The sequence below is a fragment of the Hydrogenobaculum acidophilum genome, from assembly GCF_054656715.1.
In genome coordinates, this window is sequence record NZ_BAAHXP010000013.1 from 1 (window position 1) to 47470 (window position 47470).

A 47470-nucleotide genomic window follows, 5' to 3' on the forward strand; every position below is an offset into this window, starting at 1 on the left:
TACATTCTTAACAAAGATGCTAAGGCAAAACAAATACTATATACCAGAGCTTGAAAATTTAGAAGTAGGAGATGAAATACTATCAAATCTTGATGTAGATAATATTATGGTTGAAAATCTTTTGTTTCAATCTGGATATCTTACTATAAAAGATTACAAAGTAATAGGCAACAAAAATGTGTTTACACTGTCTTATCCTAACCTTGAAGTTAGAATTAGCTTCAACGATATATTTCTAATCTATCTTTTCAAAGATGATGTAAGGCTAAACACGTTAAAATTTGAAACAAGCATAATAACCATTTTAGAGAAAAAAGAAATAGACAAACTAAAAGATATACTGTATAGCTTTTTTGCAAGTATACCTCATGATTGGTACAGGAAAAACGATATAGACTCATACGAGGGGTTTTATGCATCTGTTGTATGCGCTCTTTTAAACGGTGCTGGTCTTAATATAATAGCCGAAGACAATACAAACAAAGGAAAGATTGATTTAAGTATTATCTTAAAGGATACAGTATATATAATAGAGTTTAAGGTAGTAGAAAATGAAGCGCAAAATAAAGCTCTAACACAGTTAAAAGAAAAAAGATACTATGAAAAGTATATGGATAAATATAAAGATATATATCTTATAGGAATAGAGTTTAGCAAGAGTGAAAGGAATGTGGTGGGGTTTGGTTGGGAAAACATATCAAGTTAAAGAGGATAATGAAAAATGGCTTATTTCATAAAGAATGAGCTTGGTAAGGCTTAAAATCCTAATCATTGATATATTTATTCAATTTTATTAAATAAATTGGGCTATTTATGATATAATATTATTATGTTACATAGGTTAGGATATTTAATATCTAAACAAAGGCATTTTTTAAAGTGGTTTATACTTGGTATTATAAATGGTGTGGTCTCTGGATTTGGGGCTCTTTTCTTTTACTATAGTTTAAAGCTATGCGAGTTTATATTTACTGTAAAGATTCTTGGCTATCATTTTCCTTCTCCTGTAGGTGAAAAACCAGATGAGGTATTTTTTAAGCAGGGGTTTGTATACTTACTTCCTTTTGTAATGGCTTTTGGTGGCTTGATAGCTGGATTCATAGTGTTTAAGTGGGCCCCAGAAGCTGAAGGGCACGGTACTGATGCAGCCATAGATGCTTATCATAATAAAAGAGGTATAATAAGAGATAGGGTAATTTTTATAAAGACTATAGCTTCTGCTATTACTATAGGCTCTGGGGGTTCTGCTGGGAGAGAAGGACCAACAGCCTTAATCTCAGCTGGAATAAGCTCTTGGCTTGCTAGATTGCTGGGGCTTTCAGAGAAAGATAGAGAAAAAATCTTAGCTGTAGGTATAGGTGCGGGTATAGGAACCATATTCAAAGCGCCTATAGGCGGTGCTATTTTAGCAGCAGAGATTCTTTATAAAGCTGATTTACAAGCCGATATCATATTTCCCGGTCTGGTAGCTTCGGCTATAGGATATTCCATATTTGGAAGTATCGTTGGTTTTACACCGGTTTTTGGCTTTTACCAACAACAGTTTGACCCCTTTAGACTGCCGCTTTACATAGCATTGGGCGTTGTTTGCGGTATCGTTGGAGTTGTTTATGCAAAAACTTTTTATTACTTCAAAGACCATTTTTTTAAAAACCTAAGACTAAACATATACCTAAAACCTGTACTTGGTATGTTTATCACAGGCGTTGTTGGTATTGCTTTCCCTGAGATTTTAGGTACAGGATATGGATGGCTTCAAGCTGTCATAGATGGAAAGTTCCAAATTTTTAATACATATGGTATACCTTTTGTATTATTTTTCATATTTTTAGCTTTTATAAAGATAATAGCTACATCTTTTACGGTAGGTTCTGGAGCTTCTGGGGGCGTATTTGCACCGGGTCTTTTTATAGGTGGATTTTTAGGCGCTGGAATGGGTGTTATATTTCATGATTTATTTCCATCTTTAGTGCATAGCCAAAATATAGGTGCTTTTTCTATAGTTGGTATGCTATCTCTTTTTGGCGCCACCGGGAAAGTACCAATAGCCGTTACTCTCATGGTAGTAGAAATGACCGGAAGCTACCAGCTACTACCAGCTTGTATGTTAGCAGTGGCCACATCTTACCTGATATCTGGCGATGTTTCTATATACAAGTCTCAGGTAAAAACTAGAGAAGACTCACCTTTATACAAAAAAGTATCTTAATGCTATAATAATAGAAATGAAAGTAAACATAGAAAAAGACGTTTTTGCTAGACTTAGTGAAGATTATGATGTAATTCCTATTTATACAGAAATACTGGCTGATTCTGAAACACCTTTTTCCGTTTTTTACAAGCTAAAAGACGATAGTTTAAATATTCTTTTAGAAAGTGCTGAAACCAAAGAAAACTGGGGAAGATATTCTTTTGTGTGTAAGGGTGGTAGCCTAAGATTTCAGTACAAAAACGATAAATGTTTGATAAAAAAAGACGATATTGTTGAAGAAGAAGTTATAAAGCCTTTAGAAGGCCTGGAAAAGCTATACAACAGTTTAAGATTTTACGATGATAAAACGCTGGGTAAATTTTGTGGTGGGTTTGTAGGATACATAAGCTATGATATTGTAAAATACTATCATCCTATAGAAAAATATGCTAAAAGCCCCAAAACAGGTATAGATATTCCTGATATAGATATGGTTTTTACTGATTTTCTAATAATTTTTGATAATCTAAAAGCCACTATAAAAATAGTAAAACTTGTAAGGATAAGAGATGTTAGAAGAGATTATGACAGCGCTTTAAAGGATTTGCAGGACATAATTTATAAACTCAAAAACACTCAAAATCCATCTTTTCTTGATATAAACTTAAAAGAACCCAAGCTAGAAGAATGGATTCCAAACATGACGCGAGAAGAATTTATAAACATGGTAAACATATGCAAAAACTATATAGAAAATGGCGATGTTATACAAGTGGTACCATCTCAAAGATTTCATAAAAAAATAAGCATAAACCCTTTAAATATATATAGAGTACTTAGATTTTTAAACCATTCTCCTTACATGTATTTTTTAGATTTTGATAAGTTAAAAATAATTGGCTCTTCACCAGAAACGTTGGTGAAAGTACAGGACGATGTAATTGAAATAAGACCTATAGCTGGCACTATAAAAAGAGGAAATACGCCAGAAGAAGATGAAGAACTTGCAAAAAAACTTTTAAGCGACGAAAAAGAGATAGCCGAGCATGTTATGTTGGTGGATTTGGCTAGAAACGATATAGGAGCAATAGCAGAGCCAGGAAGCGTTTATGTAGATAACATGATGCATATAGAGAAGTTTTCCCATGTTATACATATAGTATCAAACGTATATGGTAAAAAAACAAAAAAGCATACTTTGTTTGAAGTAATAAAACATGCGTTACCTGCCGGAACTTTATCCGGGGCTCCAAAAGTAAGAGCTATGCAAATAATAGAAGAGTTGGAACCTACAAAAAGAAATGTATACGGCGGAGCTATAGGATACATCAGCTTAAATCAAAATATGGATTTTGCTATAGGCATAAGGACAGCAACTATATTAGAAGATACAATCTATACTCAAGCCGGGGCTGGCATAGTGGCTGATTCTATACCTGAAAAAGAATATCTTGAATCTATCTCAAAAGCTTCAAGCATTATGAAAGCTGTGGCTACTGCAGAAGCTTCTTGTGAACTTTGAAGAGTTTGTTAAAGATAAAGATATTTGTTTTCTGGCAAAAGGTTGGAGAGGAGAAGTTTATACATTCAAAGAAGGAAATGAACAATTTTGTATAAAAAAAGCCATACACCAAGAGGCTTTTTACGCTATTCAAAAAGAGGCAAATATATTATCTTGCTTATATAAAGATATCAGGTTTCCTCAAATAGTTTGTCAAGGAGAAGATTTTTTTGTTTATAAATATATAGATGCTAAACCCTTTGAAAAAGTTTTTTGGCTTTTAGAAAAAGAAAATCAATTAAAAGTTTTAAAATCTATACTTGAAGCAGCTTACTATCTTGATAGTGTAGGGATAAATAGAGGTGAATTTGATAAAGAATATAAGAATATTCTCATAGACGATGCGCTGAAGATTTATATCCTTGACTTTGACAGAGGAAATTTTTCTAAAAATCCAAAAAATATTACTCAGTTTATACAATCAATTAGAGTTAAAGGACTCCTTACAAAAGAAGAAGCCATAAGCCTAGGTAAGATTTACAAATCAAACAGAGATGATGTTTATAACTATCTTAACAACCTCCTCTCCCAACCCCCATCCACTGTTTAAAAGTCTAAGGACACACGTTTGTTTGGGCCGGTATTCTTCCTATAAGCCTCAAAAACTTAGAAAAGGGACCCATGTTTGCCATCGCTACAAATTTTGGTCCTGAGAAAGAAAGCTCGCCAAACATCATAGCGTGCATAGGACCATACTCACCTCTACCCATTTCTATCCAATGTTTTGTAGTAGCGTACATAAGAAAGTCGTTTCCAGTGCGTCTATCTTTAGCCCAACCTCCGTATATGCACTCTGCTTTACCGTTCATGTTCTGGATGTAAAGCTCTATCTGCCTATTTGGAGAGCAGTCTTTTCTGTATAAGAAAAGCTTTCTCACTGGAGCTCCTCTCCATTCGCTACTTGACGAAGCCATGTTAACAAGAGCTGGGGTCTGGTCCCAAAGGCTACATAGTTCTCTAGCATAGTTAGCATCCATCATAACGGTAGCATTTGCCAAACCAACAGAAAGTCCAAGCATTAAAATAGCTTTTCTCATAACAACCTCCTCAATATTCTTTATAAAGTTTATATTGTTTATTAAAAAGTTTCTTTAATTGTTTCTTATATTTAAAGAAGAGATATAAATATAAAGATATTCTAATTTATATATCAAATTCGTTTTTGTTGCTTTTAATATAAAAAAACTTTATAATATTATCGTGGATAGAAAAAGGGAAATCTTAAAGCTTATCAAAGAAGGAGAGCAAAATACGAAAAAATTGGCAGAAAAGTTTGGTGTATCCTTAATGAGCATATATAGAGATTTAAAAGAGCTGGAAAAAGAAGGGCTTATAATAAGAAAATATGGGAAACTAGAGGTAGCAAATAGAAGTATCAAAGAAACTAAAGACAAAGAAAAGGATAAGTGTGCCTTTTGCCAAAAAGAAAACGACGATAGGTTGAGATTTACTTTTCACTTAGAAAATGGAAAACAAGTGCATACGTGTTGCCCCCATTGTGGATTACTTTTATATAAAAGCATAATAGACCCTATAGAAGCTATCACTACAAAAGATTTCATTACTTGTAATCTTTTAAGCGGAACATCGGCATACTATGTGCTTGGCTCTGCTGCTACGCCTTGCTGTTCACCGTCAGCATTAGCTTTTTCAAGGAAAGAAGATGCTTATATGTTTAAAAATGGTTTTGGTGGTGAGGTCTTTGAGTTTGACGAAGCCACAAAAGTTATATGGGAACTTATGAAATATGGAAGCATACTTAAAATTGGAAAATTTAATAAGTAGGAGTTTAGAATATGGCAGGACATAGTCATTGGGCACAGATTAAACATAAAAAAGCAAAGGTTGATGCGCAAAAGGGTAAGCTTTTTGGAAAACTAATAAGAGAAATAACTGTAGCTACAAAGCTAGGTGGACCAGACCCAAACGCGAATCCAAGACTAAGGATGGCTATAGATGCCGCTAGAAAAGTAAGCATGCCTATGGATACCATAGAAAAAGCTATAAAAAGAGGGTCTGGTGGTGATAAAGAGGGAAATTTAGAGGAAATAGTATACGAAGGATATGGACCAGGCGGCACCGCTATAATGGTGATAGTAGCAACAGACAATAGAAATAAAGCAACATCTGAAGTAAGACATGCATTTTCAAAACACGGTGGTAATTTAGGGTCTTCTGGATGTGTATCTTACTTGTTTGAGCAAAAAGGAGTAATAGAGATACCAAGAGAGTCTACAGAAGAAGAAAAGCTTATAGAAGCTGCTTTAGAAGCTGGTGCTGACGATGTTGAAACTGGTGAAGAAATGTTTTCAGTCTATACAAACCCAAAAGACGTATACACTGTAAAAGATTCTTTAGTAAGCAAAGGGTTTACCATAGAAAGCGCCAAGACTACTCTCATACCAACTACCACTGTTGAGATAAAAGATGTTGATACTGCAAAAAAGCTTCTAAATTTATTAGAACATCTTGATGAGTTAGACGATGTACAGGAGGTCATATCAAACTTTGAGATAGACAAAGATGTCATGGCTTCTTTAAGTTAATGTTATAATAAAATCATGAAACTATCAATTGTTGGTACTGGATACGTAGGACTTGTAACCGGCACTTGTTTTGCCGAAATGGGTAACGAAGTTTATTGCGTTGATATAGATAAAGAAAAGATTGAAAAGTTAAAACAAGGCATAATACCCATATACGAACCTGGCTTAGAAGAACTTGTAAGAAGAAACACTTCTCAAGGAAGGTTGTTTTTTACTACCGACATAAAAGATGTCGTAGAAAACACTGATATTATCTTTATAGCAGTTGGTACACCAATGGGAGAGGATGGAAGTGCTGATTTAAAACATGTTTTAAACGTAGCAAGAGATATAGGTAAATATATGAATAGACACAAGTATGTTATAAACAAATCCACAGTTCCTGTAGGCACAGCCATAAAAGTACAAGAAGCAATACAAGAAGAATTAGATAAAAGGGGATTAAACTTTACTTTTGATGTAATATCAAACCCAGAGTTTTTAAAAGAAGGGGCCGCTATAGAAGATTTCATGAAACCAGATAGAGTAATAGTAGGCGCAGATTCTGAAGAAGCTATAGAGCTAATGAAAGAGCTTTACGCTCCTTTCACGAGAAACCATGAAAGGTTTATAGCTATGGACGTAAAATCTGCCGAGATGACAAAGTATGCAGCAAACGCTATGCTTGCTACAAAAATAAGTTTTATGAACGAGATAGCAAATATATGCGAAAGAGTTGGAGCAGATGTGAACAAAGTGAGAATAGGCATAGGCTCTGACCCAAGAATAGGGTATCACTTTATATATCCTGGATGCGGATACGGCGGCAGTTGTTTTCCAAAGGATGTAAACGCCCTTATCAAAATAGCTGAGAACGTAGGGTATGAGCCAAAAATATTAAAAGCAGTGGAAGATGTAAACGTAAGACAGAAAAAGGTCCTAGTAGAAAAAGCTATAAAGCGTTTCGGTGAAAATTTAAAAGATAGGGTGTTTGCCGTATGGGGACTTAGTTTTAAGCCAGAGACCGATGATATGAGAGAAGCAAGCTCTATAGTTATTATCAACGAACTTACAAAAAGAGGAGCGAAGATACAAGCCTACGACCCAGTAGCCATGGAACAAGCTAAGAATTTTTATTTAAAAGATAATCCAAACGTATCTTACTTCAATAGCAAATACGATGCTTTAAACAATGCAGATGCCATGTTTCTTATAACAGAGTGGAAGGAGTTTAGAAGCCCGGATTTTGAAGAAATGAAAAAAAGACTCAAAAATCCCATTATCTTCGATGGTAGAAACCAGTACAACAAAGATAAAATGAAAAATTTAGGTTTTGAGTACTATCAAATAGGTGCTTAAAGGAGGTTTTTATGTTTTTAAAAGCCAAAGACAAAGAGATTTATGATGCCATAGTAGCTGAGCTAAACAGGCAAAACTCTTACCTTGAGATGATAGCATCAGAAAACTTCACATCTCTTGAGATAATGGAAGCTCAAGGCTCTGTGCTTACAAACAAATATGCAGAAGGTTTACCACATAAAAGATATTACGGTGGATGTGAATATGTGGATGTAGTAGAAGACTTAGCTATTCAAAGGGCGAAAGAGCTTTTCGGTGCAGAGCATGCAAACGTCCAGCCTCATTCAGGCTCGCAAGCCAACATGGCTGTTTATATGGCAGTGTTAAAGCCTGGTGATACAATACTAGGTATGAGTTTAGCTCATGGTGGACATTTAACGCATGGGGCTACAGTAAATTTCTCAGGTAAAATATACAACGCTGTTTACTACGGGGTTAGAGAAAGCGATTATCTTATAGATTACGATCAGATGTACAAATTAGCTAAAGAGTACAAACCTAAGATGATAATAGGTGGGGCTTCTGCTTATCCTCGTGTTATAGATTGGGCTAAGATGAGAGAGATAGCAGATTCAGTGGGCGCTTATCTTATGGTGGACATGGCTCACTATTCTGGTCTTGTGGCAGGCGGTGTGTATCCGAGTCCTGTGGAAGTATCTCATTTTGTTACATCTACCACTCATAAGACTTTAAGGGGTCCAAGAAGTGGTTTTATATTGTCAAAACAAGAGTTTGCCAAAGATATAGACAAAAGCGTATTTCCAGGAATACAAGGCGGACCTTTAATGCATGTAATAGCTGCCAAAGCTGTATGTTTCAAGGAAGCTATGAGCGATGAGTTTAAAGAGTACGCATCTCAAGTGGTCAAAAATGCTAAAGTGTTGGCTGAAGAGCTTTTAAAAGAAGGTATAAACGTATTAACTGGCGGCACAGACTCTCATATGGTGTTGGTAGACTTAAGAAATCTAAACCTTACTGGAAAAGAGGCTGAAAATAGGCTAGGAGAAGCTGGTATTACGGTAAACAAAAACGCTGTACCCTTTGACCCGTTACCACCCACAAAAACAAGCGGCATAAGGATAGGAACACCGGCTCTTACCACAAGAGGTATGAAAGAAGATCAAATGAGAGTTATAGCAAAAATAATATCAAAAGTGTTAAAAGATTATTCAGAAGATACTATCAACAAAGCAAGAGAAGAAGTTAAGAATCTTTGCGAAGCTTTTCCGCTTTACAAAGAGTTAAAAGATGAAATTTGTGTTTGATGGGCATGAATATGATTTATCTGAGTTAGAGCTAAAAATTTTGAAATACCACAAGATAATGGGCCCAGACTATTCTAAGCTTATATCTTATAGGTTTCACATAAGCTTACAAGAGGCTTTTGATATACATAAAAAACTTTTAGACATGGGGCTACTTGAAAAAGTGACAGCCCCTATTGTCAACTATCATTCAAAGGATAAGAGGTTAAAATCCGTAAAGCATAGAAACCATACATACTATGACCTTTCTAGAACTGGAAAGCTTTTGTTGAGGGAATTTGAAAGACAAGTAAAAGAAATAGAGCTAGATTTAGAATTCCCATATAAAAGATAGTTTTTGGCTTTTAATAGAATCTTACGCTTTAATATTTTTAGGCAAGTCTATAAAAGCTTTTAAAATAAAAATATAAGAGATATATACCAACACTATCCCTATTCCTACTATTGCCAGCAATGAGCCCAAAAACATAATTTCGCCTGCTTTTTTGAAATAAATATCTTTTGTGGCGTCATATATTTTATTAAACGCTAATTTGTAATGGTAAGCTACTATGATACCTAGGATATACCCTAGCAAAAATACCATAATTGATATAAGTAAAAAAAACACAGTAGGACTTCCTTGAGCCTTCAGGTTTTTGGCTATCAGATATCCAACACCAAAAAATATCTCGAATATAAGAAGTCCAATAGCAAGAATGATATTTGGCATAAAACCTGCCATAAACTTTTTATAAATTAGTCGATCTTTGATAGCATTGCTAAGTTCAACAACGGCTTTTGCTATAAATAGGAGTCCTGAAAAAAATCCAATTATACCTATAAATGGTATGATAGAAGTTGTTAGAAGTATTCCACCTATGGTTCCATTTTTTTTAACATGAGATAAATCAATGGTATTCATTTTCTAGATTATCTATGATTTTAACTAAGTTTTCTGGCACTTCCATAACAGACAATCTTGGCATTCTTACTAAGTAAAAATCTTTAAAAGCTTCGTTAGATTTAATTTCAGATAAGGTTATATTTCTTTTTAACCTCCTTACAGGCACTACATCAAATACAAACAAGCCAGAAGCATCTTGATAAGGTGCTGATGCTATTTTGGCAAGACCTACTATAGCCTTTTCGTCTCCAGTGTGATATATATATGCCATATCGCCTGATTTAGCGCTTTTAATAAACTTCTGAGCCAATGGATTTTTAACACCATCCCAAACGTTTTTACCCTCTTTTTCCAGCATATCGTATGAATAAGCGCTTGGTTCTGTCTTTAACAAAAAATACTTCATAAATCCTCCGTTATAGCTTTAATACTTTCATATAAAGCGTCTAAAACCTTGTCCATTTCCTCAAATTTTATAGACAATGGCATTACAAGGGTCATATTGTTACCAAGAGGTCTTAAGAAAACACCTTTTGATTTGGCATGTTTAGCTACTTTAAAGCCTATTCTTTCTTTTACGTTGTAAGGCTCTTTTTTATCTTTGGCAAGTTCAATAGCAGCCATAAATCCAAGCTGTCTTACTTCTTTTACATGTTTTAAATGTTCAAACTCTTTTAAACGCTCTTCAAGATGTTTTATCTTATCTTGTAAAAGCTCCAAAACGTTTTCTTCTTCAAAGATTTCTATGTTTTTAAGAGCAACGGCACAAGCAAGGTTGTTGCCAGTGTAGGTGTGACCGTGGAAAAAGTGTTTTAGTTCTTCGTATTCACCTAAAAAAGCATCGTATATGGCTTTTGTGGTAAGAGTAGCCGCCAAAGGCATATATCCACCTGTTATACCTTTTCCGAGTGCCATAAAATCAGGGCATATACCCTCTTGTTCTACATAAAACATGCTACCAGTCCTACCAAAACCAGTGGCTACTTCGTCAGCTATAAAAAGCACTCCATAGTGCTTAGCCATCTCATAAACGCTTTTCATAAATCCTTTTGGATATACCAAAAATCCCGAGGCCGCCTGCATGCCAGATTCCATAACTACGGCGGAAGTTTTATCTTTTATCTCAGATAAAAGCTTTTCTAGCATATCCAAAAGTTCTTGAACATTATGGCTTTTAGTAAAATGGTAAGGAGATGGCAGTTTATAGGTTTTAAAAAGAAGAGGTTTGTAAGTATCGTGAAATATTGAGACGCTGCCAACACTTACACTTCCTATAGTATCACCATGATAAGCTCCTTCAAAGCTTATAAAATAAGGTCTATCCTCTCCTAAGTTTTTAAAATAATGATAGCTTAATTTTATAGCTATCTCCATTGCTTCAGCCCCATCTTCTGAATAAAAAACCCTTTGAAGACAAGATGGGGTTATGTCTACAAGCTTTTTAGAAAGCAATATAGCAGGAACGTTTGAATTGCCAAGAGTGGTAGTATGGGCTACTTTGTTTAGTTGTTTTATCAAAGCATCGTTTAGCTTTGGGTGATTATGTCCATGAATATTGCACCACAAAGAAGATATAGCATCTATGTATTTATTTCCATATATATCGTACAAATATACCCCTTCTCCTTTCTCAAATATTATGCCCCCTTCTTCTTCGTATACTTTCATCTGAGTAAAAGGATGCCAAAAGTAGGTTCTATCCGCTGATTCTAAAAACATTAAAGGTTCAATCTTCATGGGGCTTTGCCATCTTCTCCGGCTTTACATACTTATCAAATTCTTCATCTGTCAATATGCCAAGCTCCACTGCGGCTTGTTTTAAAGATATATCTTTCTCGTAGGCAGTTTTTGCTATTTTAGCAGCGTTATCATATCCTATATAAGGATTAAGAGCTGTAACAAGCATTAAAGACTCTTGAACGTAGGAGTTTATCTTTTTAAGGTTTGGTTTGATACCCTTTATCATATGGTCTGCAAAGGATCTCATGGCATCTGACAAGAGTTTTGCGGAATTTAAAAAGTTAAATATGATAACTGGGTTAAATACGTTTAATTCAAAATTACCTTGAGAATCAGCAAATCCTATAGCGGCATCGTTACCCATCACTTGTACACAAACCATAGTCATAGCCTCTGATTGAGTGGGGTTTACTTTACCTGGCATTATAGAAGAGCCTGGTTCGTTGGCAGGAAGTATGAGCTCTCCTATACCAGCCCTAGGACCAGAGCCAAGCCATCTTATATCGTTTGCTATTTTCATAAGAGCAGCTGCCAAAGATTTCATAGCACCGCTAGCCATCACAAAGGGATCGTGGGAGCTAAGAAAAGCAAATTTGTTTCTTGAAGGTTTGAAATCTATGCCAGTAAGCTCGGACAAAACTTCCACCATTCTTTTGTCAAATCCCTTTGGAGCATTTAAACCAGTACCTACTGCCGTGGCACCTATTCCTATTTCTTTTAGCTCCGGCAACACCAACTTTATGCGCTCAAGAGCAGTATCAAGCTGATGCACATAGCCACCAAACTCCTGTCCTAATGTCATAGGTACAGCGTCTTGAAGATGTGTCCTGCCTATCTTCACTATGTCTTTAAACTCTTCTGCTTTTTCTTTTAAAGCATCTCTTAAATATTCTATAGCCGGTATTAGTCTGTCTTGAAGTATTTGGACAGCAGATATATGCATAGCTGTAGGGAATGTATCGTTGGAAGATTGAGACATATTAACATGGTCATTGGGATGTATTGGGTCTTTTGAACCAAGAGGCTTTCCAGCTATTTCTGAAGCTCTATTGGCTATTACTTCGTTTACGTTCATGTTGCTCTGAGTGCCAGACCCAGTTTGCCAAACTTTCAAAGGAAAATGCTCGTCCAACTTACCTTCTAAAATTTCATCCGCTACTTTTACTATCAAATCTTTTCTATAATCGTCCAATTTTCCTAGTTCATTGTTTACAATAGCTGCCGCTTTTTTGATGAGGGCTAAAGCTCTTATAACTTCCATTGGCATTACATCGTTTGAAATATTAAAATACATCAACGACCTTTGGGTTTGGGCACCCCAATACTTATCGGAAGGTACTTTTATTTCGCCCATCGTATCCTTTTCAATCCTATACTCCATGTTGCACTCCTAACAAGTTTTTATATATTATATATCAAAAGCTTAATATGTAAGAGAATATAAAATATAATATATATCATATTGCATACAGTAAGTAAACATGCTATAATATGTAAGCTAAGCGAGTGTAGCTCAATGGTAGAGCACCACGTTGCCAACGTGGTTGTTGCGGGTTCGAGTCCCGTCACTCGCTCCATTAAAATTTTATGAAAAAATATATACTGACAGCTTTTGGAAAGGATAAACCGGGTATAGTAGCTTCTATTACGGAGATACTGTATAAAAAAGGTGCCAATATAGAAGATTCTTCTATGAGTAGGTTATCAAACCAATTTGTTATAATGCTTCTTTTCACTTCAGAAAACCTGATTTCTAAAGAAGATTTCAAGCTTGAGAACATAGAAGTTTATATAAACCAAGTAGAAGAGGAAGAAGTGTCAAAGCCATCAGTTTGCAACGTTATAATATCTATATACGGCGCAGATAAAGCTGGCATAGTCTACAAAGTTTCAAAGCTTTTAGCATCAAAAAATATAAACATAACAGATTTAAGAACCCATAAACTAAAAGATATTTACATAATGCTAATGGAAGCAGAATTAAAAGATATAAGCTTATCTTCTTTGGAAAAATCTCTGAAAGAACTATCAAGAGAACTAAACGTAGATATATCTTTGCAGGAGGTTTGCAAAGAAGTCCTTTGATATACGATATCCTAATCTATCCAAACCCTATTTTAAAAGAAAAGTCTAAAGATGTAGGACAAATTGATGACGGTATTATAACACATATAGAGAATCTAAAAGAAACAATGTACTCCAAGGATTTTTGTACAGGTATAGCTTCTTCTCAGGTAGGCATTCTAAAAAATATAATAGTAATGGATGCCTCTAGATTTAGAAAACCACCAAAAACTCATCATGGACTTTTAACTCTTATAAATCCAACTATAATAAAAGCCGAAGACAGCATAATCTTTAGAGAAGGTTGTCTTAGCATACCAGAATATACGGCAAATATACAAAGATATAAATATATTACGATAAAAGCTCTAGACGAAAAAGAAAATGAGATAATACTAGATTTAGAGGGTCCTGAAGCGGTACTCTTTCAGCATGAGTTAGACCATTTGAACGGTGTTTTGTTTCTTGATAGGCTCACTTCCCTTGACAATCTTTTTAAAAGGAAAACCTAAGTAGTATATTCAGCGTTAATCTTTACGTATTCATAACCAAGATCAGAAAATCTATAACTAAAACTTTCTTTACCTTCTCTCAAATCGAGCACTATATCTATTTCTTGAGCTTCTCTCATCTTTTCACTTAAGTGTTTTTTATTAAAATGAAGAGGTCCTTTATCGTACACTTTTACGCCCATTATAGTAAGGCTAATTTTCAATGGATCTATGGGGAAAGCGGTAGAACCAGCCGCTGCCAATATGCGACCCCAATTTGGGTCTGATCCAAACATAGCAGTTTTTACAAGGTTTGAGATAGCTACGGCGTTTGCTATAACTCTAGCTTTAGTTTTTATGCTGGCGTGTTTTACCTCTATGCTTATAAGTTTTGTAGCTCCTTCGCCATCTTTTACTATCATATCAGACACTTCTTTACAAACTTTATATACACAGTTGTAAACATCCTCAGAATATTCAAAATCCCCGTAAGATACAACACCAAAAGAATCGTTGGTACTTTGACATCCATCTACATCTATAGAGTTAAAGGTATTTTCTAAAATCTTATCAAAGTCTTTTCTTGGCATAAGTTTTGAGTTTGTAAAACAAAAAGAAAGCATCGTAGCCATATCAGGGTGTATCATACCAGCCCCTTTACCAAAACAAAAAGCTTCGTATTCATCCTTTTTGCAGAAAGCGTACTTTGGAAATCTATCTGTAGTAGATATGGTTTTTGCTGCCATTTCAAGGTCTAAAACCTCAAGATGATTGATAGCATACTCAATACCCTCTAAGATGTTTATGATAGGAAGAGGCTTACCTATTAGTCCCGTTGAAAATACAAGGACCTCTTCCTTTGGGACGTCAAAAAGGCTTGCTACCTTTTCTCCCATCATCTTGGCATGCTCATAGCCTTCTATACCGGTACCACAGTTGGCGTTTCCGCTGTTTATCACCAAAGCGCTTACTTTACCACCTGATATTTCAAGCATATTTTTAGAATACATCACTGGAGCAGCGACAAAATGATTGGTAGTAAAAACAAAGTGAGCTTCACAAGAAAATGGAAGCTTTATAACAAGCAAATCCTCTTTACCAGATTCTTTTATACCCGCTTTTGCAACACCCATCAAAACATTATTCATAGCATTACACCTCTTTTTTCTGATGCTCTTTTAATATTATATTCAAAGGAGCATAGTTTATGTTTAGCTTTTCTCTTAACTTTTTCTCAAAAAATCTAAGATAGTCTTCTCGCCAAAAATCTTTGTTGTTGGTGTGAAGTACAATGGTAGGTGGTCTTGATGAAAATACAACATAATAAACTTTTACAGGCTTTGTAGAGTTTTGAGGGTACTCTTCTAAAATCTTTTCAACGACCCTATTCACAAAAGATGTTTTTATAGTCCTTGTGTATTCGCTGTATATGTCTACGGCTTTTTGTAGTATGCTAAATACGTTTGTACCATCCTTGGCCGACACATAAACCTTTGGGGCAAAATATACAAACTCCAACTTTTTGTCTACGTGTTTTTTTAAACCTTCTAAATCTTTTATCAAATCTATTTTGTTTAATACTACTATCAAGCCTTTTCCTTTCCTATTTACAAGGCTTGCAAGCCTCATATCTTGTCTTGATACTCCTTCTGTAGCATCTATCACAAGAGCACATACATCGGATTTTTCTATGGCTTCTAAGCTTCTATTTACAGCAAAAAATTCCACTCCATACTCTATGTTTGGGGCTCTTCTTATACCTGCTGTGTCAACCAATATAAAATCTTTGCCCTCGAAGCTAAACTCTACATCTACCGCATCCCTTGTAGTTCCAGCTATGTTTGAAACAATAACCCTGTCTTGCTTTAGTATAGAGTTTAATAAAGATGATTTGCCACTGTTTGGTTTTCCTATGAGGCTAAGCCTTATAAAACCAGCTTTTTCTTCTATTTCTTCAGAAGGCATCAGATATTTTGTTATTTCTTCTAAAAGCTCAAAAACCCCGGTCCCATGTGCGGCTGATATCTCAAAAATATTCTCAAATCCAAGCTCATAAAACTCAGCTGCACTTGCTTTTTTGCTGTCTGTTTTGTTTACTGCCACATATACTTTATCTTTGTATGGATAAAGAAGCTTTGCTATATCTTTATCCTCTGGCATAAGTCCAGCCTTGCCATCTACTACAAAAACAATTTTATAAGCCTCTTCGTATAGTCTTAGCACCTTCTCTTTTATAGCTCTTGATATTTCTTCTTTAGAATCGGTGAGACCACCAGTGTCTACTATTTTAAATACCTTGTCTTGAAAACTTGCCTTAGATTCTATAACATCTCTTGTAATACCAGGTATATTTTCTACTATGGATACCCTTCTTTTTAAAATCTTATTAAACAAAGTGGATTTACCCACGTTTGCTCTTCCGGTAATTACTATTTTCTCCATATATTGATTATCTCATAAAAAGCCTTTCAAACATCAAAGACTTTAAAATATTATTTTCATCGTATTTGGCTTTTAAAGACATCAAAGCTTTTATTTGGTCTTTGTATATGTATTGAAAAACTTCTTTAGGAAGCCTAGAGTCTTTAGCCATATATATGAGCCCGTTATGACGCATCACCACCTCATCAAACTTGTTAAGCATCTTCAGCACATCGCCTTTTACAGGAAAATCAAGAGCCAGTGTAAAACCTTCTTTTACAAAAGAAAATACTCTATTTGGAGCGTTTTTTAACCTTTTTAACACCACCAGATATGGATAAATTTGATGAGATTTTATAACGTTAAAAACTTCTAAAATAGCTTCTTTTGGTCCTACAAACTGATACTGCAAAAAGCCTCTTTTTCCGTATAGCCTATTCCAGTTTTTTATATTATCAAGAGGAAAGAAAAAATCAAAATAATGCACCAAAGATTCACCCTTTGGCATCTTATTAAGATAGTACATATTGTAAGCTCTTATATCTAAATCGTTTATCACAAAACTTGGCATAATAAACGGAATATCTATAGTCTTTTTCTCTTTAAAAGCCTTAAAACGAAGTTTTAAATCAAGGGGAAGCTTTTCATAATAAGCGTAATCTCCAAACATCACTAAAGCATTCTCTGTAAAAGCATCTATCCAGCATACAGAAAACTCATAATCTTTATCAAACTTCTCTAATATCTCCATAGCATTTTCTATACCCTTTGTAGGTATTATGTTTTGTTTTATGTAAGGGCTTCCTTTTGTTATTTTCAGCCGTGCTTTTATTATCACTCCTAAAAGCCCCATAGACCCAATGGTCCCAAAAAATAAATCACTATGTTCATCTTTAGAACATTTGTATAAGCCTTTTGGTGTTAATATCTCAAAGCTTTCTATAAAATCTCCAAAAGCGCCTCTTGAGCTTTTACCATGTATATCGTTTGCAATAGCTCCTCCCACACTTACAAAAGATGTGCCTGGGACTACCGGCAATGTATAGCCTTTTGGTATTAAGAGTTTTAATATATGTTTAAGCTGAACACCGCCTTGAACTTCTATATATTCTCTTTCTAAATCTATATCTACGAATAAATTTAAATTGGTAGAGTCATAAACGTTTTTGTAAAGGGATTCATCACCATAGCTTCTGCCGTAAGCCCTTGGTATAAAGCTTTTAGAAAAATCTATCTTATTTAAGATACTTGCTTCTATACAAGGGAACCTACCCCATCCACAAATAAGATTAGGATTTTTTGATGTATTCATCAAGAGGTTTGGCTTGTTCTATGAGCATGATGGGAATATCGTCTTCTATTGTATAAACAAGCTTACAAGCCCCACATATTAAAATATTTTTATCTTTGTTGTAGATAAGCTCGCCCTTACATTTAGGGCAAGCCAAGATGTCTAAAAGCTCTTTATCTATCATAAGCTTAGGCTTTTTATTCTTTCAGCGGCCTCTTTTAATCTGTTTGTGTCCACCGTAAGAGATATTCTAAAGTACCCTTCACCAGTTTCACCAAAACCACTACCTGGTGTTACCACTATTGCTAATTTATCTAACAAAAGCTCAGCAAAACTAGCTGAGGTGTAACCTTTAGGTACTTTTATCCAAAGGTAGAATGTGGCATCTGATTCAAACACATCGAGGTTTATAGATTTTAGTGCTTGGGTCATGACCGTTCTTCTTTCTTTGTATATATCTCTTAAATTTTGCACTATGCTATCGTCCAAACTAAGAGCTTTTATACCTGCTTCTTGTATAGCTTGGAATTGTCCAGAGTCAACGTTTGTTTTAACTTTACCAAGACCAGCTATAAGCTTTTCGTTGCCCACCGCCATCCCAATACGCCAACCTGTCATGTTGTAGGTCTTTGATAAAGAATGAAATTCAATAGCCACATCTTTGGCACCCTCAAATTCCATAATAGAGCGAGGTGGTTCTGATATATATATTTCAGAGTAAGCCAGGTCAGAAGCTATTATAATACCGTACTTATGGGCAAAGTCTATGAGCTTTTTGTAAAAATAATCTGGGGCTTTTGCTGAGGTTGGATTGTTTGGATAGTTTACCCATATAATCTTTGCTTTTTGCAAAACGTTTTGAGGTATCGAATCAATATCTGGTAAAAATCCATTTTCTTCTTTCAAAGGAAGCATGTATGGAGTGCCGCCTGCAAATATGGTAGAAATTTTGTAGACTGGATAGCCTGGATCTGGACAAAGCACATAATCCCCAGGGTTTACAAAAGCAAGTGGAAAATGAGCTATTCCTTCTTTAGAACCTATGAGAGTTACCACTTCTTTATCAGGATCAAGCGTTACGCCAAAACGTCTTTTATACCAATCTGCTACAGCCTTTCTAAAGGAGTACATACCCTCATAAGAAGGGTATCTGTGATGCTCTGGCTTTTCTAAAGCAACCTTACCAGCTTCCACTATAGGGCTAGGAGTAGGAAGATCTGGGTCACCTATACCCAAGTCTATTATATCTGCCCCTTGGGCAGCCTTTTCTCTTTTCTTCTTGTCAATCGCCGCAAACAAATAAGGTGGCAAAACCTTAAGTCTTTCCGAAAACTCGAATTCCATATCAATATTATAAAATATTTTTGAAAATTTTGATTAGGAACAAGCTAGCTGAAAAATTCATCTATCTTCTTATCCACAAATTCTTTAAACTCCTTTTTAAATCTATCTTTGCTAAACCTTTCAGCATTTTTTCTTATTTTAAAAGCATAAAAACTATCTTCTATTTTTTCAAAACGTTTTATGGCTTCTATTATATCCTCAGTACTCTGGTTTTTGAAAAATATGCCTGTTTCACCATCAATTACCGTTTCACTAGCCCCGCCTTTTCCATAAGCTACAACGGGCGTGCCACAGGCTTGAGCTTCCACTGGTGCTATACCAAAATCTTCTTCGGCTGCAAAAACAAAGGCCTTTGCTCTTTTCATATAGTCTTTCAACACCTCAAAAGGCTGATACCCTAAAAGCTCTACGTTTTTAGAAGTTTTTTCTTTTACTTTTTCAAAATCTGGTCCATCTCCAATCACTACAAGCCTTTTTTCTGGCATCTTTGAAAAAGCCTCTACTATCAAATCTATTTTTTTATAAGGCACAAACCTTGAAGCTGTGATATAAAAATTTTCTTTTTTCGTATAAACGTCAAATTTATCTACGTCTACTGGTGGATATATGACAGTTGCATTTTTGCCATAAACCTTCTTTATCCTTTTAGCTATATAATTTGATATGGCCACAAAATGGTCCACTCTATTTGAGCTTACAATATCCCACAATCTTATCTTGTGTAAAATATATCTTGCTATCAAGCTTTTTAAACCTTTATCAAGCCCACTTTCTTTTAAATAATCGTAATATAAATCCCATGCATACCTAATTGGCGTGTAGCAATAACATATATGAAGCTGACTTGAACTTGTTAAAACACCTTTTGCCACTGCATGAGAGGAGGATATTACAACATCATACCCTGATAAATCAAATTGCTCTATAGCAAATGGAAACAAAGGAAGATAATTTCTATACAGTTTTTTTGCTTTTGGTAGCTTTTGTATGAAAGAAGTTTCTATAATAGCATTTTCAAAAACTGACTTCTTTAAGTTATCATCATCCTTAACAAGTGTATATATATTAGATGGATAAAGCTCATATATAGCCTCAAGAGCTTTTTCAGCTCCTCCCAGCGTTATAAGCCAGTCATGTATAAGGGCTATTTTCATTTAAAGTATAGTATAGCATAAAGGATATTCTATAAAGCTTGTAAAGACAGGGAAACTTTAATTTTTGAAGTATAATAATAGAATGGCAAAAAGAGTGATACTTGCATACTCTGGTGGTTTGGATACGTCAATTATAGTAAGATGGCTTACTGAAAGAGGCTTTGAGGTAATAACCTATACTGCGGATGTAGGGCAAAAAGAAGAGCTTTCTGAAATACCAGAAAAAGCTAGAAAAGCTGGAGCGATAGAGGCGATAGTAGAGGACATAAGAGAAGAGTTTGCCAAAGATTTTTGTCTTCCTACCCTTAGGGCTTTAGCTTTGTATGAGGGCAAATATCCGCTAACGGCTTCTTTATCAAGACCCCTTATATCTAAAAAGCTTATAGAATACGCAAAAAAAAGAAACGCCGATTACATAGCCCACGGGTCCACTGGAAAGGGCAACGACCAAGTTAGATTTGAGGTATCTGCATGGGCTTTGAATCCAGATATAGAAGTGCTTGCCCCCGTAAGAGAATGGGAGTTTAAATCAAGAGAGCAAGAAATAGAATATGCGTTAAAATATCAAATACCTGTAAAAGCCACCAAAGAAAATCCTTATTCTATAGATAGAAACCTATGGGGTGTTTCTATAGAGTGCGGTATACTAGAAGACCCTTACCAAGAACCTCCAAAAGATGCTTATCAAATCACGAAAAATCCAGAAGAAGCTCCAAATACCCCAGAATATGTAGAGATAACATTTGAAGAAGGAACACCAGTGGCTATAAATGATAAAAAGTTTGACACTCTTTACAGGCTTATAGAACACTTAAACGATATAGCTTCAGTTCACGGAGTAGGACGTATAGATATGATAGAAAATAGGCTTGTAGGTATAAAAAGTAGAGAGATTTACGAAGCACCGGGTGCTATGTGCCTCTATAAAGCCTACAACGATCTTGCCTCTTTGACACTTGACAAATATACATATCAATATCTTATAGGACATATATCAAACACATATGCAAACTTAGTATACGAAGGACTCTGGTTTTCTCCATTAAGGGAAGCTTTGGATGCTTTTAACAACAATATAGCAAAGTATATAAATGGCACGGTAATACTAAAACTTTACAAAGGAAACATAGATACAGTAGGAAGAAAGTCTCCAAATGCTCTTTACATAGAGGAACTTTCTACATACACCGAGAAAGACGCTTTTGACCATAAAGCAGGGGCTATGTTTACAAAGGTTTACGGATTACCTTTAAAGGTTTTGGGCCGTATAAAAGCCAAAAATCAAAAATAAGATGGAAAATGCCTATATCGAGAAAATTGTAGTTACAAATTTTAAGTCTTATGGTACAGAAAGATTAGAGATACCCTTAGGAGAGGGTTTTATAGGGATAGTAGGACCAAACGGTGCTGGTAAATCAAATATTGGAGATGCCATTTCCTTTGGTCTTGGGCTTTCTACATCAAAAACAATGAGAGCTAAAAATCTAACACATCTTATATACTCAAAACAAGGTCATAGAGAAGATTTTGCACAAGTAGATATTTATTTTGCAAAGCCCCAAATTTTTGGATACGATGAATTTGTAATAACAAGGATTATTTACAAAGACGGTAAAAGCCTATATAAACTAAACGGCAAAACTATAAGGGAAAAAGATTTACACCTAATACTTGCAAAAGGTGGTATATATAAAGAGGGATACAACATAGTACTTCAGGGAGATATCGTTAAGTTTGTGAAGATTACGCCTATAGAAAGAAGGAAAATAATAGAAGATGTAGCAGGCATTAGCGAATACGAACACAAAAGACAATTTGCCCTGGAAGAGCTAGGAGAAGCTGATATAAAAATAAGAGAACTAAAACCCCTAGTAGAAGAACTAGAGCTAAACTTAGAGAAGTTTGAACAAGAGAAAGAAAGGCTCAACAAGTATAAGAATCTATTGGCAAAAAAACACAGACTAGAATGTGTTTTACTTTTAAAAGAAAGACAAAACTTAAAAAAAGAGTTGGAAAACGCATTAGAAGAAAAGTACAGCTTAGAGCAAAAAAGCAAAGAATATTTAGAACAGATAGAAGAAAACTCTATTATCCTAAAAGAAAAAGAGAAAAACATAGCGCATCTAAACGAAACGCTTCTTCCTTTTAAAGAGGTCTCTGGTAAGCTATCAGCAAAGATTCAATATATAAAAGAGCAAAAGGAACAAAAAGAAAAAGAGTTGGAAAAAGAGCTATCTCATAAAGAAGATTTAAATAAGAAGATTGAGTTTTTAGAAAAAGATTTGATGGACCTAGAAAAAGAGCTTCTAGAAATAGAACAAACAAAACTATCGAAAGAACAAGAGCTTTTTGAGGTGGAAAAGTATATAAAGGAAAAAGAAGAAGAGCTAAAAGCTACAGAAAAAAAATTAAATCTATCCCCAGAAGAGATAGAGCAAATAGAGAAAAAAGAAAGTGAGTTAAAATCAACGATAGAACAAAAAAAGAAGGAATTGGAAAAATACATAAACCAAATCCAAGACATATCTCATAAACAAAATAAATACAACGATGAAATCGAAAGGCTTCAAAATGAACTTGATAATTTAAAGCAAAGTGAGTCTTTTGAAGAAAAGCTAAAAAATTATCGCAAAATCATAGAACAAGAAAGACTTTCTATAGAAGCCGTAAAACAAGCCATATCAAAGTATTCAAACTCTTTGTCTTTGCTAAAAAAAGACATAGAAAATATATTGGTAGAAAAAGCCACAATAGAATCGCAACTTAGATTTAGCGATGAAGATAACTTCATATTTGAAAATATAAGGGGAGTTTACGGTAAGGTAGAAGACCTCATAAGCTTAAAAGACGAGAATTACAAAGACGCTATAGAAGCGGCAGCCGGCGGAAGACTTTCTTATATAGTAGTAGAATCAGAAGATGTAGCAAGAGAGTGTATTGAGCTTTTGAAAAAACGTTCAAATCAAAGACTTAGCTTTATACCTTTAAACCGCATAAAAACCCAAAATTTGCCACCTTATCCAAGGCAAAAAGGCTATATAGATTTTGCTATAAAACTGGTAGACTACGATAAAGCGATAGAGCCTGCTATTAGTTTCGTATTTAGTGATACGTTGGTGGTGGAAAACTTTGATATTGCTAAAAGCCTGCAAAACTATAGATGCGTAACGCTTGAGGGAGAGGTTTTTGAAAAAACTGGTGTGATAACCGGCGGCAAATCAAAATCCCGTTCTCATTTGGGTAAAAAGCTTCTTTTGGAGAAACTAGAATCTATAAACGAAAAGTACAAGACCCTAAAAGAACAAGAACAAAAATTAGAACAGCAAATCAATGTTGCAAAGTCAAGCCTTATAGAAAAAGAAGGCATAATAGCCATAAATACAAAGTATATAAAAGATTTGGAGGCTCAGAAAGAAAAAAGCGCTTTAGAGTACAAAAACATATTAGAGCGTATAAAATCCGGTAAAGAATACATAGAACATCTTGAAAACAAGAAAAAAGAACTTTTAGAGCTTTTAGAACCATTGAAAGAGGAGATAAAATATTTAGAACAAAAGCTTACAAACCTTGAACTTAGAAAAAAAGACATTCTGTCTTATTACACAAGCCCAGAGATTAAAAAATTAAGAGATAGTTTAGAAGCGTATCAAAAGCTTTATTTAGAAAAAACAAAAGAAATAAACGCTATAGAACTTAAGAAAAATACCTTATCTCAAAACATAGAACAAGCAAAATCTTTTATAAATCAAAAGCATCAAGAACTAACTTTAACAAATTACAATATAGAAGCTTTAAAAAAAGATATAGAAAATTTAGAAACTGAGCAAAAGCAAACAGAAAATGAGCTAAAAGAATCAAATGCCAAATTTTACGAGCTTTATGAAGAAAAAGAGCGCTTAGAGAAAGAACAAAAAGAGCTGCAAGCTCTTTTAGGAGGTCTTAAAATAGAGCATGAGAGGATTTTAGAAGAATTAGGAGTTTTGTCCAACAACATAGCAAAGCTTCAAACAAAAATAGATACCATAAACGAGGCTCTAAAAGAGAAAAATTACACTGGGGAAGATTACGAAGAACAAAACCAAAGCATGTCAAGGTTAAAAGAGGAACTAGAAACTGTAAAAAAAACACTTGATACTATGACAGATATAAACTTTAGGGCAGAAGAGGAATATGAAGAGACGCTTCAAAGATTACAAGATTACAAGGAAAAATTAGAACAGCTTGTAAAAGATAAACAAGCCATAAAATCTATGATAGAAGAAATAGATAGGAAAAAATACAGCGCTTTTATGGAGGCTTTTAACAACATAAGAAAAAACTTTAAACAAATATACTCAAAAGTATCTTATCAAGGAAAAGCCGATTTGTTGTTGGAGAACGAAGAAGACCCATTTTCTGGTGGTGTTTCAATATTTGTAAAGCCAAGAGGCAAAGATGTACAATATGTAGAGGCTATGTCTGGCGGCGAACAAACATTGGCTGCTATGTCTCTTATTTTTGCCATCCAAGAGTACAAGCCTTCCGTGTTTTATTATTTTGACGAGATAGACGCTCACTTAGATGAGGCAAACGCATATCTTCTTGGTCAGATGATAAAAGAAAAATCAGACAAAGTCCAGTTTATAGTAGTGACTTTAAGGGAAAATTTGGCAAACTTTGCTGACAAATTGATAGGTGTCACCAGCAAAGACGGTATATCAAAAATTCTCACATTCAAATCTTTAAAAGAAGTGTCCTAAAAGCTGTATGCTATAATGTAGCTTATGTATAAACTTCAAAGAAAAAACGGTGGTATTTGGCTTTTAAGAGAAAACGAAGAGATAGAGTTTAAACCGACAAAGATAGTATGCGTAGGATTAAATTACAAGGCCCATGCAAAAGAACTAAATATGGATATACCAAGAGAACCTCTCTTATTTTTAAAACCCAAAAGCAGCATCGCATTGGACAAAGAGTTTATAGTATACCCAAAATCTTCCACAAGGGTTGATTACGAAGGAGAGCTCGCTATAGTAATATCAAAAGCATCAAAAAAATTATCCTACAAAGACTCAAAAAACGCAATTCTTGGTTTTAGCATAGCAAACGACGTTACTGCAAGGGATTTACAAAAAAAAGATATACAGTTTACAAGATCAAAGTCTTTTGATACCTTCTGCCCCATTGGACCCGTAATTACAAAAGACGTAGACCCTTTTGATTTACATATAAAAACCTACTTAAACAACCAATTAAAGCAATCTGGACATACCTCTGATATGATATTTGATGTTTATGAGATTGTAAGCTTTATATCTCATATAATGACTCTTTACCCTCACGATATCATTATAACTGGTACACCACCAGGCGTTGGACCAATGAATATAAACGATACGGTAAGGATAGAAATAGAAGGTATAGGAAGCCTCACAAATACCGTAAAAGAAGATGTGGAAAACTAAATTTGCAATTAGTATAATTGTATTTTTTATAATGCTTGCCTTGTTTGCGCCGTTTGTAGCGCCTTATTCTTATAAAGAACAGTTTAGAGAATACGTATTTGCCCCACCTACTCATATACACATATCTTTGAAAGGTTTGTATGTTTATAGGCTAAAGCCAGTGAAATCTATTGCTAGAAGCTACACAGAAGATAAAAGTAAAATTTGTTATATAAATTTTTTTGTAAAAACCAAAAACAGTTTTAAGCTTTTTGAACCAAGCTGTGGTTATATATTCTTGCTTGGTACAGATGCTCTTGGAAGAGACATTTTTTCTAGGCTTTTATACGCTCTTAGAGTATCTCTTAGTATATCTATAATAGGAGCAGTAAGCACAATTGTGATAGGAACGATGATAGGTAGTTTAGCTGGTTATGTGGGAGGAATATTGGATAACGTTGTAATGAGGATGGTAGAAATTTTAATGGCAATGCCAACTTTTTATCTCATGCTTTCTATAAGAGCACTTTTCCCTCTTGATATATCGGGAATTTATGTATTTGGAATGATTGTATTCATACTTTCATTTTTTGGTTTTGCTCCTTTTTCAAGGGTTATAAGAGGTATGGTGTTGTCCATAAGAGAATATGAATATGTAAACGTTGCTAAGTTTTATGGAGCAAATCCTTTTTACATAATCCTAAAACACATACTACCAAACATAAGAAGATACCTTATTATGAGTACGGTGCTCTCTATACCAGCTTACATAGTGGCAGAAGGAGCTCTTAGCTTTTTAGGCTTAGGCATACAAGAACCTTACCCATCTTTGGGAAACATGTTGCCAAAAAGCATATACACAATAATTCTTTATCCTTGGACATTTTCTTCAGCTGTTGTTATATTTTTAATTATAGTGGTACTAAACTTGTTGGGGGATAGCTTATCAGAAAAAGAGTAAACGTTAGGATAACGCCTCTTGGAATATTTTATATTATCATAATGCTTCTTTTTGGCTTTGCCGCTATCAATACCGCTAACAATCTTTTATACCTTATCACCTCTTTTATGATGGCTTTCATGATAATAAGTGGTATTATATCTTACTACAATATAAAATTTTTAGATTTAACTTTTGTAAAAGCCCAAGACTTTTTTGCCAACGAACCTGGTAAAGTTATTTTCTCTATAAAAAATAATAAAAAATGGCCTTCCTTCCTAATAAACGTGTTTATAGCAAAAGATTTAAACCAAGATATAAAAAAATTTTTTTTCAGAAGGTATAAAGCTTTAGAGATAGTTGATGAAAAATCTATTTTTATAATAAAATCCAGCGAAGAAAAACAAATAGAATTAACATTGCTTTTTGAAAAAAGAGGCCACTATAAAGAGTTAGAGATGTATGTATTTTCGGATTTTCCTTTTGGGTTTGCCTATAGAGAAGTAAAATACGCTGTTCCAATAGACATATATGTGTATCCATCACCAAAACCCTGTGACAAAGACATAAGATATTACAAATCAGATAAGGGTTATGTGAAAACCTTTGAAAAAGATGAGCTATATCAGATAAAACAATATCAAAACGAAAATCCAAAGTATATAAACTGGAAAGCCTCTGCTAAAATGCAAAAGCTTATGGTAAACGATTTTACAGATTTTATAAACAAAGAAATAATACTAAGACCAGAGGATTTTAACATGGAATATAAAGATTTAGAGCAAAAACTCTCTTGCATGACATACATAGTTTTAGAGGCTTCAAAGCAAAATGCAAAAGTTGGCCTTGATTGGGATGGATATGTTATACCACCTTCTGATTCTTCTTTTAATTATATAAAAATATTGAGATTCTTCGCCGCGCTATAACATGGTATAATCAATGGGATGAATTACCTAAAGCATATTTTTGCGAGCGATTTTGTTTTAGTAGCTGGTGTATTTGGTATTTTGTTTTATTTTTTGTATGACGCTATCAAAAGAAAAAAATGGGGATGGGCAATTTTTTTAGCGATTTTACCCCTTGGCTTTATAAGCGTTCCGTTATATATTTTATTTGGATTTAACGATGGAGCAAAAAGTGAAGATAGAAAGGATACAGACCAAGCCGATTGATGAAAACTGCACTCTTATTAAAAACGAAGAGACAAAAGAAACCATCGTAATAGACCCAGGCTCTGATATAGAAAACATCTTAAAAAGATTAGAAGATTATAAAGCAGTGGCGATACTAGCTACACATGGACACTATGACCATGTAGGACAAGTGGCAACCATAAAAGAGCTATACAACGCTCCTTTTTATATTCATAAAAGTGATGAGTTTTTGTTAAAAGATGAGCTTTTTCCAGGATTTTCAATGTATTTAGGTGCCAAAGCTCCGCCAAACCCAGATTATTACATAAACGACAAGAATGTATTAAATATAGCAGGAGTTGATATAGAGGTTATACACACGCCAGGTCATACACCGGGTGGATGTTGCTTTTATATAAGTTCTCAAAACACCCTAATAGCAGGAGACACCCTTTTTAAAGGCGGCGTAGGAAGAACAGACTTACCCGGAGGCTCATCCCAAGAGCTATCAAGATCTTTAAAAAAACTTTTTTCTATCTTACCAAAAGAAACAAGGGTAATATGTGGACATTACGATGACACTACGCTAGAATATGAGATTAAATTCAATCCATTTTTAAGGAGCTTATGAGTAAGCTAATAGCAGGAATATACGCTGGCGAGATATTTAGCATAGTTTTTATAGTATCTTATGTACTTTTTAAAAAAATAGATACCAAGAATTTGGCTGGTAGAATATACGGTCAAATACTTTGGAGATTCTACAAAATAGCCTTTTTAGAGCTCTTATTACTTTTTATCTTAAATATAAGTTTTTATACTGCTATCCTTATCTTAGGGCTTTTAGGAAATATATATCTATCTTATTATATGAAAAGCTTAAAACAAAGCATAGGGGACATAGACAAAGTGGATTTCAACGCACCCATAAGGGTTAAGTTTAGGACTATATCAAAATTATCTTCTTTGCTTTTAGTATCTAATATGATACTTGCTATAATATATGTTTTAAGATGATTGGTGAGTTTGAACTTATAAAAAAGCTCACTGCTATTTTAAAAGAAGATGCTATAGGAGACGATACTGCTTATATAAAAATAGGTGATAATGGTCTAAATATCACCTGCGATGCTTTTTTAGAAGATGTTCATTTTCTAATACATTATCCTCCAGAAAGCCTCGGCTTTAAGGCTATCTCTATAAATGTATCCGATATTGTGGCAAACGGCGGCAAACCTCTTTATGGGCTTATATCCTTGATGGTACCGGAATATGTAGAAGAACGATTCCTAGAAAGGATATACGAAGGGGTGAAAGCGGCATGTGAGTTTTATAACTTAAAAATAGTAGGTGGTAATATATCAAAAGCTTCAAAGCTTGGTATAGATGTATTTTTAATAGGAGAAGTAGAGAGGTTTGTATCAAGAGCTGGAGCTTTGGTAGGGGATGATGTTTTAGTAACTGGAACCCTTGGGGATTCTTACGCTGGTTTCAAGCTTTTAACATCAAAAAAAACCTACGAAGAACATGAACTAAGACTTATAGAAAGACATTTAAGGCCAACGGCTAGGATAGACTATATAAACCACATAAGAAAATATGCTAACGCCTCCATGGATATATCAGATGGGCTCTCATCGGACTTGTGGCATATAGCAGAACGTTCAAACGTGGTGATAGAGATAAGCAAAGATAAAATACCCATTTCAAATGAGCTAAAAATCTTTGCTTCAAAAAACCATGTAGACCCACATGAGATAGCTTTATCTGGCGGTGAAGATTATCAGCTTTTGTTTTCTCAAAAGAAAGAACACTTTAACCCATTTTTAGATAATACCGTGATAGGTAAAGTGATAGATAAGGGTAAACCTTTGGTGCTAATAGATGGAAAAGAGCTTGAAAGAAAAGGTTTTGACCACTTTAAAAAACGATAGAAGATTTAAACGTTTGCCAGACAAGTTTCAAGATATTCTTATTAAAGAAGTATCAAATATTTACAAACCTGTAAAGGTTGATAATATAGATTATCCAAACATATACGATGATTACTATCAAGAGTTTTATCATAGCATTACCACTGGTCCCTTAGAAGAGGCTTACAATAAGTTTGTAAATCCAAGTTTGGAGCTTCTAAAGGAAAAATCCGTTGTAAATGTGCTTGATATTGGTGCTGGAATGTTTGTAAATTCTTCGGTATTGACTGAAGAGCTTCTAAAAGAAAACAAAAGAGTAAATATAGTTAGTGTAGACAAAAAGATACCACCTTTTATAGAGCTAAACCACCCATCAGACGAGATAAGATATAGCTTTTACAAAAGTAATTTTTCCCTTGAAGATAAACAAATAAATTGGAAGCTTTTTATCATGGATGCAAGAAAAATAAGATTTGAAAACTATTTTGATGTAATACTACACGACGGGTTTTCTCCTTATAAAAATCCTTCTTTATGGAGTCTTGATTTTTTAAATAATCTTTTTAAAAGCCTAAAACGAGGAGGAATTTGGATAAGCTATACATCCAACAAAAGCGTAGAGTGTTCTCTGAGGTTCTTAGGTTTTAAGATAGACTTTATAAAAGGGGTTGGTAGAAAAAGACCATCCATAAGAGCTGTAAAAGGTACTGAGTTTTTTAATATGTTTGCCACAAAAGACCCTTATTTTATTCCGATTAGAGATAAAGGCTTAAATCATAGTGAAGAGGCTATAATATCAGATTACTTTTTAAGGGTTTATTTTTTAAAAACAAAATATCACTCTCCTTCAAAGGATTGAAGCTCTTCCATCAAAGATTTTACTTGATGCATAATGGCCCCAAGCAAAGAGTCTATAGAAGAATTCCAGTAAGATTCATTAAATACTACCTTTTTTGAAGGTCCTTCACCATCGTCTCCTAAATAAGAAATGACAACACAAGGATATTCTTCTTTTTCTTCGCATTCAGTTTCATCTATCCCAGGAAAACAAATAGCTATATCTATCTCTGGACTTATAGCCATGCTTTTTATTCTTTTTGCCAACTCTTCAAATTTAGCCTTCGGATATTCCATGCTTTAAGAATATAAAATTTGTATAAAAGCTTTCCATAATAAAATGCATAAAATATATGCTAAAATAAAATTTATGGAATGTATTTTTTGTAAAATAGCAAGCAAAGAAATTAAGTCGGATATAGTTTATGAAGATGAAGAGCTTATGGCTTTTAAAGATATAAAGCCAGTAGCCCCTACGCATGTGCTTTTGATACCAAAAAAACATATAGATGGCGTGCAGGCGTTAAAAGATGAAGATCAAATGCTTGTAGGTAAAATGATTGTAAAAGCAAAAGAGATAGCCGATAAGTTAGAATTAAAAGAGGGCTACAGGCTTGTTTTCAACATAGGAGAATATGGAGGGCAGACTATAAACCACATACACCTACACATTATAGGTGGGCGTCCTATGATGTGGCCACCAGGCTAATGCCAGAGTATTTTATAGGCGAAGGCACTCTTATAAACGCTCTTTTAGTGTTTATAGGAGGTTATTTAGGGGATTATCTAAAAGCTCACATAAAAGACGGTATAAAAGAGAGCGTATTAAAAGCTTTTGGTTTGTTCTCTCTTGGTATGGCTTACCATCTTTTTCAAGAGGGAGAAAGAGCTAACCTCGTAAAGGTTTTATTTTGTCTAATAATAGGTGGTGTTGTTGGATATTATTTAGATTTTGAAAACAATTTAGACAAATTTTTTTTAAAAGCTTTTAAAAACATAGGTTCCCCAGAAGGATTCAATACGGCTACCATCATGTTTTGCGTAGGTCCTATTACAATACTAGGATGTGTTATGGAAGGGGCCAAAGGTCAAAACACCATCATTTTGTCAAAAGCTATTATGGATGGTATTAGCGCTGTTATCCTCTCATCCTCTCTCGGAAGGTCTGTGGCGTTTTCCGCTTTTTCAATCTTAATTTATCAAGGGACCATAACCTATTTGTCTTTCTTTTTCAAAGGCTTGGTAAATCAAAATTCTTTAGAATTGGTTTCTTTTGTGGGTGCTACTCTTATAGCAGCCCTTGGTTTAAAACTTTTAGGGTTAAAAAACGATTTAAAGCTTCTAAATTTTATACTGGCTCCTATTGTTGCCATCTTTTTATAAAAACTTAATACAAACTTCATAAAGATATCTTATAATAAAAGTATGAGTACAAAGATAGCCATAAATGGATTTGGACGTATTGGTAGGGCATTTTTCAAAATTGCCTTTGAAAGAGGCTTAGACATAGTAGCTATAAACGATTTAACAGATACAAAGACGCTAGCTCATCTTTTAAAATACGATTCTGTTCACAAAATATGGAAAAAAGATATATCTTATACTGAAGACTCAATAATAGTAAACGGCAAAAGCGTAAAAGTGTTTGCCAAGAAAGATCCAGCAGAACTTCCCTGGAAGGACTTGGGCGTTGATATAGTGATAGAATCTACTGGGCTTTTCAGAGATAGAGAAAACGCTTCAAAACATATAACTGCTGGAGCTAAAAAAGTCCTCATATCAGCTCCAGGCAAAAACCCAGATATAACAATAGTCCTTGGTGTAAACCAAGATAGTTACAACCCAAAAGAACATCACATTGTATCAAACGCATCCTGCACCACAAACTGTATGGCGCCCGTATGCCATGTGTTAGATAAGGAATTTGGCGTAAAAAACGGTTATATGGTAACAGTACACTCTTACACAAACGATCAAAGAATATTGGACTTACCTCATAAAGATTTAAGAAGAGCCAGAGCTGCAGCCGTCAATATAATACCTACTACAACAGGGGCTGCTAAGGCTGTCACAGAAGTTTTACCCCATCTAAAAGGAAAGCTTGGAAGTACGTCAAGAAGGGTACCAGTATCAGACGGCTCTATCATAGAACTAACCGCCGTATTAGAAAATCCACCACAAGATGTTAAAAGCCTAAACGAAACTTTTAAAAAAGCCAGCGAGACATATTTAAAGGGCATATTAGAATACAGCGAAGAGCCTTTGGTATCATCTGATATAGTAGGAAATCCCCATTCGGCTATATTTGATGCAGAGCTATCCTTTGTAAACGGGGATTTGGTACATGTTGTGGCCTGGTATGACAACGAATGGGGATATTCTACTCGTCTTGTAGATTTAGCAGAATTTGTCATAGAAAAAGGCCTATAACAAAAGTTGAACTTTATAGATACTGCTGAGATAAAAGTAAAAGCAGGCGATGGTGGTAACGGTGGAGTATACTTCTTAAGAGAAAAATATAGACCATATGGTGGTCCTGCCGGAGGAGATGGGGGTAAAGGCGGGTCTATAATAATTCAAGCGGACTCTTCAAAAACAACATTCTTAGATTTTAAGTATAAAAGGTATTTTGTAGCTCAAAACGGAGAACACGGCAAACCTAAAAATCAGCACGGGAAAAATGGCAAAGATATCACAATAAAAGTACCAGTAGGAACCATCGTCATAGACAAAAATACAAACGACATACTTTGCGATTTAACAAAACATGGTCAAAGTTGCATAGTGGCAAAAGGTGGAGAAGGTGGGCTTGGCAACGCTCACTTTGCTACATCAGTCAATCAGACTCCAAGAAAATTTACTTTCGGCAAAAAAGGTGAAGAGAGAGAGCTCGTGCTTGTACTAAAAACCATAGCAGATATAGGTATAGTAGGGCTTCCCAACGTTGGCAAATCAACGCTTTTATCAGTTCTCACAAACGCAAATCCAAAAATAGGAGACTATCCTTTTACTACGTTATATCCAGAGCTTGGTGTTTTAAAAGTAGACGATAAGTCTTTTACAATAGCAGACATACCAGGTATTATAGAAAACGCTCACAAAGGGGCTGGTCTTGGGCTTGATTTCTTAAAACACATAGAACGCTCTAAATACTTGATTTTAGCTATAGACCTATCTACTGAAGACCCCGCTAGAGACTTTGAGATTTTAACAAATGAACTTTCTCTTTACGATAAAAGCCTAATACAAAAACTAAAAGCGATAGTAGGTACAAAGCTTGATGTAGCAAAAAAAGAAAACCTAGAACTCTTAGAAAGAATAAGCAAAGAAAAATCTTTAGATTTTATACCGGTATCTTCTATAACAAATGAAAATACAAAATATCTCAAAGATTACATAGCAAACCTTTTGAACTCATAAATATAAAAAATTATTAAATATCAAATATTTATAATATTAAACAACATTTATCATAGCTTTTATTTTGCTTATTTTTTATTCTTATAAAAAACCCCCTCTAGAAGAGGGGTAAAAGAAGGATAGGAATGGTTGCATCAAAACGCGAATAATAACATCAATAATAGCTTTTTTCTCCGCTCACTTTACCGCTAAATACTTTATAAGCGTACCTTGTATAGAATAGTACTATAGGCATAAGTATTATAGTTACTATAAGCATAACGGTTAACGTAAGGGTTGAAGAGGAAGCGTTGAATACAGTTAAGCTATACTCTGGATTTATACTTGAGCGCATTAATATCGGAAAAGAGGCACAGGCTACATTTAAAACAGTAAAAGCATTTACCAACCCAGAAGCATATACCATTTTATCGTATTTGCCAGACTTTAGTAAGTATATGTATAATACAACTCCAACAAACATTACCAGAGGTATTGCAAACAATATTGGGTAAGTAAAGTAATTTTCATAAAGATAAGGAGCTTCTGCTATGGCTAATAAGTTAGTTAAAACAACAGATGCTACATACCCTATTACACTCAAACCAGCATACTTTTTAGCCATTTCAAAAACAGAGCCTTCGGTTTTGAGTAGAAGATAGGCGGCTCCATGCATGGCAAACATGAAAAAGCTTACCAACCCCATTGCAAGAGGTACAGGTCTCAACAGGGTAAAAAACGTACCATGATAAACAGCGTCTTTATCTATAGGGACTCCAACCACAGCGTTACCCACAGCAACTCCAAAAAGGATAGCAGGCAACACATTGCCAAGCCAATATATAAAATCAAAGGTATGTCTCCATGTCATAGACTCTCTTTTATTGCGATATTCAAAAGCTATAGCTCTTCCTATCAAAGCCCATAACACAAGAAGTATAGCTATATAAAAGCCAGAAAAAGAAGCTGCATATACTGTAGGAAAAGCAGCAAAGAGCATACCGCCCCCAGCTATAAGCCATACTTCATTGCCATCCCACACAGGAGCTACAGAATTATAAAGAGCTATCCTATCATGCTCTTTTTTCATAAATATCATGGGGAAGGCACTCCCCAAATCAAAACCATCGGTTATAGAATAACCAATGAGAAATACCCCTGCTAAAAGGAACCAAAGGCCTTGTAAAGTAAAAAGTCCATCAGGTAATATACCCATACCTAATCCTCCTTAAAAAGTCCTATTGTTGTTGTCTAGGTCTGTCTTGTTGGCCGTAAACCCAACACCAACACCAGAAGAAGGAGCTGTAGAAGTACTAGGCTCTACGTCTTCGTATTCTCTCACCTTCTTTATCATGGTAGTTACATATACATAGAATAGCAACATGTATATCGTGACAAACGTAACAACAGAGAACATCACATTGGAAGTAGTATTAAAAGACACTGCATCTGCAGTTTTAAGAACACCAGTTACTATCCAAGGTTGACGACCTATTTCGGCAGTCATCCAGCCCAACTCAGAAGCTATAAATGGTAGAGGTATTGACCAAAGAACTGTTTTTAGGAAAGCCTTGTTGCTGTATATGGTACCTTTTTTGTAAAGGTAAAGTCCCCACAAAGTTACAAAGGCAAAGAAAAATCCTAGCCCTACCATAATATGGAATGGCATAAATACAAGGTTTATAGGTGGCAAATCTTTTAGAGATATATTGTATGCTTTCGCATAAGCCTCATCGGCAACTATCTTATCTTTCAGAGCTGGATTTGGATTTGATGCATATTGAACCTTTAAAGTGTTAGCTTCCATCTCATAGTTTTGGGCTTTTTGATCGTACATTGTTATTAAATCTTTAATACCATAAACTTTTGCATCAAAATTATGATAAGCCAGGAAAGACAATAAACCGGGAATTTTTATAAACGGGTAAGTTTTTTGAGCGCTTTGATCAACGTAGCCAAACACATCTAAAGAAGCTGGTTGCTCGGTTTTCCATTTTCCCTCCATCATCGCAAGTTTAAGAGGTTGGTATTCTGCTACAAGATGACCAGCCGTATCACCTATTATGATCTCTGCTACAGATACTATAACGGTAAATATAAGGGCTACCTTCAATCCAGCCTTAGCCATGTCTATGTTTCTATTTCTCAGTAGGAAATAAGCCATTACACCCATGACAAAGAAGCCTGCGGTAATCTGACCAGCGGTCACCGTATGCAAAAATCTTATTGCTGTAGTATGATTTATAACAGCTTCCCAAAAGTTTGTGAGTTCAGCCCTTATACCTTGAGGAGTTTGAACTATCTTATATCCATCTGGCGTTTGCATCCAAGAATTTGCTATTAAAATCCAAAGGGCAGACAAGTTGCTACCAAGAGCTACCATCCAAGCTGAGAAAGTGTGCATGCCATCTGATATCCTATCTTTACCAAATAAAAACACACCTATAAAGGTTGACTCTAAGAAGAAAGCCATCAAACCTTCGATGGCAAGAGGAGCACCAAAGATATCACCGACAAATTTTGAATAGGTAAACCAGTTTGTGCCAAACTCAAATTCCATAGTAAGCCCAGTGGCCACACCAGCGGCAAAGTTCACAGCAAAAAGCTTCATCAAAAACATAGCTAACTTGTCGTATTTTGGATCCTTAGTTTTGTAAGCTATTGTCTTGATGATAGCTATGAGCACCGAGAGCCCCAACGTAAGAGGCACGAAAATAAAATGAATGATCGCCGTAAAGGCGAATTGGAACCTGGACAAGTCTAGCAAGTCCATAATCTATACCTCCTTTTTAAATAAATATCAAGTGTACGGATCCCAGAATTTCTTTACAAATCCAGGGGTACCTATCTCAAGTATATTACCGTTTAAAGTTTGTGGTGGTATACCAAGTGGAAGGGGCGCTGGACCAGATATGTTGTCTCCCCAAGGGGTATATAAACTACCATGACAAGGACAATGAAATATAGGAGTATTTGGAAGGTGTACTCCTGGGTCTCCATCTGGCTTCCACAAAGGAATACATCCAAGGTGAGTACAAACACCTATGATAGCGTATACACTATGATCACCTAGTATGTCTCTGTTGTGATTTTTATATTTATTATCTCTTTCTGGACCATTCCAGTTAAAAGGTGTTGGGAGTTTCATAACGAAAGTGGGAAAACCTTTCCACGATGTAACTCTAAGTTCTAAAGGTTTAAATTGAGAAATATCGTAAGATACCTTTGACTGAAGACTAGTGGCAGCGCTTGGTCCTAAACTCTTTAGCACCGGATATAAAGCACCGACTGTCGCCATGATGCCAAACGCACCGACCGTATACTCCAAAAAATCGCGCCTTGAAGCTTCCATATGCAACCTCCTTAGGTTGATTAACGCAAACCAACCTACATAATTATAAATTAACTTATAAAATATCATTATACAATGAATTATATCATACATATAATATAATAATAAATAAAATACAATATAAGGATATTGTGAATTAGTCATGAAAAAATTACTATTGATTTAGTAAATATAAGTAAATATATACTAATATTATTGCATTTTTATTTATTTATTTAAAATCAAAAAAGTACTCTAAGTGTTTTTAACTCCTAATATTTATACAATATTATGCAATAAGCCAAGGTTTACTTAAAACGAGTATTTAAAGCAATGCCGAAATCAAGCTGAACATCGTTTTGATAAAGCTCTACCAACTCATTACCTTTGTTTGTAGGTCTTATATATGTATTTTTAGTTATTATATCCTTTTCATAATAATTAGCATGTCTTCTTATGTCAGAAGTGTATATCTCTGGTGGGGGTTCTTGATATGTTTTAGCAAGGTTTAAAGATTTTATATTATCCACCAAAGCGCTTACCGATGGAAGCCTATTGAAAAAGAAAGAAAATCCTATTCTCTGTTTGTTCGGTCTAGGCAACGGTGCCACAAAATTATCTATATTGCGTTTGTGGATTATAAAATGAACATCTTTTAAAGGTATTTTTATATCCAGAACAAGCGGTTTAGAAAAGGACATATTGGCTGATACCGATAAAAAAAGCCCTAAAACTACCACCCTCCGCTTTAACATAAAAATTATTATATATCTAATAAATAAAATTTCAATGATATAATCTTTTAGTATATAATATAAGCATGTTAAGAGATATATACGTAGGATTAGTAGATGATAGCTTCATAGGGAAAAAGATAAAAGTTGCTGGATGGATAGACTCCATAAGAGATCATGGTGGTGTTTTGTTTATAGACTTACGAGATAAAGAAGGCAAGCTTCAAGCTGTATTAGAAGAATCAGAAAATAAACATTTTTACGATATAGCAAAACATTTTAAAGAAGAGAGTGTAATTGCTATAGAGGGTGTTGTAAGAAGAAGACCATCTGGTACAGAAAATCCAAAAATAAAATCTGGCAATGTTGAGATCGTAATAAAGAATATCGAGCTTTTGAATGCATCAGAAACGTTGCCTTTCCCAATAGATGATAACGTTGAAATATCCGAAGAACTTAGGTTAAAGTATAGATACCTTGATCTAAGAAGAAATACGATGCAAAAAGCCATAAAAACAAGGAGCAAGGCGCTTAAAATTACAAGGGATTTTTTCTATGAAAATGGTTTTTACGAGATAGAAACGCCTTTTTTAATAAAATCTACTCCAGAAGGAGCAAGGGACTTTTTGGTACCGTCAAGACTTCATCCTGGTAAATTTTACGCATTGCCACAATCTCCACAGCTTTTTAAACAAATACTCATGATATCTGGATTTGATAGGTATTTCCAGATAGCAAGATGCTTCAGAGATGAAGATTTAAGATCAGATAGACAACCAGAGTTTACACAGATAGACTTTGAGATGTCGTTTGTGGAAGAGGAAGATGTCATAAATATATCGGAAAAACTCCTTTATAAGTTGTTTTTAGAGCTTTTAGACATAGAACTGAAAACACCTTTTAAAAGGATATCTTACAAAGAGGCAATGGAAAAATACGGCTCCGATAAGCCTGACACGCGTTTTGGTTTAGAACTAGTGGATTTAACAGATATATTTAAAGACACAAACTTCAATGTTTTTAAAAATGCTATAGAACAAAAAGGTATAATAAAAGCTATAAAAATAAACACAATTTTATCAAGAAAAGAAATAGACAATCTTACAGAGTATGTAAAAGGGTTAGGAGCCAAAGGACTTGCTTGGGGCAAAGTAGAAAACGGTGAGTTTAATTCTCCTATAGCAAAATTTTTGACAGAGCAAGAAGTAAAAGCGATGCTATCAAGGCTTGAAGCAAGAAACAACGAAATGATATTTTTCTCGGCGGATAAACCTAAAAACGTTTATAAAATACTTGGAAATCTGAGATTACAGCTTGGTAAGATGTTAAAATTAATAGATTATTCTAAATTTGAACTCTTATGGGTAGTGGATTTCCCTATGTTTGAATATAACGAAGAAGAGGGAAGGTTAGAAGCTATGCATCATCCTTTTACATCACCAAAAGAAGAAGATATAGAAACGATAAGAAACATTCTTGACAAAAACGATAAAGAATATATAATTAATACTTGTGAGAGTATTACAGCAAGGGCTTATGATATCGTGTTAAACGGCGTAGAAATAGGTGGGGGATCTATCAGAATACACAAACCGGATGTGCAAAAGTTGGTATTTAAGCTTTTAAATATATCAGATGAAGAAGCAGATTTAAAGTTTGGATTTTTATTAGAAGCCTTAAAATATGGAGCACCGCCTCATGGGGGATTAGCTTTTGGTTTTGACAGGCTTATAGCCATGATGCTTGGTTTTGAATCTATAAGAGATGTTATAGCGTTTCCCAAGACTCAAAAAGGCGCATGCCTATTAACCGGTGCCCCAGATGTAGTGCCAGAAAAACAGCTAAAAGAACTTCATATAAAAACTGTTTGATGGAACTTTATAAAATACTTTTAAACCTTGGCTACGAAAGAAGAAAAAGCCAAGAGAAAATGTTTAGTATAGTAGAACGTTATATAAAAAAAGAAGATGATGCTGATTTTGAAAACAATACAGTTTTAATAGAGGCCCCAACTGGTACTGGGAAAAGCTTTGGTTATCTTATACCCATTATAGAATACAATCAAAAAGCCATAATTTCTACAAAAACAAAGATACTTCAAGAACAACTAAGAAGAGATTTAGAGTTTTTGTCTTCTATTAGAAAAAATTATTTTGGAAAGGGTATAAACTATCTTATACTGAAGGGCAAAGCAAACTACCTTTGCCTTGACAGATTTTACGACAAGGAAAACACACTAAAACAAACTACCATATTCGGGAAAATAAGCTTTGCAAAAGAAATTAAAGACCTAATAGAATCAAAAAATTGGGACGGTGATGTAGAGTTTACAAATATACCTTCAGAAATTTGGCAAGAAATAAATATAGATGAAAATTATTGCGATTCTTACTATAGAAAATCTTGCGTATATTTAAAAGATTGTTTTTACTATAAAAAGCTAAAAGACCAAGAAAAAAAAGCAGATATATTGGTGGTAAACCATAGCCTTTTGGTGTTGAAAGATTTTGAAGATGCCAATGAGCGCATACTTGTAATAGATGAGGCTCACGAGTTAGATGAGGCTTTGGTAAAGTCTCTTACATCAGGTATCTCTGTAAATGGCGTAATGAGGCTTTTGGCGAGCATAAGGGATATGCTACCCTTAGATAAAAAATCTATGTTAGATAATCTCGATGTGATCGGTATATTTAGAGGTTTATTTGAAAATCTATTTGAAAAGGAAACTAAAAAAGGTAGAACACCAACTTCTATACCGCTAGACGAACCATTTTTTGTGAACAGTTTAATGAACCATCTTTACAACCCTATTTACGAAGCTGTAAAGATTATAAAGAGTAACGTAGAAAAAACCGTAATGGATAGGCTAGAATACAAAAGTGTTGTAAGTGCTAGGTTTAAAAGCTTTTTAGAAGAATCTAAGCTATTTAAAAAAGAATTTATAAGCAGCTTAAGTGTAGACACTTCTCAAACAAACTTAGAAGATAGAACAGAGATAGAATTATCAAGATTTATAGCTAAATTTAGAACACTCTACAGCAGAGTTTCAAACCTTTACAATACGCTTAAATATATGGAAGATGAAGAGAACAGAGATTATCTTGGTTTTGTCGTGAGTAGAGAGCATTCTAAAAAGCTAAACGACTACAATTACAAGGTGGAGGCTTTTCCCATCTTTCCTAAAGGTGCAATCAATTTAGATGATTATAAAAGCGTAATACTAACATCAGCTACGCTTGACGAGGAACTTATAGAACTTACCACGGGCATAATAGGAGAATACCACTCTTTAGAACATGTTTTTAACTATCAAAACGTAAATTTTATCATAAAAAATATATTACCTAAAAATCAAGATTTATGGAAGGAAGAACTTATAAACAGTTTGAGGTATCTAAGAAGTTGTTACGGTAAAGTGTTGGTGCTTTTAACTAGCTATGAACAAATGGAATACATACCAAAAGACGACGATATAATCTTCCAGAACACTACTACCCTAAGAAGAGCTATAGAAATGATAGAAAGCGGAGACAAAAACGTATTGGTAGGTGTAGATTCAGTATGGACAGGCATAGATTTAAGAGGAGAGAAAGGGCTTTTGATAGCAAAGCTTCCTTTTGATGCTCCTACGGAATCGCTCTATTACCATAGGATGAAATATTTTGAAAAACGAGGAATAAACGGATTTCACTACGCTAGGAAAAAAGCTTTTTTACAGTTTAAACAAGGTTTTGGGAGATTGATTAGAAGCAAAGAAGATAAGGGCACCGTCATAATATGCGATTCTAGAATATTGAGATATGAAGAGTTTGTTGATTTTATTAAAAGCTTAAAGGTTAAAATATACTATCGCCAGCAAAGAGGCGACTAGAAATATCTTTGCGTAAAAAGAGGTAAGCTTGCAGGAATATAGAGTAAACGAGAAAATTACAGCAAGAGAGGTAAGACTTATAGACGAAGATGGGTCTCAAATAGGGATAGTTCCTATACAAGAAGCTTTGGACATTGCCAATAGAAAAGGTCTTGACCTCGTGGAAATAGCACCTCAGGCAAATCCCCCTGTATGTAAGATTTTAAACTACAGCAAGTTTAAATACGAGATACAAAAAAAAGAGAAGGAAGCCAAGAAAAAACAAAAAGAATCAGCGATAAATGTCAAGGACATAAACCTAAAGGTTATGATAGACAACCATGACTTAGCTATCAAGATTAAACAGATGAGGGAGTTTTTGGAGGATGGAGACAAGGTTAGGATACGCATAAGGTTTAGAGGTAGGGAAAACATATATCCGGAGCTTGGCAATAAGCTTGTTGACAAAATTATAAATGAGCTTAGCGATGTCGGGGTTTTGGAAAAACCACCCATTAAAGAAAACGCTTTTCTAACCTTTACGTTGCTTCCTAAGAAAAAATAGTTTATAATAATAAGCTTAAAACTAAGTTTGGAGGTTTTTATGAAGGTGAAGATGAAGACCAATAGAACAATGGCTAAAAGGTTTAAAATTACAGCAAACGGCCACATCAAAAGAGCAAGAGCCAACGGAAGCCACTACAATACCAGAAAACCAAAAGATAGGAAAAGAAGACTAAGAAAGAAAACTCTTATTACAAATCCAACCGTTGAAAGAAAGCTAAAACCACTTCTGCAAAATGTGTAAACACATCTTTTGATGGTATTTATAATAAAGATAGGCTCAAACGTACTATCAACAGCGGAGGGAGATTTTGATGTAAGCTTTTTAGCCTCAATAGCAGAGGATATAAAAACTCTTCAGAAAAATGATACAAAGTTTTTAATAGTATCCTCTGGAGCTATTATGGCCGGTAAAAAAATACTAAACATACAAAAAGACTCCATACTATCAAGACAAATTCTAGCATCTGTTGGACAATCAAGACTCATGTCTTTATACGATAGCATATTTTCAAATTATAACCTTACTATAAGCCAAATACTTATCACTTCAGACGTTTTTACAAACCAAAACATGTTTTCAAACGCTCAAAGAACCATAGAAGGTTTATTAGAATACAATATTATACCCATCATCAATGAAAACGACGCCATAGCTACAGAAGAACTTATCTTTGGAGACAACGACTTTTTAAGCGTGTACGTATCTTATATATCAAAAGCCACAAAACTTATTATATTTTCTACAGCTGGTGGTTTATACACAAAAGATGGTAAAACTCTTATAACAAAAATAGAGGATTTTGATGAAGCTTTCAGACAGGTGAATCCCACCAAAAGCACCTTCGGTAGCGGTGGAATGCTTAGCAAACTTCAAGCTTCTATGATGGCTTCAAAGCTTGGCGTAGAGGTTTTTATTACCTCTAAAAACCAGAGGTTGATAGATATATACAACGATAGAGCTTTGGGCACTAAAGTACAAGCTTTTAAAAACCCAAAAATAAAACCCAAAGACATTGTTAAGCTTGCCCAATACCCAAAAGGAATAATCTATGTAGATGAGGGAGCTAAAAAAGCTATATCAAACAGGAAAGCTCTTCTTGCAATAGGAATAATAGGCTATGACGGTATATTTAAAAAAGGCGACATAGTGAGTATAGTAGATGAACAAAACATTATGGTAGGGAAAGGCAAAGTTCAATATGACTCCAAAGAGCTTAAAAATATAATAGGCAAAAAAAACAAAGAGGTTATAAAAACTGACGATATTTATACTATATAAATATTAAAACCATAAAACAATAGCTCATGTACCACAGCATAAAACAAATATACTTACCTTGACAAATGTTATAGGTACCAACATAAATCCAAAGATAACACCCATTAGGTCTTTAGCTAAGCTGATTTAGCTTCATATATTAAATAAAAAGGATTTTAATATATCTTACAAATACTATATAAGAGTAGAAATAGTTCTCACCATACATGTTCTTATCATGATTTTTGTTAGTCTTACATAGTTGATAGTTTTTGTTGCATTTTTAACATACATTAGGTATATTATTAATAATGAATATAGATAAATTGAAAGAAGAGTTTAGGGCTTTTCTCAAAAAACACAATTATAAAATCACAAAGAACAGGTTGGACTTGATAGATGTGATAGCCAATTATAAAAAACACTTTGAAATAGAAGAGCTTGTAAACTACATCCAAAACACTCAAAAATTAGCATCGAGAGCGACCATATATAGGACTGTAAAACTTTTGATAGACTTTGGTATTATAAAAGAGATAATAAAACAAAACAACAAAACCATATATGAATTTTACACTCAAGAAGGACATCACGACCATCTTATATGTATATCTTGCGGGCGAATTATAGAATTCTTTAATGAAGACATAGAAAATTTGCAAGAAGAGATATGCATAAAACACAATTTCTTACCCACTTATCATAGGCTAGAAATATTTGGACTGTGTGAACAATGCTTGAAAGAAAAACAACCTACCAAAGAAAAGTAAATTTTTATGAAACTGATGCCCAGGGAGTAGTGCACCATTCTAACTATTTTAGATATTTTGAAGAAGCTAGAGGGTATCTTTTGGAACATTTAGGACTTCCTTACTATCAAATGCACAACGAAGGTTTTTTTGTAGTTTTGGTAGAAGCATATATAAGAATAAAACACCCTATAGTTTATCAAGATGTTTTTACCATAGATACAACAATTGGCATTAAAAACGAGTTTAGTCTTTATTTTGATTATAAAGTATATGTAGATGATAAGCTTTGTGCTATTGGAGATACAAAACACTGTATAGTAAAAGACGGCAAGCTTATAAAAATACCAGATTTTCTTTTAAGGATTTTAGATGATAGATAAAACTTACATAGATTTTATAGAGGATAAAGTTTACAATAAGGAAGACGCGTTGGAGTTTTTTGAAGCCCTTTTAGAAGCTCATCCCCACAAAGATAGTTTGATATCCTATCTCAATCCAAGGAGATTTTTGTTGCTTTTAGAATTGGGCGAGCGCTCTAGTTGTATAAAAAAATTTATCCTAAAACACCCAACCGTATTTGAAGAGACGATACCAGAGCTTTGGTACAAGATAAAATCAAAAGATAGCTATCTGAAGGAGATAGAAGAACTATATCCCTCTTCTTCTATGAACTTTGAAGAATTTTTAGCTTTTTATAGAAGAAGAGAGTTGATGAGACTTGTGGCAAAGGATATATTAGGCACAGAAGAGTTAGAAGATATACTCTTAGAATACTCGGCTTTAGCGGACGCCATTATAGAAAGCCTTATAAAGTACATATCTGAAGATAACGCAAAGAGTCTTCTTGTAATAGGAATGGGTAAACTTGGTTCTAATGAGCTTAACTTCTACTCTGATATAGATGTTATGTTTTTTTCAAAAGATGACAATCAATATTATGATGAAGTTTGCAAAAAATTTATGAAAAGCATAAATACCAACACAAGGGAAGGGGAAATATATATTACCGATGCAGACTTAAGGCCTTTTGGAAAATCTGGTCCTATAGTAATGAGTATAGAAGCAGCAGAAGACTATTATGAAATGTACGGTAGATTTTGGGAAAGGATGGCTCTCATAAGAGCAAGAGCAATTTATGATGACTCACATCTTTTTTCTAGCTTTTACAAAAATATAATAGTACCTTTTGTATTTAAAAAATCCATAGACCAAAGAGATTTAGATAATATAGCTTTGATGAAAGAAAAAATAGAACTAGAACAAAAAAGAAAAACCCTATCAAAAGGCTACAACGTCAAAACCGGCGAAGGTGGTATAAGAGAAGTAGAGTTTAGTCTTCAGGCAATGGCTCTTCTTCTTGGAGGTAAAAAGCCTCTTTTAAGAGACGGGAATACTTATAGGCTCATAATGAAATTAGAACAAAACGGTATTCTATCAGAAGAAGAAAGCAAAGCATTAAAAGAAGCATACACTTTTTTAAGAAGATTAGAGCATCTTATACAGATAAAAAATTGCGTCCAAGATCACACTTTGAAAGAACAAGATATAGATAAATTTGCGTTTTTTATGGGCTTTTCAAAAGAAGAATTTAACAAAACATTGGATTTACACAAAGAGAGAGTAAAAGATATTTTCTACAACCTACTTCCAAAGAATAGGAAAAAACAGACGCTAAGTCCTTGCCAAGAAGCTATTATAATAGAAGACATAGATGCATTTTCTCATTGTGTACCAACTATAAAAAACCCTAAAATGTTTTTCAGCACAATACTTGGCATATTTCAAGGGAAAGAAGGCATATATTTATCAGAAAAAGAACGTCAAAAGTTTTTAGAGTACTTACCAGTTCTTTTGAAAAAAATAAACGTTTCTAAAGAACCAGAGATGATACTGAGAAACCTAGAAAAATTTATAATGAGTAAAACTGGAAAGCGTATAATATTTGAAAAGGAGAGTATATTTGAATCCCTTTTAGATATTTTTGAAGCATCAAACACGATATCCACAGAAATATCAAGATACCCAGACACTGTAGAAGATATCTTAACACTTTACCAAGATTTTCCTACGAAAGAAGAGATAAAAAGAGACTTAGAAAATTATAGAGCCCTTGATTTAGACAAGTTAAATATCTTTAGACGCTTCAAAAGAATATGGGAAATAAGAATAATATTAAACTATATAACAAAATCCAAAAACCTTTTAGGGCTTTTTGAAAGCTTGTCAAACTTAGCGGAAGTGGTAATAGAGGATAGCTTCGAACTTAAAAAAGAAGCACTTGTGATAGCTCTTGGTAAATTTGGTTCTAAAGAGTTAAATATAAATTCTGATTTAGATTTATGCTTTGTTGCAAACAACAACCAAAGCAAGGTAGAATCTGTTCAATATATCCAGAGCTTTATAAAATTTTTAACATCCCATACAAAAGAAGGATATCTTTATGCGGTGGATTTCAGGTTAAGACCTATGGGGCAAAAAGGAGAGTTAAATCCCACGTTAGATTTTTATAAAAATTACTTTGAAAACGAAGCTAGATTTTGGGAGCGTCTAAGCTGGACTAGATATAGGATCATAACAGGAGATAATGAACTAAAAGAAAGATTTGAAAGCTTAGCAAATAATTTTCTGTTTGGAAAAGACATAACAGAAAAAGAAGCCCAAGAGACACTAAATATGAAAATGGAAATAGAAAAAAACCTAAAATATTCAAAAGATAAAATAAATATAAAGCTTGGCGCAGGCTCTATGATGGATGCTGAATTTATAACACAGCTTTATACTCTAAAAGAAAAGCTAAGAGAGCCTTCCATGTTAAAAGCCATGGAAACTTTAGAAGCTAAATACCCTTTTTTCAAAAGATTGAAAGAGTTATATCTATATCTTAGAGGACTAGAAACTTCTATAAGACTAAAAAGAGAAGGCTCATCATCCACCTTAAGTTATATTGATTTTGGAGAAGATACTTTTAACAAAACAAAAGAGATAATGAGAGAAATAAGAAGTATATTTCTAGAAAATATAAAACTCCAACAATATCC

The 47470-nt window shown here is 34.2% G+C and carries 49 protein-coding genes and 1 tRNA gene; 34 read left to right on the forward strand and 16 right to left on the reverse strand.

All coding sequences use genetic code 11. The features are described 5' to 3' along the window. The 4 genes from ACYQZV_RS06975 to ACYQZV_RS06990 form a co-directional block, all read left to right on the forward strand. On the forward strand, positions 1 to 706 hold a 706-nt coding region (locus ACYQZV_RS06975; protein ID WP_459894327.1), incomplete at its 5' end, for a PD-(D/E)XK nuclease domain-containing protein. Positions 707 to 829: 123 nt separating this feature from the next. Further along, entirely contained in the window at positions 830 to 2209 is a 1380-nt protein-coding gene (locus ACYQZV_RS06980) for a chloride channel protein (RefSeq protein ID WP_459894330.1), read from the forward strand. A gap of 16 nt (positions 2210 to 2225) precedes the next feature. After that, positions 2226 to 3713, forward strand: a complete 1488-nt coding sequence (gene trpE / locus ACYQZV_RS06985; protein WP_459894332.1) for an anthranilate synthase component I — start codon at positions 2226 to 2228, stop codon at positions 3711 to 3713. After that, complete coding sequence (locus ACYQZV_RS06990; RefSeq protein ID WP_459894335.1) at positions 3703 to 4302, forward strand: serine/threonine protein kinase; 600 nt, start codon at positions 3703 to 3705, stop codon at positions 4300 to 4302. Before trpE ends, ACYQZV_RS06990 begins: the two co-directional genes overlap by 11 nt. 4 nt (positions 4303 to 4306) lie before the next feature. On the opposite strand, the gene ACYQZV_RS06995 is transcribed toward ACYQZV_RS06990, so the two are convergent. Beyond that, complete coding sequence (locus ACYQZV_RS06995) at positions 4307 to 4789, reverse strand: SCP2 sterol-binding domain-containing protein (RefSeq protein WP_459894337.1); 483 nt, start codon at positions 4787 to 4789, stop codon at positions 4307 to 4309. Between the two features lie 163 nt (positions 4790 to 4952). Between ACYQZV_RS06995 and ACYQZV_RS07000 the strand changes: the two genes are divergently transcribed. The 5 genes from ACYQZV_RS07000 to ACYQZV_RS07020 are packed head-to-tail and all read left to right on the forward strand — an operon-like array spanning position 4953 to position 9235. Beyond that, the gene (locus ACYQZV_RS07000; protein WP_459894340.1) at positions 4953 to 5537 is read left to right on the forward strand and encodes a DeoR family transcriptional regulator; all 585 of its coding nucleotides are present in this window, start codon (positions 4953 to 4955) and stop codon (positions 5535 to 5537) included. An 11-nt stretch (positions 5538 to 5548) separates the two neighbouring features. Beyond that, entirely contained in the window at positions 5549 to 6298 is a 750-nt protein-coding gene (locus tag ACYQZV_RS07005; protein ID WP_459894343.1) for a YebC/PmpR family DNA-binding transcriptional regulator, read from the forward strand. Positions 6299 to 6313: 15 nt separating this feature from the next. Further along, positions 6314 to 7636, forward strand: a complete 1323-nt coding sequence (locus tag ACYQZV_RS07010) for a UDP-glucose dehydrogenase family protein (protein WP_459894345.1) — start codon at positions 6314 to 6316, stop codon at positions 7634 to 7636. A gap of 11 nt (positions 7637 to 7647) precedes the next feature. Continuing rightward, complete coding sequence (locus ACYQZV_RS07015; protein WP_459894348.1) at positions 7648 to 8901, forward strand: serine hydroxymethyltransferase; 1254 nt, start codon at positions 7648 to 7650, stop codon at positions 8899 to 8901. After that, positions 8885 to 9235 carry a DUF2250 domain-containing protein gene (locus ACYQZV_RS07020; RefSeq protein WP_459894351.1) on the forward strand — a complete coding sequence of 117 codons (351 nt, stop codon included), beginning with the start codon at positions 8885 to 8887 and terminating at the stop codon, positions 9233 to 9235. The genes ACYQZV_RS07015 and ACYQZV_RS07020 overlap by 17 nt, the downstream gene beginning before the upstream one ends. A 21-nt stretch (positions 9236 to 9256) precedes the next feature. On the opposite strand, the gene ACYQZV_RS07025 is transcribed toward ACYQZV_RS07020, so the two are convergent. Genes ACYQZV_RS07025 through fumC form a run of 4 tightly spaced genes read right to left on the reverse strand, consistent with a single transcriptional unit; the run spans position 9257 to position 12908 of the window. Beyond that, positions 9257 to 9805, reverse strand: coding sequence for a DUF996 domain-containing protein (locus ACYQZV_RS07025; protein ID WP_459894354.1), 549 nt, complete (start codon positions 9803 to 9805; stop codon positions 9257 to 9259). Next, on the reverse strand, positions 9792 to 10193 hold the full coding sequence (locus ACYQZV_RS07030; protein ID WP_459894356.1) for an EVE domain-containing protein: 402 nt from the start codon (positions 10191 to 10193) through the stop codon (positions 9792 to 9794). The genes ACYQZV_RS07025 and ACYQZV_RS07030 overlap by 14 nt, the downstream gene beginning before the upstream one ends. Beyond that, the gene (bioA, locus tag ACYQZV_RS07035) at positions 10190 to 11524 is read right to left on the reverse strand and encodes an adenosylmethionine--8-amino-7-oxononanoate transaminase (protein ID WP_459894358.1); all 1335 of its coding nucleotides are present in this window, start codon (positions 11522 to 11524) and stop codon (positions 10190 to 10192) included. Before bioA ends, ACYQZV_RS07030 begins: the two co-directional genes overlap by 4 nt. Next, positions 11514 to 12908 (reverse strand): class II fumarate hydratase, encoded by a 1395-nt coding sequence (gene fumC, locus ACYQZV_RS07040; protein ID WP_459894360.1) that lies wholly within the window; start codon positions 12906 to 12908, stop codon positions 11514 to 11516. The genes bioA and fumC overlap by 11 nt, the downstream gene beginning before the upstream one ends. A 121-nt stretch (positions 12909 to 13029) precedes the next feature. Between fumC and ACYQZV_RS07045 the strand changes: the two genes are divergently transcribed. The 3 genes from ACYQZV_RS07045 to def all read left to right on the forward strand — a co-directional run bounded on the left by ACYQZV_RS07045 (position 13030) and on the right by def (position 14103). Continuing rightward, positions 13030 to 13104: transfer RNA gene (locus ACYQZV_RS07045), tRNA-Gly, on the forward strand. 10 nt (positions 13105 to 13114) lie between these two features. Continuing rightward, positions 13115 to 13612 (forward strand): glycine cleavage system transcriptional repressor, encoded by a 498-nt coding sequence (locus tag ACYQZV_RS07050; protein ID WP_459894362.1) that lies wholly within the window; start codon positions 13115 to 13117, stop codon positions 13610 to 13612. After that, entirely contained in the window at positions 13594 to 14103 is a 510-nt protein-coding gene (gene def, locus ACYQZV_RS07055) for a peptide deformylase (protein WP_459894365.1), read from the forward strand. Before ACYQZV_RS07050 ends, def begins: the two co-directional genes overlap by 19 nt. On the opposite strand, the gene argJ is transcribed toward def, so the two are convergent. The 6 genes from argJ to ACYQZV_RS07085 are packed head-to-tail and all read right to left on the reverse strand — an operon-like array spanning position 14100 to position 20292. Continuing rightward, positions 14100 to 15230 carry a bifunctional glutamate N-acetyltransferase/amino-acid acetyltransferase ArgJ gene (argJ, locus tag ACYQZV_RS07060; protein WP_459894368.1) on the reverse strand — a complete coding sequence of 377 codons (1131 nt, stop codon included), beginning with the start codon at positions 15228 to 15230 and terminating at the stop codon, positions 14100 to 14102. The genes def and argJ overlap by 4 nt on opposite strands. Positions 15231 to 15234: 4 nt before the next feature. Further along, complete coding sequence (gene der, locus ACYQZV_RS07065) at positions 15235 to 16524, reverse strand: ribosome biogenesis GTPase Der (RefSeq protein WP_459894370.1); 1290 nt, start codon at positions 16522 to 16524, stop codon at positions 15235 to 15237. A 7-nt stretch (positions 16525 to 16531) separates the two neighbouring features. Continuing rightward, positions 16532 to 17815, reverse strand: coding sequence for an FAD-binding oxidoreductase (locus ACYQZV_RS07070; RefSeq protein ID WP_459894372.1), 1284 nt, complete (start codon positions 17813 to 17815; stop codon positions 16532 to 16534). Beyond that, positions 17793 to 17978, reverse strand: a complete 186-nt coding sequence (locus ACYQZV_RS07075) for a Trm112 family protein (RefSeq protein WP_459894374.1) — start codon at positions 17976 to 17978, stop codon at positions 17793 to 17795. The genes ACYQZV_RS07070 and ACYQZV_RS07075 overlap by 23 nt, the downstream gene beginning before the upstream one ends. Further along, on the reverse strand, positions 17975 to 19138 hold the full coding sequence (locus ACYQZV_RS07080; protein ID WP_459894377.1) for an LL-diaminopimelate aminotransferase: 1164 nt from the start codon (positions 19136 to 19138) through the stop codon (positions 17975 to 17977). Before ACYQZV_RS07080 ends, ACYQZV_RS07075 begins: the two co-directional genes overlap by 4 nt. A 44-nt stretch (positions 19139 to 19182) precedes the next feature. Further along, positions 19183 to 20292 (reverse strand): glycosyltransferase family 4 protein, encoded by a 1110-nt coding sequence (locus tag ACYQZV_RS07085; RefSeq protein WP_459894379.1) that lies wholly within the window; start codon positions 20290 to 20292, stop codon positions 19183 to 19185. Between the two features lie 82 nt (positions 20293 to 20374). On the opposite strand from ACYQZV_RS07085, the gene ACYQZV_RS07090 reads away from it, so the two are divergent. The 10 genes from ACYQZV_RS07090 to ACYQZV_RS07135 are packed head-to-tail and all read left to right on the forward strand — an operon-like array spanning position 20375 to position 30563. Next, entirely contained in the window at positions 20375 to 21583 is a 1209-nt protein-coding gene (locus tag ACYQZV_RS07090) for an argininosuccinate synthase (RefSeq protein WP_459894382.1), read from the forward strand. A 1-nt stretch (position 21584) separates the two neighbouring features. Further along, positions 21585 to 25031, forward strand: coding sequence for a chromosome segregation protein SMC (gene smc / locus ACYQZV_RS07095; RefSeq protein WP_459894385.1), 3447 nt, complete (start codon positions 21585 to 21587; stop codon positions 25029 to 25031). A 24-nt stretch (positions 25032 to 25055) separates the two neighbouring features. After that, entirely contained in the window at positions 25056 to 25736 is a 681-nt protein-coding gene (locus ACYQZV_RS07100; protein ID WP_459894388.1) for a fumarylacetoacetate hydrolase family protein, read from the forward strand. Continuing rightward, positions 25723 to 26676, forward strand: a complete 954-nt coding sequence (locus ACYQZV_RS07105) for an ABC transporter permease (protein ID WP_459894390.1) — start codon at positions 25723 to 25725, stop codon at positions 26674 to 26676. The genes ACYQZV_RS07100 and ACYQZV_RS07105 overlap by 14 nt, the downstream gene beginning before the upstream one ends. 41 nt (positions 26677 to 26717) lie before the next feature. Then, positions 26718 to 27584 (forward strand): DUF58 domain-containing protein, encoded by an 867-nt coding sequence (locus ACYQZV_RS07110; protein ID WP_459894394.1) that lies wholly within the window; start codon positions 26718 to 26720, stop codon positions 27582 to 27584. A gap of 18 nt (positions 27585 to 27602) precedes the next feature. Next, positions 27603 to 27830 carry a hypothetical protein gene (locus tag ACYQZV_RS07115; protein WP_459894397.1) on the forward strand — a complete coding sequence of 76 codons (228 nt, stop codon included), beginning with the start codon at positions 27603 to 27605 and terminating at the stop codon, positions 27828 to 27830. Continuing rightward, positions 27796 to 28422: an MBL fold metallo-hydrolase gene (locus ACYQZV_RS07120; protein WP_459894400.1), complete on the forward strand. Its 627-nt coding sequence runs from the start codon at positions 27796 to 27798 to the stop codon at positions 28420 to 28422. The genes ACYQZV_RS07115 and ACYQZV_RS07120 overlap by 35 nt, the downstream gene beginning before the upstream one ends. Next, on the forward strand, positions 28419 to 28808 hold the full coding sequence (locus tag ACYQZV_RS07125) for a hypothetical protein (protein ID WP_459894402.1): 390 nt from the start codon (positions 28419 to 28421) through the stop codon (positions 28806 to 28808). Before ACYQZV_RS07120 ends, ACYQZV_RS07125 begins: the two co-directional genes overlap by 4 nt. Continuing rightward, positions 28805 to 29725 carry a thiamine-phosphate kinase gene (thiL, locus tag ACYQZV_RS07130; RefSeq protein WP_459894404.1) on the forward strand — a complete coding sequence of 307 codons (921 nt, stop codon included), beginning with the start codon at positions 28805 to 28807 and terminating at the stop codon, positions 29723 to 29725. Before ACYQZV_RS07125 ends, thiL begins: the two co-directional genes overlap by 4 nt. Continuing rightward, positions 29676 to 30563, forward strand: a complete 888-nt coding sequence (locus ACYQZV_RS07135; protein ID WP_459894407.1) for an MnmC family methyltransferase — start codon at positions 29676 to 29678, stop codon at positions 30561 to 30563. The genes thiL and ACYQZV_RS07135 overlap by 50 nt, the downstream gene beginning before the upstream one ends. Here the strand turns inward: ACYQZV_RS07135 and ACYQZV_RS07140 are convergent. Next, complete coding sequence (locus ACYQZV_RS07140) at positions 30542 to 30838, reverse strand: hypothetical protein (RefSeq protein WP_459894410.1); 297 nt, start codon at positions 30836 to 30838, stop codon at positions 30542 to 30544. The genes ACYQZV_RS07135 and ACYQZV_RS07140 overlap by 22 nt on opposite strands. Before the next feature lie 73 nt (positions 30839 to 30911). Here ACYQZV_RS07140 and ACYQZV_RS07145 point away from each other — a divergent pair, with 73 nt between their 5' ends. From ACYQZV_RS07145 to obgE, 4 genes are read left to right on the forward strand one after another with little or no spacing between them, the layout of a single operon-like run. Further along, positions 30912 to 31250, forward strand: a complete 339-nt coding sequence (locus ACYQZV_RS07145; protein WP_459894413.1) for a histidine triad nucleotide-binding protein — start codon at positions 30912 to 30914, stop codon at positions 31248 to 31250. Then, positions 31235 to 31924, forward strand: coding sequence for a DUF554 domain-containing protein (locus ACYQZV_RS07150; protein WP_459894416.1), 690 nt, complete (start codon positions 31235 to 31237; stop codon positions 31922 to 31924). Before ACYQZV_RS07145 ends, ACYQZV_RS07150 begins: the two co-directional genes overlap by 16 nt. Positions 31925 to 31966: 42 nt before the next feature. After that, a complete protein-coding gene (gap, locus tag ACYQZV_RS07155) occupies positions 31967 to 32971 on the forward strand; it encodes a type I glyceraldehyde-3-phosphate dehydrogenase (protein WP_459894419.1) in 1005 nt (334 codons plus the stop codon). A 6-nt stretch (positions 32972 to 32977) separates the two neighbouring features. Then, a complete protein-coding gene (gene obgE / locus ACYQZV_RS07160; protein WP_459894421.1) occupies positions 32978 to 33961 on the forward strand; it encodes a GTPase ObgE in 984 nt (327 codons plus the stop codon). 154 nt (positions 33962 to 34115) lie between these two features. Here obgE and cydB read toward each other — a convergent pair whose 3' ends face one another. The 4 genes from cydB to ACYQZV_RS07180 form a co-directional block, all read right to left on the reverse strand. Further along, the gene (cydB, locus tag ACYQZV_RS07165; protein ID WP_459894423.1) at positions 34116 to 35156 is read right to left on the reverse strand and encodes a cytochrome d ubiquinol oxidase subunit II; all 1041 of its coding nucleotides are present in this window, start codon (positions 35154 to 35156) and stop codon (positions 34116 to 34118) included. Positions 35157 to 35168: 12 nt separating this feature from the next. After that, complete coding sequence (locus ACYQZV_RS07170; protein ID WP_459894425.1) at positions 35169 to 36713, reverse strand: cytochrome ubiquinol oxidase subunit I; 1545 nt, start codon at positions 36711 to 36713, stop codon at positions 35169 to 35171. Positions 36714 to 36740: 27 nt separating this feature from the next. Next, positions 36741 to 37292, reverse strand: a complete 552-nt coding sequence (gene petA / locus ACYQZV_RS07175) for a ubiquinol-cytochrome c reductase iron-sulfur subunit (RefSeq protein WP_459894428.1) — start codon at positions 37290 to 37292, stop codon at positions 36741 to 36743. 287 nt (positions 37293 to 37579) lie between these two features. After that, positions 37580 to 38026 (reverse strand): hypothetical protein, encoded by a 447-nt coding sequence (locus tag ACYQZV_RS07180; RefSeq protein WP_459894431.1) that lies wholly within the window; start codon positions 38024 to 38026, stop codon positions 37580 to 37582. A gap of 65 nt (positions 38027 to 38091) precedes the next feature. Between ACYQZV_RS07180 and aspS the strand changes: the two genes are divergently transcribed. From aspS to ACYQZV_RS07220, 8 genes are all read left to right on the forward strand, one after another. Then, positions 38092 to 39876 (forward strand): aspartate--tRNA ligase, encoded by a 1785-nt coding sequence (gene aspS, locus ACYQZV_RS07185; protein WP_459894434.1) that lies wholly within the window; start codon positions 38092 to 38094, stop codon positions 39874 to 39876. Continuing rightward, on the forward strand, positions 39876 to 41876 hold the full coding sequence (locus tag ACYQZV_RS07190) for an ATP-dependent DNA helicase (RefSeq protein WP_459894437.1): 2001 nt from the start codon (positions 39876 to 39878) through the stop codon (positions 41874 to 41876). Before aspS ends, ACYQZV_RS07190 begins: the two co-directional genes overlap by 1 nt. 28 nt (positions 41877 to 41904) lie before the next feature. After that, a complete protein-coding gene (gene infC, locus ACYQZV_RS07195; RefSeq protein WP_459894439.1) occupies positions 41905 to 42420 on the forward strand; it encodes a translation initiation factor IF-3 in 516 nt (171 codons plus the stop codon). Between the two features lie 39 nt (positions 42421 to 42459). Beyond that, positions 42460 to 42663, forward strand: coding sequence for a 50S ribosomal protein L35 (gene rpmI / locus ACYQZV_RS07200; RefSeq protein ID WP_459894442.1), 204 nt, complete (start codon positions 42460 to 42462; stop codon positions 42661 to 42663). 12 nt (positions 42664 to 42675) lie between these two features. Next, complete coding sequence (proB, locus tag ACYQZV_RS07205; RefSeq protein WP_459894452.1) at positions 42676 to 43701, forward strand: glutamate 5-kinase; 1026 nt, start codon at positions 42676 to 42678, stop codon at positions 43699 to 43701. A gap of 290 nt (positions 43702 to 43991) precedes the next feature. After that, positions 43992 to 44450: a Fur family transcriptional regulator gene (locus ACYQZV_RS07210; protein ID WP_459894445.1), complete on the forward strand. Its 459-nt coding sequence runs from the start codon at positions 43992 to 43994 to the stop codon at positions 44448 to 44450. Then, entirely contained in the window at positions 44414 to 44812 is a 399-nt protein-coding gene (locus ACYQZV_RS07215) for an acyl-CoA thioesterase (protein ID WP_459894448.1), read from the forward strand. The genes ACYQZV_RS07210 and ACYQZV_RS07215 overlap by 37 nt, the downstream gene beginning before the upstream one ends. Further along, the coding region (locus ACYQZV_RS07220) for a [protein-PII] uridylyltransferase family protein (RefSeq protein ID WP_459894450.1) at positions 44802 to 47470 on the forward strand (2669 nt) is incomplete at its 3' end. The genes ACYQZV_RS07215 and ACYQZV_RS07220, both read left to right, overlap by 11 nt.

Bases quoted from the DNA above. Each gene is read 5' to 3' on its own strand.
- ACYQZV_RS06980 (WP_459894330.1), top strand. From the start codon at position 830: ATGTTACATAGGTTAGGATATTTAATATCTAAACAAAGGCATTTTTTA.
- trpE (WP_459894332.1), top strand. From the start codon at position 2,226: ATGAAAGTAAACATAGAAAAAGACGTTTTTGCTAGACTTAGTGAAGAT.
- ACYQZV_RS06995 (WP_459894337.1), bottom strand. From the start codon at position 4,789: ATGAGAAAAGCTATTTTAATGCTTGGACTTTCTGTTGGTTTGGCAAAT.
- ACYQZV_RS07005 (WP_459894343.1), top strand. From the start codon at position 5,549: ATGGCAGGACATAGTCATTGGGCACAGATTAAACATAAAAAAGCAAAG.
- ACYQZV_RS07010 (WP_459894345.1), top strand. From the start codon at position 6,314: ATGAAACTATCAATTGTTGGTACTGGATACGTAGGACTTGTAACCGGC.
- ACYQZV_RS07015 (WP_459894348.1), top strand. From the start codon at position 7,648: ATGTTTTTAAAAGCCAAAGACAAAGAGATTTATGATGCCATAGTAGCT.
- ACYQZV_RS07020 (WP_459894351.1), top strand. From the start codon at position 8,885: ATGAAATTTGTGTTTGATGGGCATGAATATGATTTATCTGAGTTAGAG.
- ACYQZV_RS07025 (WP_459894354.1), bottom strand. From the start codon at position 9,805: ATGAATACCATTGATTTATCTCATGTTAAAAAAAATGGAACCATAGGT.
- ACYQZV_RS07030 (WP_459894356.1), bottom strand. From the start codon at position 10,193: ATGAAGTATTTTTTGTTAAAGACAGAACCAAGCGCTTATTCATACGAT.
- bioA (WP_459894358.1), bottom strand. From the start codon at position 11,524: ATGAAGATTGAACCTTTAATGTTTTTAGAATCAGCGGATAGAACCTAC.
- fumC (WP_459894360.1), bottom strand. From the start codon at position 12,908: ATGGAGTATAGGATTGAAAAGGATACGATGGGCGAAATAAAAGTACCT.
- ACYQZV_RS07050 (WP_459894362.1), top strand. From the start codon at position 13,115: ATGAAAAAATATATACTGACAGCTTTTGGAAAGGATAAACCGGGTATA.
- argJ (WP_459894368.1), bottom strand. From the start codon at position 15,230: ATGAATAATGTTTTGATGGGTGTTGCAAAAGCGGGTATAAAAGAATCT.
- der (WP_459894370.1), bottom strand. From the start codon at position 16,524: ATGGAGAAAATAGTAATTACCGGAAGAGCAAACGTGGGTAAATCCACT.
- ACYQZV_RS07070 (WP_459894372.1), bottom strand. From the start codon at position 17,815: ATGAATACATCAAAAAATCCTAATCTTATTTGTGGATGGGGTAGGTTC.
- ACYQZV_RS07075 (WP_459894374.1), bottom strand. From the start codon at position 17,978: ATGATAGATAAAGAGCTTTTAGACATCTTGGCTTGCCCTAAATGTAAG.
- ACYQZV_RS07080 (WP_459894377.1), bottom strand. From the start codon at position 19,138: ATGGAATTCGAGTTTTCGGAAAGACTTAAGGTTTTGCCACCTTATTTG.
- ACYQZV_RS07085 (WP_459894379.1), bottom strand. From the start codon at position 20,292: ATGAAAATAGCCCTTATACATGACTGGCTTATAACGCTGGGAGGAGCT.
- ACYQZV_RS07090 (WP_459894382.1), top strand. From the start codon at position 20,375: ATGGCAAAAAGAGTGATACTTGCATACTCTGGTGGTTTGGATACGTCA.
- smc (WP_459894385.1), top strand. From the start codon at position 21,585: ATGGAAAATGCCTATATCGAGAAAATTGTAGTTACAAATTTTAAGTCT.
- ACYQZV_RS07100 (WP_459894388.1), top strand. From the start codon at position 25,056: ATGTATAAACTTCAAAGAAAAAACGGTGGTATTTGGCTTTTAAGAGAA.
- ACYQZV_RS07105 (WP_459894390.1), top strand. From the start codon at position 25,723: ATGTGGAAAACTAAATTTGCAATTAGTATAATTGTATTTTTTATAATG.
- ACYQZV_RS07110 (WP_459894394.1), top strand. From the start codon at position 26,718: ATGCTTCTTTTTGGCTTTGCCGCTATCAATACCGCTAACAATCTTTTA.
- ACYQZV_RS07115 (WP_459894397.1), top strand. From the start codon at position 27,603: ATGAATTACCTAAAGCATATTTTTGCGAGCGATTTTGTTTTAGTAGCT.
- ACYQZV_RS07125 (WP_459894402.1), top strand. From the start codon at position 28,419: ATGAGTAAGCTAATAGCAGGAATATACGCTGGCGAGATATTTAGCATA.
- thiL (WP_459894404.1), top strand. From the start codon at position 28,805: ATGATTGGTGAGTTTGAACTTATAAAAAAGCTCACTGCTATTTTAAAA.
- ACYQZV_RS07135 (WP_459894407.1), top strand. From the start codon at position 29,676: ATGGAAAAGAGCTTGAAAGAAAAGGTTTTGACCACTTTAAAAAACGAT.
- ACYQZV_RS07140 (WP_459894410.1), bottom strand. From the start codon at position 30,838: ATGGAATATCCGAAGGCTAAATTTGAAGAGTTGGCAAAAAGAATAAAA.
- ACYQZV_RS07145 (WP_459894413.1), top strand. From the start codon at position 30,912: ATGGAATGTATTTTTTGTAAAATAGCAAGCAAAGAAATTAAGTCGGAT.
- gap (WP_459894419.1), top strand. From the start codon at position 31,967: ATGAGTACAAAGATAGCCATAAATGGATTTGGACGTATTGGTAGGGCA.
- cydB (WP_459894423.1), bottom strand. From the start codon at position 35,156: ATGGGTATATTACCTGATGGACTTTTTACTTTACAAGGCCTTTGGTTC.
- ACYQZV_RS07170 (WP_459894425.1), bottom strand. From the start codon at position 36,713: ATGGACTTGCTAGACTTGTCCAGGTTCCAATTCGCCTTTACGGCGATC.
- petA (WP_459894428.1), bottom strand. From the start codon at position 37,292: ATGGAAGCTTCAAGGCGCGATTTTTTGGAGTATACGGTCGGTGCGTTT.
- ACYQZV_RS07180 (WP_459894431.1), bottom strand. From the start codon at position 38,026: ATGTTAAAGCGGAGGGTGGTAGTTTTAGGGCTTTTTTTATCGGTATCA.
- aspS (WP_459894434.1), top strand. From the start codon at position 38,092: ATGTTAAGAGATATATACGTAGGATTAGTAGATGATAGCTTCATAGGG.
- ACYQZV_RS07190 (WP_459894437.1), top strand. From the start codon at position 39,876: ATGGAACTTTATAAAATACTTTTAAACCTTGGCTACGAAAGAAGAAAA.
- rpmI (WP_459894442.1), top strand. From the start codon at position 42,460: ATGAAGGTGAAGATGAAGACCAATAGAACAATGGCTAAAAGGTTTAAA.
- proB (WP_459894452.1), top strand. From the start codon at position 42,676: ATGGTATTTATAATAAAGATAGGCTCAAACGTACTATCAACAGCGGAG.
- ACYQZV_RS07210 (WP_459894445.1), top strand. From the start codon at position 43,992: ATGAATATAGATAAATTGAAAGAAGAGTTTAGGGCTTTTCTCAAAAAA.
- ACYQZV_RS07215 (WP_459894448.1), top strand. From the start codon at position 44,414: ATGCTTGAAAGAAAAACAACCTACCAAAGAAAAGTAAATTTTTATGAA.